Genomic DNA, 57,671 nt, shown 5'->3' with positions numbered 1-57,671 from the left:
TCCTTCCTCCACAATTTGCCCCTTATTTAACACAATAATACGATGACAATCTCGTATTGTTGACAGACGATGGGCAATGATAATTACGGTTTTATTTTTTGTGATAAGTGGAAGGTTATTTTGAATAATTGCTTGAGAATCATCATCTAAAGCGCTGGTAGCTTCATCAAAAATCAAAATCTTAGGTGATGTTAATAAAGCTCTAGCAATAGCAATACGTTGACGTTGCCCTCCTGATAAGGAGGTTCCTCCTTCAGTGATCAAGGTGTCATATCCTAACGGTAATTTTAAGATAAACTCATGTGCGCCTGCGATTTTTGCAACATCAATAACCTCTTCTAAAGAAGCTTGTGGATGCATTAATTTAATATTGTCAAAGATCGTTAAGTGAAATAAAAAATTTTCTTGTAGTACGAAACCAATTTGTTGGCGTACATACTTTAAATGAAGTTGTGATAGTGGAATATTATCAAATTTTATACAGCCTGATTGTGGTATATACAGGCCCGAGATTAGACGTGCCAAGGTACTTTTCCCCGAACCTGAAGTTCCTACAATGCCAATAACTTCATGTTTTTTTATCTGTAATGAAATATTACGTAAAATAAGCGGTGTATTATTTTGATAACAGAAACTTACGTTATCAAACGTAATGTCTCCTTGAAGTTTGGTGTTTGATCCTTTGATATTTTGCTCATTAGGTAGATTAAGAATATCTTGTAAATTATAAATGGCTGTTTTTGTTCTGATGTATTTTCCCCAAATATCAATAGCGATTGCTAAAGGTTGTAGGCAATATCCTAGTAGCATAATAAAGGCAATCAGTTGACCAATTGTCATTGAGTGTGAAATCACTTCATAAGCACCTAGCCATAGCAGTAATGCTGTTGTTGTTTTATTGATAAATAGCACAATGAAGCGGGAGAGTGAGTCTATACCCTGAAGTGTTAAATTTTTATAGGTAAGCTTATGAATTTGTGTATGCCATTGTTGTGTAAATCGAGGCTCCAGAGAAAGGCTTTTAATGGTTTCGATGCCACTTAAACTTTCGGTAAGAAATGCCGTATTGGTCGCTATTTTTTGATAAAGCTGCTGAACGGATAATTCTATCTTTGGAGCAAGTAATTTAGCTAAAATAAAATAAAGGGGAATGGTTGCCATAAAAAAGAATGTTAGCTTTATGGATAAAATTGACATAACAAAGATAAATATGAAGATAAAAGATAAATCTATAAATAACATTAATAACGTATTGGTAATAAAGTCTCTAATAATATCTAACTCTTTTACTCGAGTTACAATGATCCCTGTTTGTCGAGACTTAAAGTAACTTATGGGTAGTTTTAATAAATGGTTAGCCATTTTTAAACTTAAGTTTATATCAATTTTATTTGCGGTATGATGATACATATATTCTCTAATACCTTTCAAAACTCCTTCTGAAATAGCAATAAAGATTAATCCAATCACTAATACATCAAGTGTTGATAATGCTTGATATATAATTACTTTATCCATAATAATTTGAGTAACTAAAGGGCTAGCCAAAGATAATAGTTGTAAGATTAATGAATAGAATAAAATACGATAAAAAATAGCTTTATATCGTATAAATGCAGGAAAAAACCATCTGATATCAAAATGATGCTGTGTTTTAAAATCAAGGTAATAAACATGATTTTTACTTATCTTAATGATTTTATCTTTATTAACTTCCTCTATTTTATGAGTTTGATAATTATAAATAAGAAAATTATTATCGCTTTGTTTTAATAATATGAATAAATTTTCATTTTTGTCATAAAAAATAATTTTATGATTAAGTTGTTTTTTAAATATAATTGATGGTTTTATTTTTTTTAATTTAAATTCATATTCTTTTTCTAAAGATTTTATGGTGTGGTTTTTTTTTATTTCTATTTCTTTGTTTTTAGTTAGGTTGATAATAATATTGATGCATTTTATAAGATGAACATCTTTTTCATTTTTCATTTAAATAAAAATACCTTTAGATTGATTTTGGATATAAAAAGGTATTTAAAATTCTTTCTAAAATAAAAAATATAAAAAAACACAGATATTATTCGGTGTTTTAAAATGAGTTGTTCAGAATATTAAAAATTCCATATTTTTTCTGGGGTGATGATCTCAGGTAATGGAACATCCCAATTTGCAATAGGAAGATGTTCAACTTGTTGGCAAGTATGAGCAAGCCCTATTGGATAAAATGATTTTTGTTGCCAATTTTCTAACGTTCTATCGTAAAAACCGCCTCCCATACCTAATCGTTGGCCTTGAGCATCAAAAGCCACTAATGGTGTAAAAATAATATCGATGTCATTTGGAGGAATAACTGCATTTACATTTAAAGGTGGTTCTGAAATCGCAAAGCGATTTTTCACTAAAATAGTGGTTGGTGTATAACGTAAAAAAAGAAGATGATAGCGATGAAAAGGGTGTAAAACGGGCAAACAAATCTGTTTCTTCATTTTCCATAATTGTGAAATCAAAGGCGATGTATCAATTTCACCATCAAAAGAGAGAAATAAGGCAAGAGTGTGTGCATGTTGAACTTTGGGGTGACTAAGAACGCGTTCACATAATTGATGAGCGGCTTGCTGCTGCTGTTGTGATGTGAGTAAACGTCGTTTTTGGCGAATTGCTTTACGTATCTCATCTCTTTGTTGAAACAGTGACTTCTGAGTCATTCTTTAATCCATCAATCAGTGGTGATCATTAAGTTGGAATTATCATTTTAGTCAATTTATCACACTTTAGAGGTAAGAAAGCGAAGAAGTTGAAGAATTAAGGAATTAGAGGCATAAAAAAAGTTTTAAATGTTAGGTATTTATAAAATACTTAGCATTTAAAACTTTAGTAGAGGTCTCCAAGATGCCGCCGTAGGCTGTAACCCTTGAACCCATGGTCCAAGGTGAACATAGTGTTGTTACCATTAGGCTGCCTGAACGAATCAGGTATGCTCACAAGTGACAGATCACCACATTCTATGTGTTTCGAATATCGGCTCAGGGGACTGGCCCACTGGCAAACATCTCAGAGAAATTTGGTGGATGCTGTTAAGCACCTTATCTATGAACTATTGTATTATTTTAATTGTAGAAAGCAACCTATTATCTGTGAATTTCGTGGCGTACGCATGCTTTCTGAACAAATCTACTTTGCAGTTGAAAAAGTGCGATCATGGTGCTTGCCTTGATCGTGTAAAGCTTGTTCAATAGATTGTTGTAGCATTTTTATCTTCTCTTCCATGTTGTAGGCATAGTCTCTAGTTTTTAACTTTTCTTCTGCCAACTCATGACTCATATTTAATGCCACGATAAAAATTAAGTGCTCTGTATTGGAAACACCACTGCGTTCTTTGAGATCTTGTAATCGTTGTTCAAGTTCAGCAGCAGAAGCCAGTAAAGCATCTTTTTGTTCTGGTGGGCAATTGACACGTAATGAGCGCCCAAAAATTTGAAGTTCAACGGGTTGTGCGGACATGATTCCTTCCTGACATAAAATCTGTGCTACGTGTTGAGTAGTGTATACGGTTATAACGCTGTATTAAACGCTATTACTACAAAAATTCCAATGATTAACATGGCTTAACTGGTACAGCGACTTCTATTGATGGTAGCATATCTTGAACTATTCCCCTAAATGCGACGTTTATTCTTATGTCAAAACAAAACACATTACCAAATTATCAATCTATAGATGCTTTATTACAGCAACATACTGTGCCTTTAACGGCAGCTGAAATGCACGGATTGATTACAGGATTTATTTGTGGCGCTGTGCGCGACAGTAGTTGGAAAACCTTATTGCATGATTTAACCAATGAAGGTTTAGCTTTTCCTAAAACATTATCAGACCCACTCGAAGCGCTTTATCACATTACTTACGAACAACTTGATGACAGTGTATTTAACTTCTCGATGTTAGTTCCTGACGAATCCGAATCCGTTTTTCTAAGAGCCGATGCCCTTGCTGGGTGGGTTAATCATTTTCTTTTAGGTTTGGGTGTTGCACAACCTAAATTATCTGAGCATAAAGAGTTGACTGAAGTTATCACCGATTTGCGTAATATTGGTGCGCTAGGTTATGAAGAAGATGAAAACCAAGAAGAACTTGAAGATGCGCTAGAAGAAGTCAGCGAATATGTAAAAGTATCTGTTCAACTTTGTTATATCACTTTTGTCGCACCAAAAGACAAAGAAAATAGTGAACAGAATGAGCAACGTATACTACATTAGTTTCATCATTCATTAGATAAACATAAAGATAAACGAAAGACAGGAGTGGGTATGAATAAGCAAGAATTTTTATCCCGTCGTCAGGCATTATTAGCTCAAATGAAGCCTGCGAGTGCAGCTATCTTTTTTGCAGCACCACCAGCGCAACGTAATGCGGATAGTGAGTATCCTTATCGCCAGCATAGTGATTTCCTTTATCTAACTGGTTTCAGCGAGCCTGAGGCCATCCTTGTGCTGATTAAGAGTGATGAAACACATAACCATAGTGTGCTCTTTAATCGCGTAAGAGATTTAACGGCTGAAATCTGGTTTGGTCGTCGCCTTGGACAAGAAGCTGCGCCTGAAAAATTAGGTGTTGATAAGGCACTTCCTTATGAGGATGTTGGTGAGCAACTTTACCAATTATTAAACGGATTAGATGTTGTTTATCATGCTCAAGGCGAATATGCATTTGCTGATGAAATCGTTTTTAATGCATTAGAAACTTTAAGAAAAGGCTCTCGCCGGAATTTAAAAGCACCTCAAACTATTATTGATTGGCGTCCTCTCGTTCATGAGCAACGTTTATTTAAATCTGACTTTGAACTTGAATTACTGCGTAAGGCAGGAAAAATTACAGCGTTAGCACATACTCGAGCGATGCAAAAATGTCAGCCGGGTATGTATGAATATCAGCTTCAAGGTGAAATAGAACATGAGTTTGTTTCTCATGGTGCTCGCTTCCCTTCATATAATAGTATTGTAGGTAGTGGTGAAAATGGTTGTATTCTTCACTATACCGAAAATGAAACCAAAATGCGTGATGGGGATTTAGTACTCATTGATGCAGGCTGTGAATATGAAGGTTATGCAGGTGATATCACCCGTACTTTTCCTGTTAATGGTAAGTTTAGCCGTCAACAACGTGAAATTTATGACATTGTCTTAAAATCCATCAATGTGTCTTTGGAATTGTACAAACCTGGTACAAGCATCAAAGAAGTCACTGAGCATGTCGTGTATATCATGGTCGAAGGATTGGTTAAACTCGGCATTATGCACGGTGAAATTGAACATCTTATTGAAACAAAAGCCTATCAGCGTTTCTTTATGCATAGCCTAAGCCATTGGTTAGGTCTTGATGTTCATGATGTGGGACATTATGGCACAGATCGTGATCGTATTTTAGAACCAGGCATGGTACTGACTATCGAGCCTGGGTTATATATCGCGCCAGATGCCGATGTACCACAAGAGTATCGCGGTATTGGTATTCGTATTGAAGATGATATTGTTATCACTGAAACTGGCAATGAGAACTTAACGGCTTCTGTCGTTAAAGATCCGGATGAAATTGAAGCTCTGATGGCAGGAAAAATTTAAGGCTAAAATCAGTATGAATGTGATTATTGTGGGTGGTGGAATGGCGGGTGCAACATTAGCACTAGCACTTTCTGCATTAAACAAAGGCAATATTTCAATTTCGTTAATTGAAGCAAGAGAGCCTGATAATGGGCATCCTGGATTTGATGCAAGAGCGATTGCATTAGCCCATGGAACAGCAAAGCGGTTATCGCAAATTGGGCTTTGGTCAATATTAAAACCTTTTGTTACCCCCATTAATCACGTTCATGTCTCAGATAAAGGCCATTGTGGTTTTGTTAATATTCATGCACAAGACTATGATATATCGGCACTGGGTTATGTGATTGAGTTACATGACGCAGGGCGACAACTTTTTGCCAAGTTAAAAAAGCAATCTAATATCACGCTTTATTGCCCAGCTACAGTTGAACAAGTTCAGCGTAATATAGACTGCGTTGAAGTAACGCTTGATAATGGTACGCAATTAACAGGTGATTTACTGATTGCAGCAGATGGTACAAACTCGCCGATAGGCCACCAATGCCATATTCAATGGCAACGTGAGCCTTATCACCAAGTCGCCGTAATTGCTAATGTCAAAACAGAAATAAACCCAGAGGGAAAAGCCTTTGAGCGTTTTACTGAATTTGGCCCATTAGCCATGTTACCGATGAGCGAAGGGCGTAGTTCATTAGTGTGGTGTCACCCGATTGAAAAATGGGATGATATTTCACAGTGGGATGATGAAACAACCATCGCACATTTACAACGTGACTTTGGCTGGCGTTTAGGAAAAATAGAGCATATTGGTAAGCGAAATTGCTATCCTTTAGCGTTACAAAAAGCCAATCAAATTATTAGTCACCGTTTAGCCTTAGTAGGTAATGCATCACAAACACTCCATCCTATTGCAGGACAAGGCTTTAATCTTGGTTTACGTGATGTTATGGCGCTCGCCAATACGCTCACTCAAGCGATTAATACTAATACTGATATTGGTAGTTACCGAGTGCTCTCTCAATATCAACAACTTCGCCAACAAGATAGAGAAAAAACAATCTCTATTACTGATGGGTTGGTGAAAGTGTTTGCAAATCGTTGTGTGCCACTGGTTGTTTCTCGCAACTTAGGGTTAATGACGATGGAGTTGCTCCCAATGATGAGAGATAAATTGGCGCATCAAACACTGGGCTGGACAGACTAGAGCGTGTTGATTTTTAATGGTCAATTTTCATCCGAATCTATAGGGCTGTTTTTAACGTCTATTTTTATTTTAAGAGGTCATTGTTAATATCAATCAATCAATCCCTAAAATAGTAAATAGTTTGCTTTATAAATTTTTTTTGTTGTAAAAACGAGCAGAAAAGAACAGCGCGCTCTAAAAAAAACGCTTTTTAGGATATTTTATTATGAAATCATTTGATGTTGTTATTGCTGGTGGTGGAATGGTTGGGCTTGCATTAGCCAGCGGATTACACGGGTGTGGATTACGTATAGCGATAATAGAAAATCACCCAGTAACAAAACATTTTCACCCGCAAGATGATTTTTCATTACGGGTATCCGCTATTAATACTGCCAGTGAAATGTTGCTGAAAAAATTAGGTGTTTGGGAAAACTTAAATGCTTTACGAGCAACGCCTTACCAAGGTATGGAAGTTTGGGATCAAGATAGTTTTGGTCGTATTGAATTTTCGGCACAAAAAGAAGGGTTCAGCCATTTAGGCTCTATTATCGAAAATAACCTCATTCGAGAAGTGCTTTGGCAAAAATGTGAAAGCCACAGTGATATAACCTTCTATTCATCGACACAAATTGAACGTGTTGTTTGGGGTGAAAATGATGCATTTATTACCCTTAATGATGGTGAAATGTTGACGGCAAGATTAGTTGTCGGAGCTGATGGTGCTAATTCATGGTTACGCAAACATGCCGATATTCCTCTGACTTTTTGGGATTATGAACATTATGCATTAGTTGCTACTATTCGTACTGAACAACCCCACGACAATGTTGCTCGCCAAGTCTTTCATGGTGAAGGTATTTTAGCATTTCTACCTCTTTCTGATCCTCATACTTGCTCTATTGTTTGGTCTTTACCAAGCCATCTAGCTGAACGCTACAAAAATGCAGATAAAACCTTATTTGAGCGCACATTAGGTGTGACATTTGATATGCGTTTGGGTCAATGTGAATTAATAAGTGATCGCATGACAATACCATTAACTGGTCGCTATGCACGCCAATTTGCAGCGCCTCGTTTAGCGTTATTAGGTGATGCGGCACATACTATTCACCCTTTAGCTGGACAAGGCGTTAACCTTGGTTTTATGGATGTTGCAGAGTTAATTGGTGAGATCCGCCGCTTAAAAGCAGAAGGGAAAGATTTTGGTGAATATCTTTATTTGAGACGATTTGAGCGTCGTCGCAAACATGCGGCCGCTGTAATGTTAGCCAGTATGCAGGGATTTCGTGAACTTTTTGCCGGAAATAATCCTGTCAAAAAATGGGTTCGAGATATCGGCCTTTCGTTAGCGGATAGTTTACCGGGCGTAAAACCAAAGTTACTTGAACAAGCAATGGGTCTTTCTGATTTACCTGAATGGTTAAGTGATAAAAATTTCACTTCAGTTGAAAAAATCTAATTCCTCCCTTATTTCACATTACTTTTATTTATATCTGACTGAAGAAATAGAACTAAAAAAATCTATTTTTTCAGTCTATTCTTTGCACTAATTCCTTTTTTACAGGAATTCCTCGCTAAAAATGAGCGCTGATACGCATAATTGCAATCATTAGTTCTGCATACTCATATCTCTCTATTATGATTGAGAGACACAATACCCTATTTTAACTTATGGTTTATTTTTTCTGGCAATGCTAAGTTCAAGAGGATGGTATCGTTTGCGTTGTACGTTAATTGCTCGTATTTGTTAAATCCATGTTTAAAAATAAACTTAAACTCGTGATTAATACACTGATTTCTAATCAAGTTTAATTTTATATTTAACAAATTGCGTTCTCTGAATAATCTAAAGTAAAAGTAGAAAGAGGGAAGAATGGCAAAACAGACTCCGTTGTATGATGAGCACGTAGCCTGCGGTGCTCGTATGGTCGATTTTCATGGTTGGATGATGCCGTTGCATTATGGCTCTCAAATAGATGAACATCACAATGTACGCAGTGATGCAGGTATGTTTGATGTTTCTCATATGACCATTGTTGATTTACATGGCTCGCAAGTTAAAGATTTCCTACGTTATTTATTAGCGAATGATGTTGCTAAACTCACCGAAAAAGGTAAGGCGCTTTATACCGGAATGCTTAATGCATCAGGTGGTGTAATTGATGATCTTATCGTCTATTACTTTGATGATTCTTTCTATCGCCTTGTGGTGAACTCCGCGACTCGTGAAAAAGATCTGGCATGGGTTGAACAACATGCTTCAGATTACGTGGTTGATATTACTGTTCGTGATGACTTGGCTTTAATCGCGGTTCAAGGCCCTCACGCACAAGAAAAGGTTCAACGATTATTGACTGAACAGCAACGCCAAGTTGTTTCAACTATGAAGCCTTTTTATGGTGTAGAACTTGATGACTTATTTATCGCAACAACAGGCTATACCGGTGAAGCGGGTTATGAAATTGCGATGCCAAAAGAGCAAGCAGTCGATTTCTGGAAAAAATTATTAGCGGTGGGTGTTAAACCTGCCGGATTAGGTGCAAGAGATACATTACGCTTAGAAGCTGGAATGAATCTTTATAGCCAAGAGATGGATGAAACTATTAATCCGCTTGAAGCTAATATGGGGTGGACGATTGCGTGGGCACCTGAAGATCGTCAATTTATTGGTCGAGAAGCATTAGAAAAATTACGCGCAACAGGCACAGATAAACTTGTCGGCCTTGTTATGCGAGAGAAAGGTGTGTTACGTGCAGGTACTGCCGTACACTTTACTGATGATTTGGGTGAATTAAGAGAAGGTGTGATTACAAGCGGTACTTTTTCGCCCACATTAGGCTTTAGTATTGCATTAGCAAGAGTTCCCGCAGGTATTAAAGATAGCGCAATTGTATTAATGCGTAATCGTGAAATGCCAGTAGAAGTTGTTAAACCTGGTTTTGTTCGTTCAGGTAAAGCATTGGTATAACACGCACAATTATTTTAAATGGAGAGTAAGGTCAATGAGTCAAATACCTAGTGAATTAAAATACGCGCAGTCTCATGAGTGGGTCCGTTCAGAAGGCAATGGTGAATACACTATCGGTATTACTGAACATGCACAGGAATTATTAGGTGACATGGTGTTTGTTGATCTACCTGAAGTGGGTAGAGAAGTAGCAGCCGGTGATGATTGTGCAGTAGCGGAATCAGTAAAAGCTGCATCAGATATTTATTCACCATTATCGGGTGAAATTATCGCAGTAAATGAAGAGTTAGATGGTTCTCCAGAGCTGGTAAACAGCGCACCTTACGGAGAAGGTTGGCTATTTCGCATTAAAGCAAATAATGAAAGCGAATTAGATGACCTACTTGATGCTACTGGTTATCAAGAGTTGGTAGATAGCGAAGAATAAAACTAAGCGCCCCGTCAAATCATACCGGGGCGTTTTTATTTATTAGCTTGTTATTTGTTGCTATCACTACGTTCTTAAGCCATGGCTATTACCTATCCATTCATCGTGAATTCAGGAAATTACTTGCAATGACACAGAGTTTAAATCAGTTAGAGTATCGTGATGAATTTATTCGTCGCCATATTGGTTCATCACCAGAACAGATTAAAGAGATGCTCAGTGCTGTTGGCGTCTCCTCATTAAATGAATTAACCCAAAAAATTGTTCCAGATAATATCCAACTAGATACTCCACCAAATGTGGGTGCTGGAGCAACAGAGCAAGAAGCCTTGGCTGAACTTAAAGCCATTGCCAGCCAAAATAAGCGTTTTACTTCTTATATTGGTATGGGTTATGCGCCTTCTGTATTGCCTCCCGTGATTTTACGTAATTTATTAGAAAATCCAGGCTGGTATACCGCTTATACACCGTATCAGCCAGAAGTGTCTCAAGGCCGCCTTGAATCACTGCTGAATTTCCAACAAGTCACTATTGATTATACGGGAATGGATCTCGCTTCTGCGTCGTTACTCGATGAAGCAACGGCTGCCGCTGAAGCAATGGCGATGGCAAAACGTGTAAGCAAACTAAAAAATGCAGATCGTTTCTTTGTCGCTGATGATATTCATCCCCAAACCCTAGATGTGGTAAAAACACGCGCAGATACCTTTGGTTTTGAGGTTGTTGTTGATAAAGCGGAAAAGGTATTAGAGCTTGAAGGTGTTTTTGGTGTGCTATTACAACAAGTTGGCACAACAGGTGAAGTTCATGATTACAGTAAGTTATTGGCTGAACTGAAAGAACGCAAAATTATTACGAGTGTTGCTGCCGATTTAATGGCGCTGGTGGTATTAACAGCGCCAGGTCATCAAGGTGCTGATATCGTATTAGGTTCAGCACAACGTTTTGGTGTACCAATGGGATACGGTGGCCCTCATGCGGCATTCTTTGCTTGTCGTGATGAATATAAGCGAGCAATGCCTGGTCGTATCATTGGTGTGTCTCGTGATGCAGCAGGTAATCGTGCATTACGTATGGCAATGCAAACACGAGAACAGCATATTCGTCGTGAAAAAGCCAACTCCAATATTTGTACATCTCAAGTTTTACTTGCCAACATTGCTGCTATGTATGCGGTTTATCATGGGCCTGAAGGGTTAAAAACCATCGCTCAACGTATTCATCGTTTAACTGATATTTTGGCTGCGGGTTTACAACAAAATGGCATGACCTTACGCCATCAAACTTGGTTTGATACCTTAACGGTTGAAACAGCAGATAAAGCCGCTGTATTACAACGTGCAAAAGACGCTGAAATTAACTTGCGCACGGATATTGTGGGTGCCGTTGGTGTCACATTAAGTGAAATAACAACTCGTGAAGATGTATTAAAGCTTATTGAGATCCTTAGTGGTAAAGCATTAGTAGGTGATATTGATACACTTGATAAACAAGTCGTTTCATCTTCAGCATCTATTCCCGCGTCTATGCTACGTAAAGACACTGTGTTAACACATGAAAATTTTCATCATTATCACAGTGAAACTGAAATGATGCGTTATATGCATCGTTTAGAAAATAAAGACTTAGCTTTAAATCAAGCAATGATCCCATTAGGTTCATGCACGATGAAACTAAATGCGGCTGCTGAAATGATCCCAATTACATGGCCTGAGTTTACAGAGCTACATCCATTCTGCCCAGCCTATCAAGCGAAAGGCTATCAGGTGATGATTGGACAATTGGCTAATTGGCTTGCTGCATTAACCGGTTATGATGCAATGTGTATGCAACCAAACTCTGGGGCTCAAGGGGAATATGCGGGTCTATTAGCAATCCGCCGTTATCACCAAAGTCGTGGTGATAATGCACGTCATATCTGTTTAATTCCAAGCTCTGCACATGGTACTAACCCTGCGTCTGCACATATGGCAGGCATGACTGTGGTGGTTGTTGGTTGTGATGACAATGGCAACATTGATATTGCAGACTTAAAAGCCAAAGCAGAAAAACATCAAGCTGAACTCTCTTGCGTAATGGTGACATATCCATCAACACATGGTGTTTACGAAGAAGGTATTCGTGAAGTTTGCGAGATTATTCATCAATATGGCGGACAAGTTTATCTTGATGGTGCCAATATGAATGCGCAAGTAGGGATAACTACACCAGGCTTTATTGGCTCTGATGTTTCTCACTTAAACTTGCATAAAACCTTCTGTATCCCCCATGGTGGTGGTGGTCCTGGTATGGGGCCTATTGGTGTGAAATCACACTTAGCACCATTTGTACCGGGGCATTCTGTTGTTGAAATGGAAAATGTCACCACACAAGGTGCAGTTTCTGCTGCCCAGTTCGGTAGTGCTTCAATATTACCAATTAGTTGGATGTATATTCGTATGATGGGGTCGCAAGGGCTTAAACAAGCAAGCCAAGTGGCAATCTTAAATGCGAACTATATTGCACAACGTTTGAAAAATGACTATGACATTCTTTATGCTGGCGCTGATGGTTATGTCGCACATGAATGTATTATCGATATTCGCCCATTAAAAGCGAATTATGGTATCAGTGAAATGGATGTGGCTAAGCGTTTAATTGATTATGGATTCCACGCTCCAACCATGTCCTTTCCTGTTGCGGGTACATTGATGATTGAGCCGACAGAATCAGAAAGTAAAGTAGAAATTGACCGCTTTATTGAAGCGCTGCTTTCTATCCGAGCTGAAATTGCACAGGTAGATAAAGGCGTATGGCCAATTGGTGACAATCCATTAGTTAATGCACCTCATACACAATATGAATTAGTACAAGAGTGGTCACACAGTTATAGCCGAGAATGTGCTGTGTTTCCAAGTGAAGCAACGAAACAAAGCAAATATTGGCCAGCGGTTAAACGTCTTGATGATGTATATGGCGATCGTCATTTACATTGTTCATGTGCGCCAATTAGTGATTACGAATAAGCTTTAATCTAACAATATTTCTAAATTAAATACCGATGGTTAAGTTAGCCATCGGTATTTTTTTGTTGTTACTTCAACCAGCCTTTTTTCTGCGCCTCTAATAATTGAGGGTAGAGATATTGCCAAAACTCTGGCCACTGTTTTTCAATAAACAGGTTGCGCGCTAATACTTGTTCTAAGCGGATATTATTTTCCACCCAACTTTGACCTTCATTATGTAAGTTCATCAGCATTGGCATGGCGCGATCAAGAATATTAGCAAACTGAGATTCAGGTGTTTCAGCAGCATCATATTCCAGCCATAAATTGAGGAAATATTCACTTTGTGGGGATGGTAATAAAGCAAAAATGCGTCTTGCGGCTTTTTGCTCGTGTTCTTTGATTGCTTCACGAGCAGCAACGTCATACACCATAACGTCACCAGCGTCGATCTCAACGATATCGTGGACTAAAGCTAATTGAATAGCACGTCCCATATCAATATTGCCTGCATAAGGTTGGAAACTCATTGCGGCAACCGCAAAATGCCAGCTATGTTCTGCCGTATTTTCAGAACGGCTATTGTCTAACACATTATTTTTACGATAAACACGTTTAAGTTTATCTAATTCCATAATGAAATTAATAGTCTCTGAAAAGGGGCCAAAAGCCCCATTAGGTTGTTGTGTCATAAAAATCCATTCTGATTTAAATAAGAGTTACTCTTCTTCTAAAGAATAAGGAAGAGGTTTAATGGATAAGCGACTGATGTTGTCGCCTTGGACACGAAATACGCTGTCAGCTTCCATGTCGTTATTCATAATAACTTCTGTAAGGATAGTATTGTCAGCCATACGTACAGCACTTAATACAGTGCCCGTTTTACGCCATTTATCTTCACCCAATTGCCACTCAATACTACCGCCAATTTCTGGTAACTCAGTACTACCACCAGATAATAGATACATAGCACGTTTATTGGCACCTCTGAACTTCGCACGAGAGACCATTTCTTGACCAGTATAACAGCCTTTTTTAAAGCAGATGCTCAGAGGTAATGCTTGTAGGTTTGTTGCTTGAGGTAAGAACTGTTCGATATTTGGGGTATCAATAATAGGGTATCCAGCTTCAATATCTAAAGCTAACCATTGTTCACTATCACTTGTTTCAGCTTTTAATGTCGTGGCTAGATTTTTTGCTGTTTCTTCGTCAGTGACAATTAAGAAGCGCTCAGTAGGTAAAGGTAATTGAAGAATATAAGTATTATCGTGATTAACGACTTCATTCGCTTTGCGAGGAATATTAGGAAAATAGTCAGCTAAAGCTTGAGCTGCGCCTTGCCCTGCTAATCCTAATAATACGGCTTGTGTATTTTCGGCTAGGGTTATTTTTGAAAATACTGCGTATTTCTTTAATTCAGTCAGTTGTTTTTGTGCGACATTCTTACGCAAAATATAAGCAAAACCGTCTTGCATATGGAAAAAGCGTAATGTGCTCCACATTTTTCCTTTTGCTTCACAGTGTGCTGATAGTGTATGCGTGGTTGCAGGAAGTGCTGTAATATCGGTTGTTAATTGGCCTTGTAGATATTTTTCACTGTCAGCACCGGTTGCTGTTATCAGTGACCATTCATCTAAAGAAATCAGTGTTAACGGTAAATTGATTGCCGCATGAGGGCGTTTAGCCTGAGTCGAATTTTGAGTCATGATGTCACCAGCGATTAAATTAATCAGATACATCAGTTATGGTAAAAGAGTCACGAGACAATGCAAGTCATTATTATTTATAACGCACAGAAAATGAACCTGACAGATGACCATTAAGAGTGTATTCAATATGGTGTCTATGAGACGAAACCTGCAAACTGTGATCATTTTGATGTTAAAAATTTCGTGATAAGACTATCATCGAGGTAGGAAGAAATCGTAGTATTTCTTGATTTGAACAATGTAAAGAGCAGAGTATGACTATCGATATAGAGAATAAAGCACGAATTAACTGGGCATGTCGCCGTGGAATGCGCGAGCTGGATATTTCTATCATGCCTTTTTTCGAAAATGAGTACGATACGTTATCTGATAACGATAAAGCGCTTTTTGTTCGTTTACTCGAATGTGCAGATCCTGATTTATTTAACTGGTTAATGAATCATGGTCGTCCTGACGATGAATCGCTCTATTATATGGTGAAGTTAATCCAAGAGCGTAATCGGGCGAGAATGGCAGAGATCGTTGATAAATATTAATAAAAAAAACGTATAAAATCAGCGATAGGCTAAATAATAATTTTTATTGGTTATAAAGACGCCTTTATTATCTAATAAAGGCGTTTTTTATTTTTATATAAAAATAATATTAGTTATGTTCTAAAATGTGATGAAATAAAAAACAGGTTTGCGATAAAAATGCGTGTTATCTCTATAAATCATCGTTTAAATGATCTTTTTTCATGATTATCTTCTGAGTATTTAGTAAATCAGGTATGCTCATTTTATTAAAACAGCAATTTAAAAAGAATAAAGATTACGTACTTATTATTAAATTGTTTTTTTGATTAAGTATAAAATAGTCATAAATAATAAAAAATTAAATCTAAAATGTAAGGTAAACTATTTACAAGGTTAAAAAAGAAGTTACATTATAAATAGGTTATTCTTTAACGTTATTTATATCGGTATAGAACTAAAGCAGGAGTTAATATAACTCGTGATCTTATGGAAATCGCATCTTACAGTGTCATGGTTTACACAACTCTTTTCAACGGCAATCTATGTTGCTTTTGAAATAGGCTTATTGCTATATCCATGGCCTCCCGATTTTATTTATATTTGGGTGCCTTTGTTACTATTTTTGATTGGAAGCTGGTATTTTACGCAAAAAAATATTAGTCGAATCAAAGGTGATTTTGCTTTACTGAATGGTAATCGAGTGCAATGGAAACTTCATGAGTGGCAAATTACAAAGCGTCCCTGGATTAGTCGATTTGGTACTCAAATAACGTTGACCTCTATTTTGAATAAAAAACAAATCACGTTATGGGTCGCTTTTGATAGCATGACTGAAAATGAATGGCGTAATTTTTCGCAACTGTTAATGCAATACCCAGATATTTAATCTCTGGGCATTCTATTTATAAATTTTCTTCTATTTCACGTAAAATTTGCATACACCATTGTGATAAACGTTCATCAGTTTCTTCAAATTGATTAACGTCATCTAATGCAAGGCCAACAAAATGCTTACCATCATCTGATAATGGTTTTGGACTGACAAACTCATATCCATCAACAGGCCAGAACCCAATAAATTTAACGCCACTTGGCAATAAATGATGGTAAAGCATACCTAGTGCATCAAGAAACCATTCGCTGTAATCGACTTGGTCACCCATTCCATACATCGCAATAAGTTTGTTTTTTAAATTTAATGTTGGCAATGTTTCCCAAATGTTGAGCCAATCTTCTTGGATTTCGCCAAAATCCCAAGTGGGAATACCTAAAATAAGAATGTCATATTGCTCCATAAGCGTGATATCACACTCTTGAACATTATGAAGATCAACGAACTCTTCACCGAGAATATCACGAATTTTTTCTGCCGCCATTTCGGTGTAACAGGTGCTAGAACCGTAAAATAGACCAATTTTCATAAAGATTTTTAGGATATTTTTGCCAATAAAGGTCACTATTGTATCAGAAAAAAAGTTTTATAAGGCATAATGTAAAGGCAATAAACTAAAGAGCAGGAGAGTAAGACTGTGCCACAAACCAAATTATCGATAAAAAAAACAACGCAGACTCATGAAGATACAGATATTATCATTGAGCAATTTCTCGACAATATTTGGTTAGAACAAGGATTATCAGCCAATACACTCAGTTCTTATCGCTTAGATTTACAAGCATTAGGTCAATGGCTTATACATCATCAATCGGATTGGTTATCTGTGACCACCTTGGATTTACAATCTTTTCTCGCGACGCGTCTTGATGAAGGCTATAAAGCCAGTAGTGCTGCTCGTTTGCTCAGTACAATGCGTCGATTATTTCAATATCTTTATCGTGAAAAATTACGCTTAGATGATCCTAGTGCATTACTCTCAACCCCAAAATTGCCAAAACGTTTACCTAAAGATTTAAGTGAACGGCAAGTGGATGATTTACTTAATGCGCCTTGTATTGATGAGCCATTAGAATTACGTGATAAAGCAATGCTTGAAGTGCTTTATGCCTGTGGACTTCGGGTTTCTGAATTAGTGGGATTATCTCTTTCTGATATCAGCTTACGGCAAGGTGTATTAAGAGTGATCGGTAAGGGTGATAAAGAACGATTAGTCCCTTTAGGGGAAGAGGCTATTTACTGGTTAGAACAATATCTGCAATATGGAAGACCCACTTTAATGCAAGGAAAAACAGATGATATCGTTTTTCCTAGCCTAAGAGGGCAAAAAATGACACGACAAACTTTCTGGCATCGGATAAAACATTATGCTGTGATTGCTGGAATTGATACTGAAAAGTTATCACCCCATGTGTTGCGCCATGCATTTGCAACACATCTTTTAAATCATGGAGCAGACTTGCGTGTTGTACAGATGTTATTGGGGCACAGTGACCTCTCTACAACACAGATTTATACCCATGTTGCAACAGAGCGCTTGAAAGTGCTTCATCAGCAACATCATCCAAGGGGATAGCCACCAACACGCTGGCATTAAATAGGAATTTAAATGAAAAAGAAATTACTCTGGTTGCCAATACTATTAAGTATGGTGTCAATGCCTGTGCTTGCTGACAATGCTTCTATTGAAGCACAACTGGCTAAAATGCAAATTAAAGCAGAAAGCATTCAACCAACCCCGATTGTTGGATTAAATGCAGTGTTATCAGATAAAGGTATTTTTTATATAACTGACGATGGTAAATACCTAACAGCAGGCCCTATTTATAATATCAGCAGTGGTGAACCTGTTAGTATTGCCAATCAAGTTATTATGAAAAAAGTAGATTCACTTAAAAATGAAATGATCGTTTATAAAGCGCGTAATGAACGCCATGTGATCACCATTTTTACTGATATTAGTTGTCCTTACTGTCAAAAACTTCACCAAGAAGTACCTGAGTTAAATAAACAGGGGATAACAGTACGTTATTTAGCATTTCCTCGTAATGGTGTTGGCAATAATATAGTGAGTAAAGAAATGAATGCTGTGTGGTGTAGCGGCTTCCCTAATAAATCATTAGACAGTGCATTTAAAGGTGACAAAATTATTCCCATTGATGAATGTAAAAAAATTAATATTAATGAACATTTTAAATTAGGTACCATGATGGGAATTCAAGGTACACCTGCTATTGTGTTACCTAATGCGAGTATTTATGGCGGGTATATTTCTGCTCAAAACCTTATTGAATTATTAGATAAAAAAGAGAAGTAATCACGTTTTATGGTCACTATTGAACCGACACTACGTCGTCGAATTGCACAGGCAACCCAATTGCCGGATCACTTAGATCCTTTATTACGACAGATTTATGCTAATCGTGGAATAACATCCGAAGTTCAACTAGAACGCTCGTTAAAAGGCTTACTTCATTATCAAGCATTAACTGGAATTGAAACAGCACTTACATTGCTCATTGAGGCCTTAAAACAGCAATCTCGTATCGTGATTGTCGGTGACTTTGATGCCGATGGTGCAACCAGTACAGCACTGGCCATCAAAGCATTACGCCAAATGGGATTTAAACAAGTAAGCTATCATATTCCCAATCGCTTTGATGATGGTTATGGCTTAAGCTCTCAAGTTGTTCATGATGTTGCAAAAAAAGGGGTTGATCTCATTATCACTGTTGATAATGGCATTTCATCTTTTGAAGGTGTGGAGACTGCCCATGAATACGGTATTCGAGTCCTAGTAACAGACCACCATTTGCCGGGGCAAACATTACCAGCTGCTGATGCGATTATTAATCCTAATTTGGCTGATTGTGATTTCTTATCTAAATCATTAGCTGGTGTTGGTGTTACTTTCTATTTAATGACGGCATTACGAGCTGAATTAGAAAAATTAGGTTGGTTTGAGCAACACAATTTAGCACGTCCAAATATGGCTGATTTTCTCGATTTAGTTGCATTAGGAACCGTGGCAGACGTCGTTCCTCTTGATGAGAATAACCGCATTTTTGTTTATGAGGGATTACGTCGTATTCGAGCTGGTCGCTGTTGTGTAGGGATAAAAGCACTTACTGAAGTTTCTCGTAAGGAGCTATCTCAGCTGGTAAGCAGTGACTTAGGTTTTTCTTTAGGGCCACGTTTAAATGCTGCGGGGCGTCTTGATGACATGTCAGTAGGCGTTGCTCTGCTTCTAACGGATAATATTGGCTCTGCGCGTGAAATTGCTAATGAACTTGATGGTTTAAATCAAACGCGTCGTGAAATTGAAGCGGGTATGCAAGAAGAAGCCTCCTCTATTTTCCGCCAATTTATGGGCACTCAACATGACTTGCCGAATGGCTTAGCGATTTATCATCCTGAATGGCATCAAGGTGTTGTGGGTATTTTAGCGTCTCGTATTAAAGAAAAATTACATCGTCCTGTTATTGCTTTTGCACCTAGCGGTGATGGTCTATTAAAAGGTTCCGGTCGTTCAATCAGTGGTGTACATCTTAGGGATGCACTAGAACGATTAAATACTTTAAACCCTGGATTAATGCTTAAGTTTGGTGGGCATGCAATGGCGGCAGGACTTTCACTTGAAGAAGATAAATTCCCGCTATTTCAGCGTCATTTTTCGTCTTTAATGTCTGAATTGGTTTCTGACGAGCAGTTGCAAGGTGTTATTTTATCTGATGGTGAACTAACAGAAAATCAATTATCGCTACCTATTGCTGAAATGCTAAGAGAAGCAGGCCCATGGGGGCAAGCTTTCCCTGAGCCATTATTTGACGGCAAATTTATGTTGTTGCAACAGCGTATTGTAGGGAGTAAGCATTTAAAAATGATGCTTCAGCCTGTAAATAGTCATCTGATGATTGATGCCATTGCATTTAATGTTGATATCAATATTTGGCCTGATAACAGTATTAAAACAGTTGAATTAGCTTATCGATTAGATGTGAATGAATTTAGAGGGCAAAGAAATGCACAATTACTTGTTGAGCACATTTGGCCTTGTTAATTCGAATAATTTAAGCAATTTATTGTGATATAAAGTAAAAGCGTTGTTATGGCAACAACTATTGAGTAGACAATTGTATATAAATGCTATAAACCCGTGGATATATCCGTTACAATATGCGGTTCAAAATTTATTCCAATTGTTTTTGAAAACAACATAAAGACGAAAAAGCATGTTTGAAATCAACCCAGTAAAACACCAAATTGAAGAAGTCTCTGAAAGAACAAATGTTCTCAGGGGGTATCTTTGACTATGATGCCAAGAAAGAGCGTTTAGAAGAAGTTAACGCTGAATTAGAACAACCTGATGTGTGGAATGAGCCAGAAAGGGCGCAAGCATTGGGAAAAGAGCGTTCATCTCTTGAGGCTATCGTAGAAACTATCGACCAATTAGACCAAGGACTAGAAGACGTTTCTGGTTTACTTGAACTAGCGGTTGAAGCTGATGATGAAGAGACATTTAACGAAGCCATTGCTGAATTAGATGTGTTAAATAAAAAGCTTGAGCAATTAGAATTCCGTCGCATGTTCTCTGGTGAATATGACAGTGCGGATTGCTACCTTGATTTGCAAGCAGGCTCTGGTGGTACAGAAGCGCAAGATTGGGCAAGTATGCTGATGCGCATGTACTTACGCTGGGCTGAATCAAGAGGCTTTAAAACGGAAATTATTGAAGAATCTGACGGTGATGTTGCAGGATTAAAATCAGCGACTATCAAAATTATTGGTGAGTACGCTTATGGTTGGTTGCGTACAGAAACAGGTGTTCACCGCCTAGTTCGCAAAAGCCCATTTGACTCAGGTGGCCGTCGCCATACCTCATTTAGCTCTGCCTTTATTTACCCAGAAGTTGATGACAATATTGATATTGAAATCAATCCAGCTGATTTACGTATTGATGTTTATCGTGCTTCAGGTGCGGGTGGGCAGCACGTTAACAAAACAGAATCTGCGGTACGTATAACCCACGTTCCTACAGGTCTTGTCACTCAATGCCAAAATGATCGCTCTCAGCATAAGAACAAAGATCAGGCAATGAAGCAGATGAAAGCGAAGTTATACGAGCTAGAAATGCAGAAGAAAAATGCAGACAAGCAAGTAATGGAAGATAATAAATCCGATATTGGCTGGGGTAGTCAAATTCGTTCTTATGTTCTTGATGATTCACGTATTAAAGATTTACGTACTGGTGTGGAAACACGCAATACACAAGCAGTGTTAGACGGTGATCTTGATAAATTTATTGAAGCTAGCTTAAAAGCGGGCCTGTGAGGAAAAACATGTCGCAACAGCAACAAGGTGCGGAGCAGGCACCTGATTTAAATAACGAACTGCAAACACGCCGCGAAAAATTATCCGCTTTACGTGATAATGGTAACGCATTCCCAAATGATTTCCGCAGAGATGCATTATCTGACGAATTACATCAAAAGTATGATGCAATGAGTGCAGAAGAGTTAGAAGCAGCGAATGTGGAAGTTGCTATTGCAGGTCGTATGATGACTCGCCGTATTATGGGCAAGGCATCTTTCGCTACATTGCAAGACATGGGTGGTCGTATTCAGCTTTATGTTTCTCGTGATGATTTACCAGAAGGTATCTACAACGAGCAATTTAAAAAATGGGATCTTGGCGATATCTTAGGTGCTCGTGGTCGTGTTTTCAAAACGAAAACAGGTGAATTAAGTGTTCACTGTACAGAAGTGCGTTTATTAACTAAAGCACTGCGCCCGTTACCGGATAAATTCCACGGTTTAGCTGACCAAGAAATGCGTTATCGTCAGCGTTATTTAGACCTGATTTCTAACGAAGAATCACGTAAAACTTTCCAAATTCGTTCACAAGTTATGGCGGGTATCCGTCAATTTATGGTGAACAAAGGTTTTATGGAAGTTGAAACGCCAATGATGCAAACCATTCCTGGTGGAGCAAGTGCACGTCCGTTTATTACTCATCATAATGCGTTAGATATTGATATGTATCTGCGTATTGCACCTGAGTTATATTTAAAACGTTTAGTTGTGGGTGGGTTTGATCGCGTATTCGAAATCAACCGTAACTTCCGTAATGAAGGGGTATCACCGCGTCATAACCCAGAGTTCACTATGATGGAACTCTATATGGCGTATGCAGATTACCGTGACTTGATTGAATTAACGGAAGAATTATTCCGTACATTAACTGAAAATGTACTGGGCTCTTCGTTAGTGAAATACGGTGACCAAGAATTTGATTTTGGCAAACCATTTGCCAAATTAACCATGAAAGAAGCTATCTGCAAATATCGTCCAGAAACTGTTATGGCTGATCTTGATGATATGGATAAAGCAGTTGCTATTGCTCAATCTATTGGTATTAAGATTGAGAAAAGCTGGGGTTTAGGCCGTGTTCAGTGTGAAATTTTTGAAGAAGTTGCAGAAAGTCACTTAATTCAACCTACATTTATCATTGAATACCCGGCAGAAGTTTCACCATTAGCTCGTCGTAACGACGATAATCCATTTATCACTGACCGTTTCGAATTCTTTATTGGTGGTCGTGAGATTGGTAATGGTTTCTCTGAGCTTAATGATGCACAAGACCAAGCAGAGCGTTTTGAAGATCAAGTTCGCCAAAAAGAAGCAGGTGATGCTGAAGCGATGTTCTTTGACCACGACTATATTACGGCATTAGAACATGGTTTACCGCCAACAGCTGGCTTAGGGATTGGTATTGACCGTATGGTAATGTTATTTACTGACAGCCACACTATCCGTGATGTCATTTTATTCCCGGCAATGCGTCCTAATAAATAATTATTATTTTAAATAAATCATTTATTTAACAAAAAATAAGTTATTGATAAAGCCACCGAAAGGTGGCTTTTTTACTTTTAATAACAAAACATTATATTTTTTATGATGACAAAATAATCATTTGAATAAGAAGGGGATTGCTGTTCAATAAAGGGGGCGTATAATCAGCAAAATCAAGTGCGGGCGTAGTTCAATGGTAGAACGAGAGCTTCCCAAGCTCTATACGAGGGTTCGATTCCCTTCGCCCGCTCCAATTTTTCATCGTGAATTTTCTTGATCCCATAAATTCGATTGCTTAATCTGTATACAACATTAAGTTGATATTTTACATACCTAATATACCAATCTTAACGCAGGAGGTTAAAATGGCTATTACAAGTAGTACGTTCGGTCGTACCATCCTGACGGGAAAAGATGCAGAACAAATGCTTAAGCAAATAAAGAACTCTAAACCTAATACTAAACATTCTTCAGAAAATGCACGCCAGGATCGCCAAGAAACATCAAAAAATGCATAGTTTAAATTTAGGCTAGGTTATTGAACTAAAATGGAATTATTACAACCTAACCTAATCATTCTTCCTTTAAATCAATATCATAGACATAAAAAATTTTAGTAGTGGTTCAAAAGAATATCAACCGCTAAAGTCTTTCATTCAAAAAGATGCCTTATTATTCCAAGATGGTTGTATCGCTCAAACATATATTGTAGTTGATGACAATATGCGAGAAGGCAAAAATAAGCCTATTGACATTTTTCCTTTCAAAGTACTAGGGTATATTACATTAACTTGTAGTTAGGTTATCCTTGCTCTACTTTTAGCTAATTAAGAATATTCTAAACCTTATCTTTCCCTTCAATTATCCTTTTATCTCTTTAATACTTCTTATTTGTTTTTCAAGTCGCTAATTTTATAGTTTGTTGATTTTAAATGATTTTTTTGTTTTTTATTTAAGGTTATAAAAAATGATACATAAGTAACGTTTTTGCTTATCTTAACTAACCCTTTTTATGTATAGAAAACAAAAAATCAATTTATAAAAAAAATTAGTAAAAAATTAAAATAAATTGAAAAGATGTCGATAAAAGTACATTACACCCTATTGGGATTACTTTATCTTGTTAGTTGAGAAATTCGATGCAGAAACTTCGTAACATTACTATTCGTATAATGATGATAGTAATACTGGGTACTTTATGTGTGTTATTTGGCGGTGTGAGTCTTTATAGCGCATGGTCACTATCACAAATATCTGAAGGCAATCAGGCTGATAATCAAATAATAAAGCAAATGGCCGCACTTAGTCAGGGAAATGACCAATACTTTCGTTTTACTTCACGGCTTAATCGTTTGGTAGAACAAAAAGCAGAGGGTAAAGAAGTTGACTTTGCACAAGCTCAAATCGCAATGGAGAACATGGAAAAACAGATCGAATATATGAAATCGGTTTCTCCAGGGCCTATGGATGCAAATACCTCTCAAGAATTGATGGAGATTTGGTTAGCTCTTTTTGAACAAGGAGTTAAAAAACAAATGGCACTCGCATTAAATGGCACTATTGAAGAATATGAGCAACATGCTAGAAATGTCACTCCTGCATTAAGTCGCGAATTTGGTGACATTACTGAAAAATTTAATCAAATTGCAAATATAAAAATTGATAGAACGATAGAAGAGGTTGATGAACTTATTGAAATAACTCAAGTTGTTATTTTTATTAGCGCAATTTTAGGTGGGATTATTCTTATTCTCACCGACCGTTACTTGGTGTCCATGTTACAAAAACCATTAGAAAGTATTCGCCAGCATTTTGTAAAAATTACAGAGGGTGATCTTAGTCAACCACTAGAGCATTTTGGTAATAACTGTGCAGGGCGATTAATACCATTATTAAATGGAATGCAAAATAGCTTACATGAGGCAGTGAGCACTATCCGTCAGGGAAGTGACAGCATTTATCGAGGTGCATCTGAAATTGCGAAAGGGAATAATGATTTGGCATCTCGTACTGAAGAACAAGCGACGGCATTAGAGCAAACAGCCGCAAGTATGGAAGAAATTACCGCTGCGGTTAATCAAAATATGGAGCATGCTTACCAAGCAAGAGAATTAGCTGAAGTGGCGTCAGTCACTGTTGAAAAAGGTAATGAGTTAGCTGAATCTGTCGTCACAACGATGGATGGGATCTCTGATAGTTCAAGCAAAATTGCTGATATTATTAATGTTATCAATAATATAGCGTTTCAAACAAATATACTTGCACTAAATGCATCGGTAGAAGCGGCTAGGGCTGGCGCTCATGGTCGAGGTTTTATGGTAGTGGCAAATGAAGTGCGCAATTTAGCGGGAGATAGCGCAAAAGCCGCTAAAGAGATTGAAGTACTTATTGCTGACTCAACGACACGAGTGAAAAAAGGTGCCTGTTTAGTGAGTGATATGGAAAAAACAATGGAAGATATTTTGACAGGAGTAAAACAGGTTACTTCAATAATGAAAGAAATCACTATTGCATCAGAGGAACAAAGTAAAGGTATTGGTCAAGTAAGTGTTGCTATTACTCAAATGGACAGTGTGACGCAACAAAATGCCTCTTTGGTTGAACAGGTCTCAGCAGCGGCCATTTCATTAGAAAGACAGACCGAAGAATTACAATTATCAGTACAAAAATTCAATCTTGTGCATCATTAATATCGAGATACTTCCATAAGTCATGTGTCTAAGGTGGTAAGTTTTTACTCGTTAGACGCATAGATAAAATAAAAAAGATATATATAATTCTATATTTATTCAATATTGATAAACATTTACTCAATCAGCTAACCAATCATTGACTGAGTATTAACATGATAATAATTTTTCTAAATCCATTAAAAAAATAAAAAAATTTTATAAAAAACAGACTATTTATAAAGAGTAAACTCATTTATTTTATTTTATTTTTAATAGATTGTAGAATATTTTCTATTTTGTTTCTTATAGTCAATCAATCATTGATTATGTTTTCTTTAAGATGATTTTAATTTTCTAAAGGCGCTAATATAATTTACCTCAAGATAAATAATAATAATAAAAAGAGGTGTGTGGATGATATAGCGCCAGATTTTTAGATCATTTTTTTTATATATTGTTCTGTTTTGCTTATAACATCTTTGTATTGAGGATGATTAATGTAGGCATCATTGACGGTTTTGTTTATATCTTGAATTGCGACTTCTTTTTGTTTGTCTGTTAAAGTCAATAACAATGCTTTTAATACTACTTTTAATGCTGCGATTTCATACTCTATATTGACAACTTTTTTTTCCATATGCCCCTCAAAAACAATGCTACATTACTGTGTGATTAACTATTTTTTATATTAATTAATTGCTTAAGTAAAACCAAGGAAAAAATAAATCAGCCAAAAGGAGCAATAGTTTTATGATGATTTTATTGAAAAATAAAATTGGGAATATTTGAGCTAGGAAATAATAACTTAATGAATTTCACTTAAGATTGCATTAATGGGAAGAAATTAATGCATATCCTATATAACAAAAGAAGTAGGATGCAATATGCACCCTATAATATTTTGGTAAACATAAAATTGAATAACTTTCTTCACTAAGCTTGAGTGAGTTTTTTTACATATTGCTCTGTTAAGTTAATAACTTCATTAAGCTGAGGATATCGATTTGATGTGTCTTCAATTACAATAGATATATTGCCTAGCATATCTCTTCTTTGTTTATCACTTAGCGTGGAAAGTAAAGATTTGATAACAATTTTTAGTGCCGCAATTTCGCACTCAATTTCTTTTAAATTTTTATCCATGATTTACCTGCCAGTATTTAATGGATGAGTAATATAGGTAATTTTTTTGTTTATCACAATTATTGAAGTATATTATTTAGAGATGTATCGCACATTATGCCTAATATTCTAATCTAATATAAAATATTAGAAATAATTACTAATTTCTAAATTCTACCAATAAATATTGATATAGCTTTATTGATACTTTCCAACTTTTAGATGACTGAGCGATGTGGTGCATTTTGATCTTGTATCTGTTTTTATTTAAAACACTTAACTTTTGCTTATATAATAAGCATTTTAATTATAATTGTAATAAGCATCTTTTAAAGATGGTCTAAATTAGTCTTAATGTGTTGTTTAATATTTAAATGAGGAGTTATATTATTCAGTGTTATTCAGCAAATATTAAAACTTTTATCAGTAGCGATTTATTATTAGATGAAAAACAGAATACTTTATTTTTTTTGATAGTCAAAAAATGAAAATAAAAAAGAGCTATGTATTAAAAACACAAAGCTCTTTTTAGAGGTATAGATTATTGATTATTTTGTTTTACAAAAGCGACATAAGCATCAACCCAATTTTGCATAAAACGTGCTGTTTTTTCAGAAAATTCTCCATCTTCGACCATTTCATCATACCACTTCAGGTAACACTCAGGCTGATTTAAGGTCGGCATATTTAAGAAAGATAACGAGTTACGTAGATGCTGTTGTGCTATAGCTGTACTAATATTACCGATTGAAACCCCGATAATACCAGCAGGAATTTTATCCCAAGCATTCATTCCATAGGGGCGGGATGCTTGGTCTAGCGCATTTTTGAGGACACCAGGAATAGAACGATTATATTCTGGAGTGACAAAAATAATACCTTGGCACTCTTTTACACGTTGCTTGAAACTGATAACAGTAGGAGGTGTATCATTATCATCATCTTGGTTATAGAGAGGAAGGTTACCGATATCGATAAATTCGTAAGTAAACTCTTTAGGGAATAACTTAACTAATGCATTTGCGGTTTGTTTGTTATACGACTCTTTTCTTAAACTACCGACAACAATACCTATTTTAAAATGATTCATCTTACTTCTCCTATATTGAAGGATAGAAAAAATATCAGTGACAATATCTAATACTCATTTCTTGATTTTATCTTAGTCGTTAAAGAACGAAAACAAAATATAAGCTTAATTATCACACGTAAATGGTGTAAACAAATGATAAAATTAGTATTATTATTTTTATTATTATCTGGTATTATTTTACTGAAATAAAAAACAACCATTTTATATGACAACATTTTTACTAAATAAATCCGACATTCAAAAAATGACATCTTTAGTGTGATGTAGGTAGTGTTTCAAGAAAAAATAAATGAAATGATAGGAGCACTCATTGCAACCTTGAGTGTTAGCCTATTTATTTAGTATGCAGTAGGTAATAGAAAATTATAATAAAATGGCTTAAAATGCGACAACTCATATGCTCTTATTTTTAAGTCTGATCGGGATTAAGGAAAAATGATGTCCTTATTACAAAATAAAAAGAATGTCCTTGCTGTATTTATAACAACCAGCATTCTCGCTTTATCTGGGTGTGTTTGGTCAGATCAAACACGTCCAGTTGAGACGCCAGCACCGGTGCAAGCTCAAGCAACACAGCCCGTTGCTATGACTCAGCCAGTAGCAACAGCACAACCGATTTCTATGACACCTACAGCAGGATCTGTTGACAGTGGTGTAGATGCAAGAAAATTAGGATTAGCACCGCAAAGCGCTTGTATTAAACAACTTGATTCTCTAAAAACTTTTTCTCCATCGGATTATCAATCTATGATGAGTTCATTTAAAGAAATTAGTGAAATTAATGCGATGTACCGTAGTGTTCAAGACACGGCAAGTAAAGATAGCTTAGATTTACTAAAAATGAGTATTGAATCAAAAACAGAAGTTTTGTGTGCAAAAGTTCGCTATCTGTCGATTATGTCTGTTAATTCGACATTGAAAAAACTAGGTGAATAATTACTATGAAATTAAAGCAGAGTGTTTGTCTCGCTTTTATGCTGTTTCCAACACTGTCGTTTGCCAATAATGAGTTTAATTCTGTTATTGAAGATTTTGACCGTTATTTTGAAACGCAAGAGCCAATTAAAATTGAGCCTAAAACATCTGCTACAATTTCATCGTCAACGAGAACCGGTCAGGCTAATCGTGGAGTAAACCGCACAACAACGGTATCTCAACAAAACAAGCCAGAGCAACGAGTTAAGCCTTCTGTACAAATAAAAAAAGATAATCAGGTGGTCGAGTCAGTAGAGACACCTGATATCACGCTGGCTGAAAATTGCCCAATATTACCTGCGGATTATTCTAAATTTAAGAGTGATAATACTCGCTATTTGACTCCCTTACTTTCATTTGTTCCGATTAAACCTCAGTTTACACCTGAAGATCTTAATCGATATCAGTATAGAAATAATGCTACGGTCTATAACCCGTTAGCGCTTTATTCGAAAGAAAACTATTCAAAACCTCAACAAAATGAAAATTTCTTATTAGATATTATTCCAGGCACATTTTATTCTGTGACTGCAATTCCTTTCCATTTTGCATATCAATTTAATCGCTCTGTGCTTGATCATAAACAACCTCTTTTTAATAAAATGTTGTTGAATCGTTTAGCCGACACAAGAAATAAATATCAAACTCTGTATCAGAAATATACAGAGCAAACAGTAGCGTTAAAGGAACATTTAGAAAAACTTCAAAATGCGAATAACCAAATTAAGCAATTGGAACTATCGCTGGCTGAAACAGAAGAAAAATTAGCGACTGCAAATAACTTACTCAATGATGATACATTGAAACAAGCTGTTGCCAAGCTACAAACAGACCTGGAAGAAACAAAAGAAGAACGTGATTTATTAATTAAGCAATTAGCAGATAAAGAAAATGTGTTAAGTGCAACAACTGCAAAAAACACAGAACTAGCAAAACAACAGCAAGATTTTGAAAAACAATCAGAAACACTTAAAAATTTAGAAGTAAAGTTTACTCAACTTGAGCAAGAAAAAGAGCAATTACAATCCCAGTATTTGCAGGCTCAAGCACTACTGAAAGATGATAGTGCTAAAAAAGAACTTGATAAGTTACAAAACTCACTTGAGAGTACGAAAGCCGAACAAGAAAAACTGTTAAGTCAATTAAATGAAAAACAAACATTATTGACTAAAGTCGAGCAAGAAAAAGAAAATGTTCAGGCTCAATATGCACAGGCTGAACAATTACTCCAAGGTAGTCGTGAGCAAAAAGAACAAGAGTTAGCCAAGCTAGAAGCTGTAAAAAATAAAGAAATAGCAGTATTGGAAAAATCGTTATCGACAATAACCAATGAACAAACTAATTTGGCCAAGCAACTGGCTGATGTACATAGCCAATTAGCAACTATCAAAAAAGAAAAAGAAGATATTCAATCCCAGTTTGTGCAGGCACAACTATTATTACAAGATAACACTGCGAAAAAAGAGATAGAGAAACTACAAAGTACATTATTGAAAATCACATCAGAACGTGAAGATTTATCTAAAGAGCTTGCATTAAAAGTAGTAGAAGCAGAAAAACAACAAGATGCTAATAACAAACTTGTTGATGAACAACGTCAAGAAATAGCACAATTAAAAATACAAGTTGAAAAAAATAACCAAGAACAAACTCAACTAAACAAGTCACTTTTAGCTGTTCAACAACAAAAAGAGCAGGCTGATGAAAAGCTGAAAGCTATACCAGAATTAAAATTACAGTTAGAGAATAAAATAACAGAATTAGCTGACTTGAAAAAAAGCTTATCTGCAGGTGAGAAAGCAGTTGATAATTTAATTACAGATAAAAATAATTTAATTGCTAAATTAGAAAAAGCGCAGAATGAGTTGTCGGCTAAATATCAGGCATTAGATACTCAATTTAAAGAAAGTAATATTGCATTAGCACAACTAACGGTGAGTCAAACAGAAAGTGCCAAGGCTTCTGCATTATTGGAAAAGCAACTTACTGAAAAGCAAAATGTTGTTGATAAATTAAGTAATCAATTAGCTGATGTAAAAGCACAATTAGAAAAACAAAATATAGAAAGTACACAGCAAATTAGTGCGTTAAAGCAACAGCAAACAGAAGCGATTGGACAATCAAAACAGCAAGAAAAGACATTGGCTGACACCCAAAAAGAGATGCGTGATATCACCAAACAGCTTGAAACTCAACGTGCATTAACTCTGTCTTTGGAAGAAAAGAGTACGCAATTAAACGAGCAAATTAAGGCAAAAGAAGCTGAATTAGTGAAAGCTAATACTGAAACAAGCAATGCATTAAAAGAAAATAAAACATTAAAAGAGCAGCTTGAGAAAATAGCAGGTGAAGGGCAAATGATCGCGGGACAACTTGCTTATGCATATTCAATTATTGGTAAAGATAATGCTCAACGCAATAAATCTATTCTATCTGAAATTCAAAAACAAAATTATATACAGTATGACGATAATACCTATTTTAAAATTTTAAAACAGGGTAAACCTGTTGATTCAATTACAGGTAAAACGGTTATATTTACGATGCATGAAGAGTTAACCGACGGGACTGTAACGCTTAATTATGATAAAGCTAAGCCACTTACTTTACCTTATCGTCAATTACCATTACCACTGAATACCTTTATTGCTAAAGCTGGTATCAATGGTAAAGCTAAAATTTATATAAAACCAGGTGGCGGTTATGGGAAAAATGGTGTTCCTGGACAAGTACCACCGGAATCAATGTCTATCGTGACAATTGAAATTTTAGATGTTAAATAAAAATGATTAAATGATAGTATCAGCTCTTTTTTTCCGTTAAAAGAAGAGCTGGTTTTTATTTATTTCCATAAGAATAGATCATTCTTTAAGCAAAGATCCCTTTCTAATAACCAATCTTTTAGTTTCTGACAATTTTCAGGATACTCTGGGATACTATTCAAAATTTTCCATAAAGGTTTTAATAATTCAGAACTCGGTGTCACTTCCCGTATATAATCTAGTGTATTTGTGATCTCAATATTAAAAGCAGGTTCGGTTTCCCAATGTTCTAAGAGTGACTGAATGCTTTTTTGTAATAAATCATCAATAACAATCAATCTAACATTATCTGTACTAAGTTTAATATTGATATCATCTAAAGATAAAAAAGAGTCTTTTGTATTTGATAGTTGTTTTTCTGCAAATGACTTAATGTTTTCACACTGCATAATTTGAAACTCAAGTTCTTTTTTTGTTTCATAAAGGGTGAATAATTGAGGTGTAATATGTTGAACCCACCAAACAAAAAGTGGTTTTATAATGGCTTGAATTAAGCGCATATGCTCATTGATATTAACGGTTGCTTTTAATGACTGATCCCAATCCATTACTGTAAAAATAGAATATGACTGCGGTGTATGAAAAGAATGGGAAATCTCAATGATGTTACGAATATCCTCTTTAGTAATAGCGATAAGGCAATGTTTTTTCCGTAAAAACCAAGTAGATTGTAATAAGCTATCTAAATTTTCACGGCATAGTATGCGAGATAATATTTTTATCTGTTGCTCATTGACATTGCTTCTATTGGTATGCAAAGAAAACTGTAGGTTAAATAGTCTATCTACAGTTTTTTTATCATTGCTAACCATCATTTTTTTTAGTAACGCTAAGTAGCCATAATAATGAGGTTGGGTAGGGCATCTATTTTCTTTTATCACGATATACAACTCACTCATAAGAATAAATTCTAAGTATTCTAACGATGAATGGCTTTTTTATATTATGATAATCGACCAGATTTTTTATAATTTTAATCTAAGGTTTCTCGCTTTGCTCGGTGTCATATTGAAACGACGATGGTAGCTTTGTGTAAAGTAAGATTGACTTGAAAAACCTGATTCCATTGAGATATCAACGATACTCATCTCTGTGGTAAGTAGTAATTGATGTGCATAAATGATCCTTCTTTCGCAGATCCATGTTCTTGGTGAAGTTCCATAAACATGGTTAAAAAGCTCTTTAAATGTTGTTAACCCCATACCAAATTCACGAGCAAATTGTTTGAGCTTCCAATTTTTTAAGTGATTTTTTTCCATAAACAGTTTTAAACGATCTATTTGGCGATGACTGAGTTGGCGCAATAATGCCATTAAGTCTGAGCCTTGTTCTGTTGAAAGCAGAAGGATTAAAAGTTCTTCAATTCGTAACTGTGTAAATGTCTCAGGGCAAGAGTGAATAGTTATATACTCAAAACCATTGCTACAAAATTGTATAAGAGGCGAATTTTGAAAACAGATAAATGCGCTCGAAAAATCCTGATCTCTTTCTATTCGACTTAGAATATCATTGTATTTTGATATGAAATCTCTTAAAAAATCATCAGAGAGAGGTATGTAAATAATCTCTGTTGGCTCTGTAGCGGGTGTTTTTATTGTGTAATTACCTTGCTGTAAAAAAATAACCTGATCTTGATTAACCGTTACTGTATCTGTGCAGTTTTGTAAAATAAGTGCATTTTTTCGTATGATAAAGAGTGCTTTTTGCTCATTTTCTAGTATTTGGTATTGTGGATAAAAATAAGATTTCTTTTGAATTAAGCAATCATATTGGTTTTTATTATCACATGGTATGGTATTCATTTTTCGCCCAAAAAATCATTATATAAGTATCATTGTATTTTTATAAAAATAAAATAATAGTATTTATAAAAACACTTCTTTATTATTAAAACGCTATTAAAAGTAAAAAGAAGAATATTTTCTTTAATTTGATGCGGTTTTTTTTTAGATATTAGACATTGAGTTTCTATTGCTGATTTAAGATAAGTAAGTTTGTCAATTTTAAGATGTTATTAATGAATTGCAAAAGAAAATTTAAAAAAGGAAAGATTTTATCAGTAGTAATAAAGGATGCTAAGTATATTTATGTAATAAATATTTTACACTTTGTTTTTTTATTATTAAATTATATTGTATAACAAATAGTTGGGTTTATTGTTTTCCCTTTACAGTGTAAAAAAAAGTGAATACATTTAAAATGTAAATATACTCTTTATTTTTTAATTGTGATTTATTTGATATCAGTTTGTTGATGTTATTTTAGTTTATTGAGAATTTTATGTGTAAGAAAATTTAATACTAAAATTTAACTAATTTAATTTCACTTAATTTAAATAACTTAACGTGATTATAACCTGCGTTTTTATGGGTTTCTATAAAATGAAAAATTTGTTTGTTCTTTATGAAGAAGAAGCAGTTTTTTCTCTCATTATTTTTTATTTATGCGACTGTAGTCTCAGAATTTTATGGGAAATAAATAGAGTAGAGCCGTTAAGTTTAAAATTTTTTAAATAAAATTCCCAAATAAAAAGATAAGTATGTACATATAATGTTAATTTGCATTAAAAAATATTTATCCAAAAAACTAAGATTTTTACAAATTGGTTACATTGTGGTTGGGTTATTTAAATAAATAGCTTTATAGTTTTATTCTATTTAATGCAATTTATTTTAAGGAGCAAATCAATAAAGTAAAAGGTAATAATAGTCTTATTACTGGCATTATGCTTGGCATAAATTTATTAAAATAATGAATGCATAAGTGTATTTATTGTCAGGGAGGTAGGGTATAGCTAATTATGGAGAATAAGCGGACACTGCGAAATATTATATTTAGTGGGATATGGATAATTTGGACTCTTGCATTAATTGCCTTTTGGCGTTCCCAAATGGCTGGAGAGTTTTTGATTATCTTAATCCTAATTTTTAGCATTATTATTTATTCCATGACTTTGAGGTTAAAAAAAACCGCTATGTTTAGTCGTAAAACTGAAACACCAAAAGTAGCAGATCCTGTTACGCCAGTTATAACAGAAGAGAAAAAACCGATGCCAGAGCAGAAACTGTATACTATTATTGCGAAAGGAACGGTATTTCAAGGTGATATTAATGTCGATGGCGATATCCAAATTTGGGGTAAAGTATCGGGAAATATTAATGTCAAAGATGGTGTCATTCGTGTTATGCATGCAGGACAAGTTGAAGGTGAATTAACGGCTCCTGATATTATTATTGATGGTTTTGTTAAAGGCATTTGCGCTGCAAACAATCTAGATATTTTAGAGCATGGGGAGTTACGTGGTACTAGTCGTTGTGGAAGTATGTCTATTAAGCGTGGTGGTATTTTTACAGGGCAATCAGAGCAAGTTGAACATCAAGCTAAATCAGTTGCTCAACAACGAGTGGTTTCAATCAAAGAAAGTGCTAATGTAAATAAAGATAAAGTAACGGCACCTGTAGAAAACCAACTAAAAGAAAATAAAAAATAAGTCTTCTTTTCTTTTCATTATTTTTTGCTTGTCCTATTTTATCGATATTACCTTAGTTTTGTATAAATAGAGAATAACGATGAATTTAGAGACTCCTAGACTACACTTACGAGAATGGCGTGAAAGTGATAAAGCGCCATTTTTTTATGAAGTTAACTCCTCATCTGAAGTAATGCGCTACTTTCCGCGTACTTTATCTCAATTAGAAAGCGATAAAATGGTTGAGACTATCCGTGAAAAATTTATTCAACAAAATGGATGGGGAATGTGGGCGGTTGAATTAAAAGAAAACCAAGAGTTTATTGGCTTTGTTGGGTTAAATATTCCAGTAGCCTCTTTACCTTTTAGTCCCTGTGTAGAGATTGGCTGGCGTATAGGACAAAAGCATTGGCGTAAGGGATATACTTATGAGGCCGCATTAGCCGTATTTAGATTTGCTTTTAAAACGTTGGAACTTGATGAAGTTGTCGCTTTTACCGCGGTTTCAAACCTTCCATCTCAAGGTGTGATGCAAAAATTAGGTATGCATCAATCTGATAACTTCTTTCATCCCGCATTAGATAAAACCCACCCTTTAGCGGAACATGTTTTATATCGATTGAAGAAATCTGACTTCATTTTTCAGTTGAACGAATAGTACGCTTTTTTTCAGGAAGCGGAGGTACCGGTTTTTTATCATCAATAAGATGACGTATTGCCAAAATTGGATGATAAATCAGCATCCGTGGACCAGCCCAACGCATGATTTGTTTCATGGTTTCTCTTTTTATAGGTTGGTAACAATGGATGGGACACTGTTTACAGGCGGGTTTATCTTCACCATAGCGACATTTATCTAATCGGTTGTAGGCGTAATCGATTAATTTTTGATAATAATCTGAATCGGTCTCAGGGTGTGATTTTGCATAAAGAGAAACCATTTTTTGAATAGTTTCTTTTTCACGAGAAATTCTTTTTCCTGACATATCCTTCTCTCTTAGTAATATGTTGCATTTATTATGCATCTTATCATTAAGCCTATAGAGACGCTAAAAAATTATTTAATGAACTATGATGAAAAAAATTTAGTAAAAAGGCTTTTCTTTTTTCCTAGAATATAATACTGTGTTTATATACAGTTTATTTGCCTTTAAATGGTGAAACCAATGCGTGTGGAAATTTTATTTAATAAACAATCTAAGATAACCGACTCATTATTTCCGCTTTTAGAACACGAATTAAGAAAAAAGATCATTCCAGAATACCCCGATATGCAGTTTCGTATCGCCTTCAGTAGCATGAACTCAATTCAAGTTACAGGCATAAAAGATGAAACTAAACACGAACACATTATGGAACTTATTCAAAGTGTTTGGGAAGATGATTCTTGGTTACAAACAGATGAAGATTAAAGTTCAATAAATAAAGTCCTTACGATTGCCAGAAATAATGGTCTTTTATTTTTTAAAGTTAAAAGCACATTAACTAGAAACGGAAATCACTGGCAATCGAATTTTAAACAGTATATTTATCAATGACGACAAATTTTATTTTCACTTGTCGTAAAGCCACCTTCAGCAGGAATAAATTTTCCTTTCTTTTCTAAGAAATCAACTAATTCAGTTGCTGTCATATTTTCAGCTGAACAAGTATGAAATCGAGAGTCATTGCCAAATTTCTGATGAATAGCATCAATAAGTGACGCTTTGGTAAAAGCAATGTCTGAAGAAAGGATCATTTGTAAAACTTCATGACCGTGAATTGATGACATGTTGAACCCCTAAAAAACAAAAGATACATTAATTATGCATCTTTATGGGGTGATATCTTTGTTTTTAATCATAAAAAGCGATGACATTAATCATCGCTTTAAAAAGATCATTATTTTTCACTTCGTTGAAGTATTTTTTGCATTTCATCTTTGAGATGAAGTTTTTCTTTTTTTAGTTTGACCACTTCATCATTATAGCCTGCTCCATTAGGGCCTTCTAATTTTGCAATTTCTTGATTGAGTCGATGATGTTTATCGTAGAGAGCCTGAAAGCGAGGATCACTGTTTCTTAGTTGAGAAACAAGCGCTTGTTGATTTGAGAACATATAACCTCCTATGAAAAGAAATTGGGTCTCTATTTCAGTATAATCATAGATTGGATATCTGCATGGTGATGTATCACAAATTTACATTTCATAAAAAAACATGATTTTTCTTTTTAAAACATTCGGAATTATCCTCTCATAGTGATATTTACTAAGATGTTAGCATTCAAGCACTAAAAATATTAGTATTCAGATAATGAGTAATAAAAATATCTGACTAATTTTATTAACAGCGAAGTGTTCGCTGTAAAAATGGAGAAAGTGATGAACAAAGTAATATTATCTTTAGTTGCAGCAATGTCTTTATCTGCATGTGCTCAAGCTACCGACAGTTTAGATAAAGTTGCGCCTTATCCTAAAGCTCAAGAAAATCAAGTTCGTCATGTTATCGAGTTAGAACAAAAAGATAATGAAGGTAATTACCAAGTTGAGTTAATCGTTGGTAAAGAGCTAAAAGTAGATTGTAATCATCAGTGGTTTGGTGCTGAACTAGATGAAAAGAATTTAGAAGGTTGGGGTTATAGCTATTATGTTGTTGGTGATTTAAATGGCCCAATGTCTACTATGATGGGTTGTGCGGATAATACGAAAAAAGATGCTTTTGTTCAGGCCAATATGGGCTCTGATGCCTTCATCCGTTATAACAGCAAATTACCTATTGTTATTTATGCACCAAAAGACGTTGATGTGAAATACCGTGTTTGGTCTGCTGCTGATACTATCCAAGATTCAGTTAAAAAATAACAGATAACCTTATTTAGGACGACCTTAGTTTACTAAAAAGCCCTTTGTTGTTGAAACAAAGGGCTTTGTTATTATTGAAGTTAAAGATTAACGGATAACTAAAACTGACATTTTTGCATGACGTACAATAGATGATGCTGTTGAACCTAATAAATAGGATGAAACATTAGGTCGATGTGAAGCAATTGCAATTAAATCAGCATCAATGTGGCGGGCATATTCTAAAATTTCATCTTTTGCATTACCAACACCCACATTACATATAATTTGTTCATCAGGAATTTTAGCGTCTTTGATCATTTCTTGTAATGCGACAAAAGCAAGACGAGTACGCTCTGATGAATCTTTGAATTTTTCAGGAATAGCCGCAAATTCAATACCAAAAAAAAGTTCGGCGTTAGGAATAACGGTGAGGAAGTGGATCTCAGGTTTACCCACCTTTGCAATTTGTTCAATGTGAGCGATCAGTTCCTGAGAAAGTTCATCTTCTAAAATATCAATAGGAACTAGGATTTTCTTATACATTACAAACCTCACTTAGCGTTAGTTTAAAATATTTACTATTATTACATAATAGTGAAAAATAGCTGTGATCTGTGTTTTAAATAAGAGTGAGAATGATTATTTACTGCTTTACATTATAAATCATAAAAAAGTAAATAATGGCTGAAATAATCTCAAAAATATAATTAAAATAAGTTATACACCTTAACTTACTGACAGAAAAGCAATTAATAATATCGTATTAAAAATAAAAATTCTTTACCTTGCACTCAAAGAGAAAATGCATAAAAGAATGATTATCAATTATATTATTGTTCTGTATCTATAAGATTTTATTGGTAAAAATAAGAGACATAAAGAATTAAATATGGCATATTAATAGGTAATGACATCTCAATATGATGTCTGGACAGCAATCTTAGTCCCTAAACTGGATTGTTATTCAGAGTCGTCCTTTATCCTCACCAATGAGTTATGGAACCTGAAATAACCTATGGAACTCTATTTGGCTATTATAAATAGAGTAGGCTATTTAAAACCAAATAAGATTATTATTATGACACATAATCACATTGATGATATTGAGTTGGATCGGACTAGTAATACGCAGTCTGAAAAGTTTAAAGCAGCTAAAAAAAGCACGCTAGTGAGCGTTTTTGTTAATATTTTCTTATCCATTTGGCAAATTACCGTAGGCTTTTTCTCACACTCTCAAGGCTTAATTGCGGATGGTATTCACTCACTTTCTGATCTTATTGCTGATTTTGTTGTTTTAATTGCTAATAAAGGCAGTCAGAAACAACCCGATGCAGATCACCCTTATGGTCATCTGCGTTATGAAAACGCAGCTTCACTTATCCTTGGAACTATTTTATTAATTGTCGGTTTAGGTATGGTGGTTTCTGCAATTCATAAAGTTTTAGATCCTTCAACTATTCCTGAAGTTCATCGCGTTGCATTGTATGTTGCTTTATTGGCATTAGCAGCTAAAGAAGGGCTCTTTCGTTACATGCTTGGTGTCGCTAAAAGAGTGGATTCTAATATGCTAGTTGCAAATGCATGGCATGCGCGCTCAGATGCCGCCTCTTCACTAGTTGTTGCTATTGGTATTCTTGGTAGTCTTGCTGGATTTAAGTTCTTCGATCCTCTTGCAGCATTAATTGTAGGTTTATTTGTTGGTCGTATGGGGTGGCGTTTTACTTATCAAGCTTTGCAAGATTTAATGGACAGAGGGGCAGACGAAGAAACCTTGGAAGAAATTAAACAGAAGCTGATTACAACTCCAGGTGTGCAAGGTGTGCATGATTTAAAAACCCGCCGTTCAGGTGATTATTTATTGGTAGATGTACATCTTGAAATAAAAGGGGATCTCACTGTTAGTGAAAGCCATGAGATTGTCGTCAGTGCTCGCAATAATGTTTTACAAAATAAGCAGATATTAAGTGTGATGGCACACGTAGATCCTGCCTAAATTAAAAATAGAATAAAAAGGTAATGGTTGATTTCCATTACCTTTTTTTGTTCCTCAAAAAGATCTATTTACTACTTTAGAAATTAACGCAATTTTCTTTTACGTTATCACTCAATGCCGCAATCAGATTATCTACCGCGCATTCAGCCATTGCGTAGCGAGTTTCTTTTGTCGCAGATCCAATATGTGGGACGGCAACTACATTTTTCATGCTCAATAAAGGTGATGACGGCGACAGTGGCTCTGTTTCAAAAACATCAAGTCCAGCACCTGCAATATCTTTTTGTTCTAGCGCATTAATTAATGCTTTTTCATCAACGACAGCCCCTCTACCTGCATTAATTAAATAAGCGTCGGGTTTCATCATTGAAAACTGATTTTTGCTTATTAAATGATGTGTTTCTGGTGTTAATGGTAAGGTGATACACACAAAATCAGATTGCTGTAGTAGCGTATCTAAATCACAATACTTAGCATCAAAACGGTCATTTACATCAGTATATTCTGTCCGTGAGTGATAAAGAATATTCATATTAAAACCAAAATAGGCGCGTTGTGCTAATGCTTTGCCAATTCGGCCCATACCAAGAATACCCATGGTTTTATGATGAACATCAGTACCGTACCAATCAGGTGTGATACCTTTAACCCATAAGCCTTGTTTAATATTATCTGCAAGTTCTGGGATACGTCTTGATACAGCAAGCACTAATGCCATCATAGTGTCAGCAACGGTGTCTGTTAATACAGTCGGCGTGTGCATTAGCTTTATATTACGCTTAGTGAGTACATTAACATCGACATTATCATAGCCAACCGAAACTGTTGAAACAGCTTTTAAATGAGGAGCGTGGTCTATAAAGTTTTTATCAATATTGCCTCCAGCGCCGAGTAATCCAGAAGCATTGGCAAGTGCTGAACAAAAATCATTCGAGTCTAAAGAGAGCGTGTCAAATTGTTTGATATCAGCAAAACTAGACAATTTTTTGTACAGTGTTTCGGGAAGGCTTTGGTAGAGCAAGACAGTCGGTTTCATTATGTTCTCCATTTAATACTCATCATACTTCAAACCACAGCTACGTTTATTCGCACTAGTCACATACTAATGTATGCTCCTAGCGACTCATTCACTTTTCGCCTAGCAGTGATTTGAATTATTTAGAGTATTTATACAATAAAGTACTTATAAAATTGTATCTATTCAATTAAAGCATCTTATGAACTGTAAGTAATTTATTAAGGGGATCCTTACTCCGCTTAAACATATTAGCAGGGAACTTAATAAGGTATGATAAAACGTATTGAATGTCAGTTGTATCATGTAATTAACTGATTAATTAGGATGTAATCGTTTACTTTGAGTAGGTGTTTTTTTAGTGGCAAAGATATGGGGTGTATTACATGTTTTATTAACTTACTGTAATACAATTCTAAATTAAGGTTTTTATAAAATATTAGTGAGCACGAAAAGAGTGTAAACGTTTACACTAAATGTCGATTTGATCACGAAATTATTTTGTTGATCTTGTTAAACTCTGTGTCAGTGAACAGAAACCGACTTGCTCTTTTCCGTTGAATTGAATCAAAAGAGGTGAATGTGGAAATATTAGTGACAGGTGGTATGGGATATATTGGTAGTCATACTTGCGTTCAAATGATTGAAGCTGGTATGACCCCAATTATTTTAGATAACCTTAGCAATGCGAATGAAGAAGTGCTTAACCGTGTTGAAGCATTAACTGGTAAACGCCCATTGTTCTACAACGGCGATATTCGTAATGATCAATTATTAGCATCAATTTTTGCTAAACATACAATTCAATCTGTTATTCATTTTGCGGGATTGAAAGCAGTCGGTGAATCTGTTCAAAAGCCAATTGAATATTATGACAACAATGTTAATGGTACATTGGTGTTAGTGCGTTGCATGCGAGATGCTGGTATTAAAAGTATTATTTTTAGCTCGTCAGCGACGGTTTATGGGGACCCTCAATCTGTACCTATTAGTGAAGACTCACCGGTTGGTGGTACAACCAATCCTTATGGCACCAGTAAATATATGGTTGAGCGTATATTATCTGATTTATATGTTGCTGATGAAAGCTGGTCTATCAGTTTACTACGCTACTTTAATCCTGTTGGTGCCCATCCATCAGGCACGATGGGAGAAGATCCTAAAGGTATTCCAAACAATTTAACGCCATATATTTCTCAAGTCGCTATTGGTCGTCGTGAGCACGTTGCTGTGTTTGGTAATGATTACCCAACAAAAGACGGTACAGGCGTTCGTGATTACATTCATGTTATGGATCTGGCGGATGGCCATATCGCTGCGTTAAATGCATTAGGTAAAAAAGCAGGTCTACATATTTATAATTTAGGAACGGGTAACGGCACGAGCGTGATTGAAATGATTGAAGCATTTCGTAAAGCCAGTGGTAAACCGATCCCTTATCAACTACAGGCTCGCCGCCCTGGTGATATCGCTGAATGTTGGTCAAGCCCCGCAAAAGCAGAGAAAGATTTGCATTGGAAAGCCATTCGTTCAATTGATGATATGGCCGCTGATGCTTGGCGTTGGCAGTCACAAAACCCAAATGGTTATCTGAAATAAGATTTACAGTATTTAGATAATCTTGAATAAATAAGAGAGAAGGTTATGTCAAAACTGATTTTTGATCCTGTTGAACATCCTCATCGTCGCTATAATCCACTCACTGATCAGTGGATTTTGGTTTCACCTCATAGAGCGAAACGACCTTGGAATGGTAAAGATGAAAAACCTCAGATTGCGACTCTTCCCTCTTATGATCCACATTGTTATTTGTGTCCAAATAATACGCGTGTTTCTGGTGATAAAAATCCAGATTACACCGGAACATATGTCTTTAATAACGATCACTCTGCGTTATTACAAGATGAATATGATGTTGATCCTTCATTAAATCCTTTATTTCAAACTCAAGCTGTAAGAGGAATTAGTCGCGTTATCTGTTTTTCGCCCGATCATGGAAAAACAATACCTGAATTGCCTTTAAATAGCTTACGTAAAATTGTCGATACTTGGGATAACCAGATAGAAGAGCTCAGTAAAGAGTACCTTTGGGTTCAAGTGTTCGAGAATAAAGGTGAAACTATGGGATGTTCCCAACCGCATCCTCATGGGCAAATTTGGGCGAGTGACTTCTTACCTAATGAATTAGCGAGAAAAGATACACATTTAAAAGCGTATTTTGAAAAATACGGGCGTAATTTATTAATTGATTATGTTGATGCTGAATGTAAAGACGCAAGTCGAACCGTTGTTGAAACTGAACATTGGCTGGCAATAGTACCTTATTGGGCTGCTTGGCCTTATGAAACAATGTTATTACCTAAGACGCATATTCGTCGAATGAGTGAGTTAAATAGCGTTCAACGCGATGACCTAGCTATTGCAATGAAAAAGTTAACCAGCCGTTATGATAATTTATTTCATTGCTCTTTCCCTTATTCAATGGGGTGGCATTTTGCGCCATCTTTTAAAGACGGTAGAAATACCGATCATTGGCAATTACATGCACTTTATTATCCGCCATTATTACGTTCAGCCACTGTACGTAAATATATGGTGGGGTATGAAATGTTAGCAGAATCGCAAAGAGACTTAACACCAGAACAAGCGGCAAATAATTTACGCCAAGTAAGCGACATTCATTATAAAGAGCAACGTTAATGACCTTCAATATGGAAAGGTATTTTAGTTAATCAGCCTTTTGTACCAAATAAATTAAACCAGACATCTCATTATTTACATAATGATGTGGTGGGATTTTATTACTTAATTTTAAGCTAAGGATTTATTATGCAGGCACTTATTAATAATGTGACTCGTTCGTTTACATCTATTTTTGGTTATTCGCCTACACATTTTATTCAAGCGCCAGGAAGAGTAAATCTTATTGGTGAACACACTGATTATAATGATGGTTTTGTTTTACCTTGTGCTATTAATTATCAAATGGTCGTCGCAGCAGCAAAACGAGAAGATAATACTATTCGAGTGATTGCAGTGGATTACCAAAATGAGGTTGATGAATTTAGCTTTGATAACACCATTGAGTTTTTACCTAATAAAATGTGGGCTAATTACGTTCGTGGTGTTATTCATTTTCTACAAAAAGATAACTATTCTTTTCATGGTATGGATATCGCAATATCAGGAAATGTCCCTCAAGGTGCAGGGTTAAGTTCTTCTGCCGCATTAGAAGTGGCTATTGGTCAAACGCTTAAAACACTTTATCAATTACCTATTAGCCAAAAAGAGATTGCGTTAAACGGTCAAAAAGCTGAAAACCAATTTGTTGGTTGTAACTGTGGCATTATGGATCAATTGATTTCTGCTTGTGGTGAAGAAAATCATGCCTTATTAATTGATTGTCGCTCTTTAGATACATTTTCGGTGACAATGCCTGAAAACATGGTTGTGATGATAATTAACTCCAATAAAAAACGCGGATTAGTTGATAGCGAATACAATACCCGTCGCCAGCAATGTGAAGAGGCCGCAAGAATTTTAAATGTCACGGCATTAAGAGATGCGACATTAGCGGATCTGCAAGCTAAAAAAACATTAATGAGTGAGGTGGTTTATCGTCGTGCTCGTCATGTGATAACCGAAAATAATCGCACACTGAAGGCGGCAGAGGCTCTGCGTCATGGTGATTTAATCACATTAAGCCAACTTATGATGCAATCACATCATTCAATGCGTGATGATTTTGAAATTACCGTCAAAGAAGTTGACACCTTAGTTGAAATAGTGAAGTCAGTCTTAGGTGATCGTGGTGGAGTAAGAATGACGGGTGGTGGATTTGGTGGTTGTGTCGTAGCATTAGTGACACCTGATTTAGTTGATCAAGTCGTTGACTCTGTTAAAGCGCAATATGAGGCCTTAACAGGGTTGAAAGAAACTATTTATGTCTGCTCTGCAAGCCAAGGGGCGGGCTATTCGGAGGCAAAATAATGGCGACGAATGAAATCCGATTTCTAGAGCCAGAACAAATGACTGCACAACCCGCATCGGACGGAAATCCCGCACAAGTGGTCGTGCTTAAAAATCGTTTTGGTATGTCGATTTCTTTAATGGATATTGGAGCGACCTGGTTAACTTGTATTGTACCTGTTAATGGATACCGTCGAGATGTACTGTTAGGCTCTGCAAATATGAATACCCACAAACAGCAAACAGCTTATTTGGGGGCAACAGTAGGGCGTTTTGCCAATCGTATTGCTGGTGCAAAATTTGTATTAGAAGGTCAAGAATATCAAATCAGTGCTAATGAAGGTAAAAACACTTTACATGGCGGTAAACAAAACTTTAGTCATCGTCGTTGGGGGATCACGGCACAATCATCTCAATCGGTGACCTTTTCATTGATCTCAAATGAGGGTGACCAAGGCTTTCCCGGTACACTCAAGGCTAGTGTGACTTATACACTTACCGATAATAATGAAGTCTGTATCGATTATCAGGCAATAAGTGATAAAACTACGCCTCTCAGTTTAACTAACCATGCCTATTTTAATCTTGCAGGTGAGCACACTGAACGCACAGCACTTGAGCACGATTTAAAAATTTGCGCTTCTCATTATTTGAAAAATGGTGAAGGCAATATTCCTACCGGAGAGTTTGTGAACGTCGTAGGAACAGGGTTTGATTTTCGTAAGTTAAAGCGCATCGGTCTTGATTTTATGGTTGATGAGTGCCAAAAAGCAGCGAGTGGTTATGATCATGCATTTATTTTAGATAAACAGGCTATCGACGACAAAGCACCTATTGCAACGGTCATTGCACCCGAAGGTGAACTCAAAATGGATGTTTTTACTACTTTGCCTTCTGTTCAATTCTATACAGGTAACTTTTTAGCTGGTACAAAAGGAAAAAGCCGCCATTATGGTAATTATTCAGGGTTAGCTTTAGAGACACAATACTTTCCTGATGGGCCTAATCATCCTGAATGGCATGAAAATCAAGGTATTTTACCTGCCAATACGCCATGGAATAGCCAAACTATCTATAAGTTTTACTCTTAACAATAAAAGGAAAGTGTAAACGCTTTCCTTTTCACTATTTATTTGATCTTTTTACTTTTTAAATTTCACTTCTTCGCTGATAATCAAGCCACTTAAATTTTATTATTTCCTTTTTCTTTATTCTTAGATTAACTACCTGTTATTTTTTGATGATGGATAAAGGCGATCCATGAGGTGGATATGGCGACTATCAAAGATGTAGCAAAAGAAGCGGGAGTTTCTGTTGCTACGGTGTCAAGAGTCATTAATAACTCGCCGAAAGCAAGTAAGACATCAATAGAAACAGTTAATGCAGCAATGCAAAAACTAGGTTATCGACCTAATGCAGCGGCTAGAGCACTGGTCAGCCAAAGTACACAAACTTTAGGTGTCTTAGTCCATGATGTTTCTGATCCCTTTTTTGGCACATTAGTGAAAGCTGTTGATAATGTGGCAAGACAAGCAGGAAAGCATATTTTGGTGTGTAATGGCTATCATGATGCACAAGACGAACGTCAATCTATAGAGTTGTTAATTAATAGTCGTTGTGATGGTTTAGTGATCCACTCAAAAGCACTCTCTGATGAAGAATTACTCGCTTATGCTCATGAAGTCAAAAGCATGGTACTGATCAACCGCTTTATTCCTGAGATTGCGGAACGCTGTGTCGCTTTAGATAATTACAAAGGGGCATGGATGGCAACAGAACATCTTATTCGTCAAGGGCACACCAAGATTGCTTATATCTCTTCCACGCATAATATCGAGGACACCACTCAACGCCTTGCGGGTTATAAAGCTGCTCTTGACGCCAATAACATCATATTACCCGAAAGTTATATTGAATATGGTGAGCCTGAAGGTGAAGGTGGTGAAAAGGCAATGATGCATTTGTTAACGAAATCAATCGATTTTACAGCCGTAGTGACTTACAACGATTTTATGGCTGCTGGTGCTTTGTCTGTTCTCGATGAAAATGAGATCCCTGTACCTGAAAAAATCTCTGTTATTGGTTTTGATGATGTATTAATTGCCCGTTATATTCATCCTCGTTTAACAACCGTGCGTTATCCAGTACAAATGATGGCCGAACAGGCGGCTATGCTGGCGATTAGACTGTCTAAAGGTGAAATCCTTGAACAAAAACAACGTATTTTTTCGCCTACTTTAGTGCAGCGTAATTCTGTCTTTAATCTTAGTCATCTCTCTTAACCACACCACTTATTTTTATAATATTATCGATCCTCTTAATGGGGATCATCATCACCTTAAAGGCCATTCTTACCTAACTTGTGTAATCGTTATCATTTTGATATTTTTTTAATTTTATTTTAGGGCAGTTTCTTCTTTGGTGAATTTTAAAAAGAGGATTTTTGGCGTGAATTTGACTTTACTCTTCAGGGTAATCGTTTGTTTTTTATTTTTAGATGCATTTACGTAACATAAGCGACAAAATTGTGAAGGGAGTAACGGAAAAAGAGTGTGAAAACGTTTACATTAAAAGTCTATTCTCTCTATGGGTCTGAAAGGAAAATATTATGCATACAGAAGGTGTTGGATTAAGCACAATAGACTATGCAATTTTTGCCCTCTATGTCGTCATTATTATTAGTCTAGGATTATGGGTTTCTCGTTCAAAGGATGGCGAGAAAAAAGGAACAAAGGACTATTTCTTAGCAGGTAAAACCCTACCTTGGTGGGCAATTGGCTCTTCGCTTATTGCCGCTAATATTTCAGCAGAACAATTTATTGGTATGTCAGGTTCTGGTTTCTCCATTGGTCTTGCTATCGCCTCTTATGAATGGATGGCTGCACTGACACTGATTATTGTGGCGAAGTATTTTTTACCTGTATTTATCGAAAAAGGTATTTATACCATTCCTGAATTTGTTGAGAACCGATTTAAAAGCCGTAACCTAAAAACGATCCTTGCGGTATTTTGGCTCGCATTATTTATCTTTGTTAACTTAACCTCTGTACTTTATTTAGGTTCATTGGCATTAGAAACCATCCTTGGTGTACCAATGATGTATGCCATTATTGGTTTAGCATTATTTGCTGTTATCTATTCACTCTATGGTGGACTCTCGGCTGTTGCGTGGACAGATGTGGTACAAGTATTCTTCCTTATCCTTGGTGGTTTATTTACTACCGTATTAGCAGTTAGCTATATCGGTGGAGATGGTGGGATCATGGAAGGTTTGAGCAAAATGACACAAGCCGCACCAGATCACTTTAAAATGATCTTAGAAAAAGATAATCCGCAGTTTATGAACTTACCGGGTATCGCTGTGCTAATTGGTGGTTTATGGGTTGCTAACCTTTATTATTGGGGTTTTAACCAATACATTATTCAGCGCGCTTTAGCTGCTAAATCTATCAATGAAGCACAAAAAGGGCTAGTGTTTGCCGCATTTTTAAAATTAATTGTTCCTGTTCTTGTGGTTGTACCAGGTATTGCAGCATTTGTGATCACGACAAACCCAGAATTAATGGCGGGATTAGGCACAATGGCACCAGAGCATATCCCAACATTATCACAAGCAGATAAAGCCTATCCTTGGTTAACTCAATTCTTACCAGTTGGAGCCAAAGGGATTGTTTTTGCTGCACTTGCTGCTGCTATTGTTTCGTCTTTAGCATCCATGCTTAACTCTATCGCGACTATTTTCACGATGGATATTTATAAAGAATATGTTGGGCCTAAAGCTTCTGAAACGCGTTTAGTGAATGTGGGGCGTATAAGTGCGGTTGTTGCTTTGATTATCGCTTGTTTTATCGCACCATTATTAGGTGGAATCGATCAGGCATTCCAATATATTCAAGAATATACTGGCTTAGTAAGCCCAGGAATTTTAGCGGTATTCTTATTAGGCTTATTCTGGAAAAAAACAAACGCAAAAGGCGCAATTATTGGTGTGGTCTTATCTATACCATTTGCTTTATTCCTAAAATTAATGCCTCTAGGTATGCCATTCCTTGATCAAATGATGTACACCTTTATGTTTACAACGGTTGTGATTGGTTTAGTGAGTTTAACCTCGACTAAAACTGATGACAGCGCAGGGGCGATTGTATTAACAGATAAAACCTTTAAAACACAAAGTGGATTCAATATTGCTTCCTACGCCATTATGATCATCTTGTGTGTGCTTTATGCCGTGTTCTGGTAATAACATTGTAATTTGTTAATTTTCTAAATCTAAAAATACTCTACAAAACAATACAAAGCAGATGGTTATGCCATCTGCTTTTTTTACGTCTGAAATTGTTTACAAAATGGGTTAGAGAAAATGGTATTGATTTACTTTGATACAGATTAAAAAAAAACACTAAATATGAAAAGAAAATCATTCTCATGAATATTTGATTAAGATAATATTAATCATTCTCATTACTATAACTGTTATTAATTCAGGGAATTGCTATGAACTTTAAAATGGGTGTTTTAACAGCCTGTATTTTATCTGCCTCTTACCCGCTGTATGCACAAGAAAATAAAGAAGAAAAACTTGTTGTGTCAGCATCAGGGTTTGCTCAACAAATTACAGATGCACCAGCAAGCATCACCGTGATCAGCAAAGAACAACTTGCAAAGAAACCGGTTCATGATTTAGCCGATGCCGTAAAAGGTGTTGAAGGTGTTAGCATTAACGGTAATGCCAACAAACAAGAAATCACGATGCGTGGTTTACCGGGGGAATACACGCTTATTTTAGTTGATGGTCGTCGTCAAAATAGCCGTGAGTCGCGCCCGAATGGGAGTGGTGGTTATGAAGGGGGCTTTATTCCACCAGCAGATGCGATCGAGCGCATAGAAGTTATCCGCGGACCAATGTCATCACTATATGGCTCTGATGCAATGGGCGGCGTTATCAATATCATCACTAAACCAGTAACAAAAGAGTGGCATGGCTCTGTTGCACTTGGCGGCACGTTGCAACATAACCGTGATGCTGGTGATTCTATTAATGGTGATTTTTATCTTTCAGGGCCTTTAATTGAAGATAAATTAGGCTTACAACTTTACGGCAGTAGCTACTTACGTGCAGAAGACAAAATCACTTATGGCCAAGGTCGTAATGACAATAAAAACATTACGGCGAAATTGGCATTCACACCAACTGATAATCAAACTATTTTATTAGAAGCGGGGCGCAATACGTTACAACGTACAACGACTCCAGGTAAATCGATGAGTGAGTTTACTATCCGCGGTGGCAAAGCGGATGAAAATAAAATGTTAGAAACCAATAATGACCGTAATCACTGGGCATTAACTTATAAAAATCAGTTTGATATTCTGCATTCAGAATTAAGTGTGTATCAAGAACAAACTAAGCGTATTACCAAAACAGAAATGATTGATAAAACGACGAAGGAGCGTGAAAAATATTACGAAGATCGTCGTCCTGAAATCACTAATACCGTTTTTGATGCGAAATTTACTGCGTTTTTACCTGATAACGTGATGACCTTTGGTGGTCAATATCAATACTCACGCTTAAAAGATGAATCATCTACTGGCTCTGGCATTAAGCAATCCACTATTACTGCGGATCAAAAAGCGTTATTCCTTGAAGATGAATATAGCGTAACAGACAATCTCGCATTAACCGGCGGTGTGCGTCTTGATGATCACGAATATTACGGTAATCACTGGAGCCCAAGAGCGTATGCCGTTTATCACTTAACCGATGAATTCACTTTAAAAGGCGGTGTTGCTAAAGCCTTTAAAGCACCAAGCTTACGTGAGATTAGTCCTGAATACGGCACTTCAACTGAAAAAGGCCGTGCGATTATGTACGGTAATCGTGACCTAAAGCCTGAAACGTCGGTTAGCCAAGAAATTGGTGTAGGTTATGATAATGGGGATGGTTTTACCGCAAGTTTGACTTTCTTTAATACTGATTTTAAAGATAAGTTAACAAACTACGACACGGGTGAAATAGATCCAATTACAGGTTTAAAACTGTATCAATACGATAATGTCGGTAAAGCAAATATTAAAGGGATTGAAACCGCAGTAGGATTCCCTATTGCAGAAAGTTGGCATGTGAATGCAAACTACACCTATATTGATTCAGAACGTAAAAGTGATGATGAAAAACTAGGCTCTGGTGAATCACTAAAAGGCTACCCATTAGATTTAACACCTAAACACAGTGCTAATGCGCGTGTTGACTGGCAGTTTGATGAAGCTACCAGTTTTTATGCCAATACGGCTTATACAGGTAAACAAATTTGGGCCGCTCAACGTAATGGTTACACAGGCGCGCGTTATCGTAGTGGCTACACAACCTTTGATTTAGGGATGACCTACAACTTTAATAAAAATACCATGTTTAACTTAGCGGTATTAAATATTACAGATGAAACAGGTCCTGCTGTGAATGATAAAGGTGGTAACTGGGTGGTTGATGAAGGACGTCGCTATTGGGCAAACATTAAATATAGCTTCTAATTGAGCCTAAATTGAAATAGACCCCGTATTTATATGGGGTTTATTTTTTATCACTTTTTATTATTTTCAGTTTAACTGTTCACCTTTTTATATTACTGACAGAGTATCTGATTTATGCGAATACTAATGTTATGTGGAATGATTATGTTATCTGCGGTTGCTCAAGCAAGACCTAACCAAGAAGTGCCTAAAATTGAAGCTCAAGCACAATCTTATTATCAAATCACACAAAAAGAAGTCGCTTATGAAGGCAAACAATATCGCCTCTTTCTTGCTGTACCTAAAAATACAACAAAGACCACATTAATTTATGGTGTTGATGGTAATGCGCAATTCCCACTGATGGTCAATGAAGCCATAAAACAAAAAAATAGCCCATTACCTGCGATTATTAGTGTGGGCTATGTGGGAGATAAAGCCTATTTTATTACAGAAAGAACGCATGATTATACGCCAAGTGTAAAAGGTGAGGCATTTAGTCGTGGGGGAAATGCAGAAAATTTTTATCATTTTATCCTAACGCAAGTCAGGCCTTATGCGTTTGAACAACTCACAAAAGAGAATATTTCAGTTACCCAACAATCTCTTTTTGGCCACTCTTTTGGTGGTGTCTTTTCATTGTATGTTTTATTTAATCATCCAGAAACATTTCAACGCTATATAGTAGCAAGCCCTTCTTTATGGTGGGGAAACGGTGAGTGGGTAAAAAAAGAACAATGGCAGGCTATTCCTAATGATATTTCTATTGCAATAACACTAGGTGAAAAAGAAGAAAATCCAGATTTAAGTAAATTAAGTGAAGAGCAACAAAAAAATTATCAAGAGCGCAGTAGTTGGTTAACGCAACGCCAGTTATGCCAATATTTATTGGATGAAGGAAAACAGTGTGAATTTTATCTATTTGAAGGTAAAGGCCATGGTGGTTCAATTCCTGATGCCATAAATATTGCTTTAGAAAAAAGCATGAAATAAACACCATACCTTCTTTAATTTTAGCTATTCTATTCGTTAACAATAGGATTGCTAAAAGTATTCCTTATTCTTTATTTTATTGAATACGTACTTATCCGTAGCAAACTTAATAAAAAAGATTTATCTCTTTATAAAAAGAAATATCTTAATCAAGCTATTTCTTTTTTACAGGAAAAGACGATAATCGTGATTGATATAAATAAAATTGTTTTCTGGCATTAGATTTTATAATTTTATTTATGGCAATTTAAGCGCTATATTCGCGTCTCCTGAATTTAGGGACGCCATCCACTGTTTTCACCTTAGTTTCTTTTATCTTTCCTAGATAAAAGAATTGCCTCTATCAGGCATCGAGAAAACAGCACATTATTAACCGTTTTGATTGTGGAGACGAGGGTAGTGAAACAGAACACTACTTTGGTACGCCAAGGCGACAGTACATTAGTACCTGTAGCTGGGTTAACGGTATTTGCTATCGCGTCAGGCTATTTAATGAGTTTAATTCCACTGTCTATGGACAGTTTTGGAATGGATACACTCTATGCTAGCTGGTTAGCAAGTATTTATTTTATCGGATTATTAATAGGTTCAGTGATGATAGAACCTATTATTGCAAGAATAGGGCATCGTCTTTCTTTCGTTGTATTTTTATTATTACTGGCAGTGACTGTCGGTGTGTTGCCTTTAATGCCTTATTTATCAGCATGGATGGTTTTCCGTTTTATTGGTGGTATGGCAGTTGCAGGTATATTTGTTGTGGTCGAGTCATGGCTATTAATTGGCGATAATCCTAAAGAGCGAGCTAAACGTTTAGGCTTTTATATGACCTCGCTTTATGGCGGCACAACATTAGGACAATTGGCGATTGGTGCAATTGGCACACAAGGTGCCATTCCGTTTATGACGGTATTAGCTTTGTTATTAATTGCTGTATTACCGCCTCTGTTTTTTAAACAAGGGCAACCCCAAGGGCATGTACATAAAAGTTTATCACTTAAACAAATGCGTCGTTTAAATAAAGCCGCTTTAGTGGGCTGTATGGTCTCTGGTGTGGTGATGGGCAGCATTTATGGCATGATGCCATTAGCATTAAACCAAGGGCAATTTACAACAGACCAAATAGGTGTGTTGATGGCAGCAATTATTTTAGGTGGAATGGTAGTTCAGCCTATTATTAGTAAGTTGTCTGTGGTGATAAGCAAAACGTTATTATTAGCGATGATGTGTTTAGTCGGCGTATTTGCCATGGGACTGACTTATCTTTCTAACGATTATATGGTGCTTATAATAGCACTGGCGTTATTGGGAATGTCTTCTTTTGCGCTTTATCCTATCGCTATTACTTTGGCGTGTGATCATGTTAATGCAAGCTATATTGTCGCAATTACACAAGTAATGTTATTAAGTTATAGCATTGGTTCTGCCATTGGACCTTTAGGTGCAGGAATGTTTATGGCACAAGCTGCTAATAATGGCATTATGAACTTCTTCTTTGTAGTGTTATTAGTAACGGCGATTTATATGCTTTTTGCCAGCTTACGACGCAAAAGCCATATTGTGTTGAACTAACAATTTCTCTTACTTTGATCTCTTTCTCTTTCATTTTATTATCAGCCGAGTTTACTGTAAGAAGTAGCTCGGTTTTTTTATGTCATATTTAAAAATGAATTAAGATCCCTCTTATATTTTTATACTGTGCTTTATCAGTATAAACAGAACACTCAATCCCTTCTTTAAAGATAATGGATTTAACTTTTCATGGAGATTATATAATGAAAATAACGGTACCCAGCTTTTTTCTTTTATTGATTATTCCTTTTTCAAGTGCCAAAGCAATAACGGCAGAGCAAAATAAAAAGCTGGTGGAATATGCCACTGATTTACCAAGAGCCGTAATTTATGACTCTGATTATCGTAAAATAGATTATCCAAATGGTGATGTTCCTGCTTATAAAGGGGTTTGTAGCGACGTTATTATTCGTAGTTATCGTGGAATTGATATCGATCTACAAAAATTACTGCATGAAGACATTAAGGCAAATTTTTCAGCTTACCCGAGCAAACGGATGTGGGGCTTGAATAAGCCAGATACAAATATAGATCATCGTAGAGTGCCTAATTTGGAAGTTTTTTTCTCACGAAAAGGCAAAGTAAAACCCATTACTAAAAATGCAGAGGATTATGTACCTGGTGATATTGTGAGTTGGCGTTTAGACAATGGTCGGCCTCATATTGGTATTGTGGTAAATAAAAAAAGTTGGGACAATCAACGTTATCTTGTCATGCATAATATTGGTTTTGGACAAGTTGCCGAAGATGTTTTATTTTCATGGAAAATAACGGGGCATTTTGCTTATTAGGTAAAGACAGGTATTAGGGAAAATAGAAAGCTGTAGTTTTTTAGAAAAAATAAAATAGAAGTAATAACTGCAAAATAAATCTAAAAACCAAACGATAAGTAAAATAATGCCCATACTGATTTTATGTAAAGTATGGGCATTATTTCTGGGAAAGAATATTTTCATCAGAAATATTCATAATTATTCCTCTAAGCCACCGAGTAACATACTAACGACAGCAGTAGAACAGATAAAAGAAAGGAAAAGGATAAAAAAAGAGCTACTGATCATAATGCCCTCCAAATTTATTACTATTTTTAAATAAAAAACCTCACAAAATACACGTTATTAATTCATTACTTTATATACTAGGGTATTTAAAAATAAAGTCAAACTAACTTATTATTTAATAATGATTTTTTGTGCTCTAATTTTATTTTTTATAAAAAACGTATCGGATAGTGTTAAATGATCAGGAGGGGCTTAACCCCTCTGATGTCTTACGCAGAGTGAGGCAACGTGGTGTGTGTTAATGGTGGTAGACCATAAGCGGCTCTAGCACGATCACATGCTTCATTAGGAATACCATTTACCCAAGATTGCTGGAACTCACGACAAGGAGAAGGGCGTTGTTCGTAAATAGAACAACTTACACACTCACCCACGTCACCAATAAGTTTGTCACAGCGCGGTTTTTTAGAATTTGTTCCTTTCATGCAGGAGAGAAAAGGCGTTAATGGTTCTGTTAACTCATCAGGAACAACTCCTCCTCCACTCACCATTTCAGCCCAATAGAACGAAACTCTAAAATAGGCACAACAAGCGCCACAATGCATACAGGGATTATCCTGCATATAAATAAAATCGTTAGAATGTTTGCTCATACCAGATACCATTTTATCTGACGTTAAAATGACAAAAAGCACGTTTTAAAGGTGCCGTCGTTTAAGAGAAGCAAAAATAAAGGTAGAGAAACGATGCTTCTCTTAGAGCAATCATTATGCGCCGAATGAAAAATATTTTTCAAGAGAAATATTTCTATATCTAGAATATTTTTATTACAAAACAGACTATTATTTTGGAAAAACCACATGAGTAGACTATATAACTTAATGATAAGTGATTATGTTATTTAACCCTCCGTAAATACCACACTATAAATAGTATTAAAAGCAATCAAAAATTGAGATTTTGAATAAAAAAAACCTTATCAATCTTGATAAGGCGATAATAAAACAAGTGTCGATAACATGTTGAAAAAATGAGCTAATAATATCTATTAATCGATTTTTCTAAAAAGGGCCTTTAAAAATAAATAAAGCGCCAGCCCCAATTAAAAGAAAACCAATAAAGTGATTTAATGTGAAATTTTCACCCAAATAAGTGACAGAAAAAATGGCGAAAATAGTTAAAGTGATCACTTCTTGTATGGTTTTTAATTCTGCTGCACTGTAGTAATTATGACCAATGCGATTTGCGGGAACAGCAAAACAATACTCAACAAATGCAATCAACCAGCTTAAAAGAATGACGATGATAAGAGGTTTATTACCATATTTTAGATGACCATACCAAGCAAATGTCATAAAAACATTGGAAATAATGAGAAGAATAATGGGAGTAAATTTGTAGAACATATTGGTGACACCACCGGTCAATTTTAGGCAAAAAATTGCCAATAAGAATTGGTATGAGATTACTGCAAAAAAAGTGAGTTTTCTATTGCTATGCTAAGAAAAAAACAGTGAAAATTGAAATAAAAAGACTTTTCTCGTCATAAGAAAATTTGTAATTTTATCAATTAAAGACAGAATTAAAGTAATAAATGACTATTTTTAAAATTATTGGTTGAGTTTCAATCTATTTATATTGTGTTAAATAATGTTTATTTGATAAATAATAAATAAAACACGTTTAAGTCAAAAGAAATTAATAATGTTTTCTTATTATTAATCAATTGAAATTTAAATTTATCGAGTAGATACGATATATCCTAAAATGATGCTGTTCGCACTAATAGATGTGATATTAATTATTTTATACATTATGTTGAACATAAATCTTATTATAAATTTCTATAAGGAATCCGCGTGAAGATAAGTTTATTTCTGATCTCTTGTAGTTTACTTACAGTTAGCTTTTTTTCTTCGGCACAAGACAAATACGATCCTTTAGCAAAATGTTATGGCGTGACTGCAAACGAGCCGAGAACAGCAGTACAAGCTTGTTTATTGGATGAATTAAAACTGACTGAGCAACAAATGAAAGTCATTTATGACAAAAGTAAGAGTGATCTTGAAGATACTGATTCTGTTGCAGCGAAAAGTGCCATTGATGCATTAGTCAGTTCTCAACAGCATTTTATTCAATTTAGAAGCGCTGAATGTCAACGACAATCCGCATTATTAATGGGTGGATCAGGGACTGGTGATGTTTTACTTGCATGTGAAATTAAATTAAATCAATGGAGAGTAAAAGTTTTATTGAATAATTAATTGGCAAATAAGAGAGAAAAACCCAAAAGCCATTAACTTATCTTTTGGGTTTAATTTAGGTGTCGATGATCGACTCTGACTGTTAGCTATTTTGTTATCGTTTTAACGTTATTTTATCTTGAATTAGCAATCTTCAATAATCAAATAAGCTGCATGAACAGGGCCATGAACTCCCCATACTTTAATCAATTCGATGTCTGCTGTAGAACTTGCACCACCAATTAAATTGATACAAGA

General features: G+C 35.7%; 53 protein-coding genes, 1 tRNA gene and 1 other RNA gene (2 of these 55 cut by a window edge). 35 read left to right on the top strand and 20 right to left on the bottom strand.

Annotation, left to right across the window (positions count from 1 at the left end; all coding sequences use genetic code 11):
- The 4 genes from ABN256_RS07360 to zapA form a co-directional block, all read right to left on the bottom strand.
- Positions 1-1,992: the 5' portion of a peptidase domain-containing ABC transporter gene (locus tag ABN256_RS07360; protein ID WP_197268971.1), read on the bottom strand. It extends 69 nt beyond the left edge of the window; the window shows 1,992 of its 2,061 coding nt (coding positions 1-1,992); its start codon is at positions 1,990-1,992; its stop codon lies beyond the left edge, outside the window.
- Between the two features lie 122 nt (positions 1,993-2,114).
- The gene (locus tag ABN256_RS07355; RefSeq protein ID WP_196554931.1) at positions 2,115-2,708 is read right to left on the bottom strand and encodes a 5-formyltetrahydrofolate cyclo-ligase; all 594 of its coding nucleotides are present in this window, start codon (positions 2,706-2,708) and stop codon (positions 2,115-2,117) included.
- A 172-nt stretch (positions 2,709-2,880) separates the two neighbouring features.
- Positions 2,881-3,064, bottom strand: a non-coding RNA gene (ssrS, locus tag ABN256_RS07350) — 6S RNA.
- Between the two features lie 110 nt (positions 3,065-3,174).
- The gene (zapA, locus tag ABN256_RS07345) at positions 3,175-3,504 is read right to left on the bottom strand and encodes a cell division protein ZapA (protein ID WP_036934918.1); all 330 of its coding nucleotides are present in this window, start codon (positions 3,502-3,504) and stop codon (positions 3,175-3,177) included.
- Positions 3,505-3,680: 176 nt separating this feature from the next.
- On the opposite strand from zapA, the gene ABN256_RS07340 reads away from it, so the two are divergent.
- The 7 genes from ABN256_RS07340 to gcvP all read left to right on the top strand — a co-directional run bounded on the left by ABN256_RS07340 (position 3,681) and on the right by gcvP (position 13,189).
- On the top strand, positions 3,681-4,259 hold the full coding sequence (locus ABN256_RS07340; RefSeq protein WP_115350656.1) for a YecA/YgfB family protein: 579 nt from the start codon (positions 3,681-3,683) through the stop codon (positions 4,257-4,259).
- A gap of 51 nt (positions 4,260-4,310) precedes the next feature.
- Positions 4,311-5,621, top strand: a complete 1,311-nt coding sequence (gene pepP / locus ABN256_RS07335) for a Xaa-Pro aminopeptidase (protein ID WP_109407432.1) — start codon at positions 4,311-4,313, stop codon at positions 5,619-5,621.
- A gap of 13 nt (positions 5,622-5,634) precedes the next feature.
- Positions 5,635-6,807, top strand: coding sequence for a 2-octaprenyl-6-methoxyphenyl hydroxylase (gene ubiH, locus ABN256_RS07330; RefSeq protein WP_196554930.1), 1,173 nt, complete (start codon positions 5,635-5,637; stop codon positions 6,805-6,807).
- Positions 6,808-7,012: 205 nt separating this feature from the next.
- On the top strand, positions 7,013-8,248 hold the full coding sequence (ubiI, locus tag ABN256_RS07325; protein ID WP_196554929.1) for an FAD-dependent 2-octaprenylphenol hydroxylase: 1,236 nt from the start codon (positions 7,013-7,015) through the stop codon (positions 8,246-8,248).
- 414 nt (positions 8,249-8,662) lie between these two features.
- Positions 8,663-9,757: a glycine cleavage system aminomethyltransferase GcvT gene (gene gcvT, locus ABN256_RS07320; protein WP_196554928.1), complete on the top strand. Its 1,095-nt coding sequence runs from the start codon at positions 8,663-8,665 to the stop codon at positions 9,755-9,757.
- Between the two features lie 34 nt (positions 9,758-9,791).
- Complete coding sequence (gene gcvH / locus ABN256_RS07315) at positions 9,792-10,184, top strand: glycine cleavage system protein GcvH (RefSeq protein WP_196554927.1); 393 nt, start codon at positions 9,792-9,794, stop codon at positions 10,182-10,184.
- A 128-nt stretch (positions 10,185-10,312) separates the two neighbouring features.
- Positions 10,313-13,189, top strand: coding sequence for an aminomethyl-transferring glycine dehydrogenase (gcvP, locus tag ABN256_RS07310; protein WP_196554926.1), 2,877 nt, complete (start codon positions 10,313-10,315; stop codon positions 13,187-13,189).
- 68 nt (positions 13,190-13,257) lie between these two features.
- On the opposite strand, the gene ABN256_RS07305 is transcribed toward gcvP, so the two are convergent.
- Complete coding sequence (locus ABN256_RS07305) at positions 13,258-13,860, bottom strand: HD domain-containing protein (protein WP_196554925.1); 603 nt, start codon at positions 13,858-13,860, stop codon at positions 13,258-13,260.
- Positions 13,861-13,887: 27 nt separating this feature from the next.
- Positions 13,888-14,874: a tRNA-modifying protein YgfZ gene (ygfZ, locus tag ABN256_RS07300; RefSeq protein ID WP_196554924.1), complete on the bottom strand. Its 987-nt coding sequence runs from the start codon at positions 14,872-14,874 to the stop codon at positions 13,888-13,890.
- Positions 14,875-15,137: 263 nt separating this feature from the next.
- On the opposite strand from ygfZ, the gene sdhE reads away from it, so the two are divergent.
- The gene (gene sdhE, locus ABN256_RS07295; RefSeq protein ID WP_036938885.1) at positions 15,138-15,413 is read left to right on the top strand and encodes an FAD assembly factor SdhE; all 276 of its coding nucleotides are present in this window, start codon (positions 15,138-15,140) and stop codon (positions 15,411-15,413) included.
- A gap of 460 nt (positions 15,414-15,873) precedes the next feature.
- A complete protein-coding gene (locus tag ABN256_RS07290; protein WP_196554923.1) occupies positions 15,874-16,281 on the top strand; it encodes a protein YgfX in 408 nt (135 codons plus the stop codon).
- Between the two features lie 16 nt (positions 16,282-16,297).
- On the opposite strand, the gene fldB is transcribed toward ABN256_RS07290, so the two are convergent.
- Positions 16,298-16,816: a flavodoxin FldB gene (gene fldB / locus ABN256_RS07285; RefSeq protein ID WP_196554922.1), complete on the bottom strand. Its 519-nt coding sequence runs from the start codon at positions 16,814-16,816 to the stop codon at positions 16,298-16,300.
- A gap of 108 nt (positions 16,817-16,924) precedes the next feature.
- Here fldB and xerD point away from each other — a divergent pair, with 108 nt between their 5' ends.
- The 8 genes from xerD to ABN256_RS07245 all read left to right on the top strand — a co-directional run bounded on the left by xerD (position 16,925) and on the right by ABN256_RS07245 (position 25,831).
- Complete coding sequence (gene xerD / locus ABN256_RS07280; RefSeq protein ID WP_115350651.1) at positions 16,925-17,863, top strand: site-specific tyrosine recombinase XerD; 939 nt, start codon at positions 16,925-16,927, stop codon at positions 17,861-17,863.
- A gap of 33 nt (positions 17,864-17,896) precedes the next feature.
- Positions 17,897-18,604 (top strand): bifunctional protein-disulfide isomerase/oxidoreductase DsbC, encoded by a 708-nt coding sequence (dsbC, locus tag ABN256_RS07275; protein WP_072069225.1) that lies wholly within the window; start codon positions 17,897-17,899, stop codon positions 18,602-18,604.
- 9 nt (positions 18,605-18,613) lie between these two features.
- Complete coding sequence (gene recJ, locus ABN256_RS07270) at positions 18,614-20,347, top strand: single-stranded-DNA-specific exonuclease RecJ (protein WP_196554921.1); 1,734 nt, start codon at positions 18,614-18,616, stop codon at positions 20,345-20,347.
- A 172-nt stretch (positions 20,348-20,519) separates the two neighbouring features.
- Positions 20,520-21,618, top strand: a protein-coding gene (gene prfB / locus ABN256_RS07265) for a peptide chain release factor 2 (protein WP_099074846.1) whose coding sequence is annotated in 2 segments (ribosomal slippage) — positions 20,520-20,594 and positions 20,596-21,618 — 1,098 coding nt in all. Because the reading frame shifts where the segments join, the coding sequence is not laid out codon by codon here.
- 8 nt (positions 21,619-21,626) lie between these two features.
- The gene (gene lysS / locus ABN256_RS07260) at positions 21,627-23,141 is read left to right on the top strand and encodes a lysine--tRNA ligase (protein ID WP_072069223.1); all 1,515 of its coding nucleotides are present in this window, start codon (positions 21,627-21,629) and stop codon (positions 23,139-23,141) included.
- A gap of 179 nt (positions 23,142-23,320) precedes the next feature.
- Positions 23,321-23,394 (top strand) — tRNA-Gly (locus tag ABN256_RS07255).
- 112 nt (positions 23,395-23,506) lie between these two features.
- Complete coding sequence (locus ABN256_RS07250; protein ID WP_340893491.1) at positions 23,507-23,659, top strand: hypothetical protein; 153 nt, start codon at positions 23,507-23,509, stop codon at positions 23,657-23,659.
- Between the two features lie 621 nt (positions 23,660-24,280).
- Positions 24,281-25,831: a methyl-accepting chemotaxis protein gene (locus ABN256_RS07245; RefSeq protein ID WP_349439300.1), complete on the top strand. Its 1,551-nt coding sequence runs from the start codon at positions 24,281-24,283 to the stop codon at positions 25,829-25,831.
- 415 nt (positions 25,832-26,246) lie between these two features.
- Here the strand turns inward: ABN256_RS07245 and ABN256_RS07240 are convergent, their stop codons facing one another.
- The 3 genes from ABN256_RS07240 to ABN256_RS07230 all read right to left on the bottom strand — a co-directional run bounded on the left by ABN256_RS07240 (position 26,247) and on the right by ABN256_RS07230 (position 28,025).
- The gene (locus ABN256_RS07240; RefSeq protein ID WP_115350648.1) at positions 26,247-26,450 is read right to left on the bottom strand and encodes a hypothetical protein; all 204 of its coding nucleotides are present in this window, start codon (positions 26,448-26,450) and stop codon (positions 26,247-26,249) included.
- A 296-nt stretch (positions 26,451-26,746) separates the two neighbouring features.
- A complete protein-coding gene (locus ABN256_RS07235; RefSeq protein ID WP_072069219.1) occupies positions 26,747-26,956 on the bottom strand; it encodes a sigma-S stabilization anti-adapter protein IraP in 210 nt (69 codons plus the stop codon).
- Between the two features lie 520 nt (positions 26,957-27,476).
- Positions 27,477-28,025, bottom strand: coding sequence for an NADPH-dependent FMN reductase (locus ABN256_RS07230; RefSeq protein ID WP_349439299.1), 549 nt, complete (start codon positions 28,023-28,025; stop codon positions 27,477-27,479).
- Positions 28,026-28,466: 441 nt separating this feature from the next.
- Between ABN256_RS07230 and ABN256_RS07225 the strand changes: the two genes are divergently transcribed.
- Positions 28,467-28,964 carry a YuaE family lipoprotein gene (locus tag ABN256_RS07225; protein WP_231619267.1) on the top strand — a complete coding sequence of 166 codons (498 nt, stop codon included), beginning with the start codon at positions 28,467-28,469 and terminating at the stop codon, positions 28,962-28,964.
- A 5-nt stretch (positions 28,965-28,969) separates the two neighbouring features.
- Complete coding sequence (locus tag ABN256_RS07220; RefSeq protein ID WP_196554917.1) at positions 28,970-31,786, top strand: sugar transporter; 2,817 nt, start codon at positions 28,970-28,972, stop codon at positions 31,784-31,786.
- 59 nt (positions 31,787-31,845) lie between these two features.
- On the opposite strand, the gene ABN256_RS07215 is transcribed toward ABN256_RS07220, so the two are convergent.
- Together ABN256_RS07215 and ABN256_RS07210 are read right to left on the bottom strand one after the other, a co-directional pair.
- A complete protein-coding gene (locus ABN256_RS07215) occupies positions 31,846-32,724 on the bottom strand; it encodes a T3SS regulon anti-activator ExsD domain-containing protein (protein WP_196554916.1) in 879 nt (292 codons plus the stop codon).
- Between the two features lie 66 nt (positions 32,725-32,790).
- Positions 32,791-33,627, bottom strand: coding sequence for a helix-turn-helix transcriptional regulator (locus tag ABN256_RS07210; protein WP_164526531.1), 837 nt, complete (start codon positions 33,625-33,627; stop codon positions 32,791-32,793).
- 1,172 nt (positions 33,628-34,799) lie between these two features.
- Here ABN256_RS07210 and ABN256_RS07205 point away from each other — a divergent pair.
- Both ABN256_RS07205 and ABN256_RS07200 read left to right on the top strand, forming a co-directional pair.
- Positions 34,800-35,315, top strand: coding sequence for a bactofilin family protein (locus ABN256_RS07205; RefSeq protein WP_231619269.1), 516 nt, complete (start codon positions 34,800-34,802; stop codon positions 35,313-35,315).
- 79 nt (positions 35,316-35,394) lie between these two features.
- The gene (locus tag ABN256_RS07200) at positions 35,395-35,952 is read left to right on the top strand and encodes a GNAT family N-acetyltransferase (RefSeq protein WP_196554914.1); all 558 of its coding nucleotides are present in this window, start codon (positions 35,395-35,397) and stop codon (positions 35,950-35,952) included.
- Here ABN256_RS07200 and ABN256_RS07195 read toward each other — a convergent pair.
- Positions 35,930-36,280 carry a nitrous oxide-stimulated promoter family protein gene (locus ABN256_RS07195; RefSeq protein ID WP_115350641.1) on the bottom strand — a complete coding sequence of 117 codons (351 nt, stop codon included), beginning with the start codon at positions 36,278-36,280 and terminating at the stop codon, positions 35,930-35,932. The genes ABN256_RS07200 and ABN256_RS07195 overlap by 23 nt on opposite strands.
- Positions 36,281-36,460: 180 nt before the next feature.
- Here ABN256_RS07195 and ABN256_RS07190 point away from each other — a divergent pair, with 180 nt between their 5' ends.
- A complete protein-coding gene (locus ABN256_RS07190; RefSeq protein WP_072069210.1) occupies positions 36,461-36,706 on the top strand; it encodes a DinI-like family protein in 246 nt (81 codons plus the stop codon).
- Positions 36,707-36,825: 119 nt separating this feature from the next.
- Here the strand turns inward: ABN256_RS07190 and ABN256_RS07185 are convergent, their stop codons facing one another.
- A complete protein-coding gene (locus ABN256_RS07185; protein ID WP_072069209.1) occupies positions 36,826-37,065 on the bottom strand; it encodes a YecH family metal-binding protein in 240 nt (79 codons plus the stop codon).
- Positions 37,066-37,175: 110 nt separating this feature from the next.
- Positions 37,176-37,391 carry a DUF465 domain-containing protein gene (locus ABN256_RS07180; protein WP_115350639.1) on the bottom strand — a complete coding sequence of 72 codons (216 nt, stop codon included), beginning with the start codon at positions 37,389-37,391 and terminating at the stop codon, positions 37,176-37,178.
- A 252-nt stretch (positions 37,392-37,643) separates the two neighbouring features.
- Between ABN256_RS07180 and eco the strand changes: the two genes are divergently transcribed.
- Positions 37,644-38,135, top strand: a complete 492-nt coding sequence (gene eco, locus ABN256_RS07175) for a serine protease inhibitor ecotin (RefSeq protein ID WP_196554912.1) — start codon at positions 37,644-37,646, stop codon at positions 38,133-38,135.
- An 87-nt stretch (positions 38,136-38,222) separates the two neighbouring features.
- Here eco and ABN256_RS07170 read toward each other — a convergent pair whose 3' ends face one another.
- Positions 38,223-38,660 carry a universal stress protein gene (locus ABN256_RS07170; RefSeq protein WP_023581562.1) on the bottom strand — a complete coding sequence of 146 codons (438 nt, stop codon included), beginning with the start codon at positions 38,658-38,660 and terminating at the stop codon, positions 38,223-38,225.
- A gap of 535 nt (positions 38,661-39,195) precedes the next feature.
- Here ABN256_RS07170 and ABN256_RS07165 point away from each other — a divergent pair.
- A complete protein-coding gene (locus ABN256_RS07165) occupies positions 39,196-40,110 on the top strand; it encodes a cation diffusion facilitator family transporter (protein ID WP_349439298.1) in 915 nt (304 codons plus the stop codon).
- 76 nt (positions 40,111-40,186) lie between these two features.
- Here ABN256_RS07165 and ghrB read toward each other — a convergent pair whose 3' ends face one another.
- Entirely contained in the window at positions 40,187-41,146 is a 960-nt protein-coding gene (gene ghrB / locus ABN256_RS07160; RefSeq protein WP_349439297.1) for a glyoxylate/hydroxypyruvate reductase GhrB, read from the bottom strand.
- 561 nt (positions 41,147-41,707) lie between these two features.
- Here ghrB and galE point away from each other — a divergent pair.
- The 10 genes from galE (at position 41,708) to ABN256_RS07110 (ending at position 54,960) form a co-directional block, all read left to right on the top strand.
- Positions 41,708-42,724 (top strand): UDP-glucose 4-epimerase GalE, encoded by a 1,017-nt coding sequence (gene galE, locus ABN256_RS07155; protein WP_196554909.1) that lies wholly within the window; start codon positions 41,708-41,710, stop codon positions 42,722-42,724.
- 45 nt (positions 42,725-42,769) lie between these two features.
- Positions 42,770-43,825: a UDP-glucose--hexose-1-phosphate uridylyltransferase gene (locus ABN256_RS07150; RefSeq protein WP_196554908.1), complete on the top strand. Its 1,056-nt coding sequence runs from the start codon at positions 42,770-42,772 to the stop codon at positions 43,823-43,825.
- Positions 43,826-43,954: 129 nt separating this feature from the next.
- On the top strand, positions 43,955-45,115 hold the full coding sequence (galK, locus tag ABN256_RS07145) for a galactokinase (protein WP_196554907.1): 1,161 nt from the start codon (positions 43,955-43,957) through the stop codon (positions 45,113-45,115).
- A complete protein-coding gene (gene galM, locus ABN256_RS07140; protein ID WP_196554906.1) occupies positions 45,115-46,185 on the top strand; it encodes a galactose-1-epimerase in 1,071 nt (356 codons plus the stop codon). Before galK ends, galM begins: the two co-directional genes overlap by 1 nt.
- Before the next feature lie 180 nt (positions 46,186-46,365).
- Positions 46,366-47,376, top strand: coding sequence for a substrate-binding domain-containing protein (locus tag ABN256_RS07135; protein WP_072069342.1), 1,011 nt, complete (start codon positions 46,366-46,368; stop codon positions 47,374-47,376).
- A 326-nt stretch (positions 47,377-47,702) separates the two neighbouring features.
- The gene (locus ABN256_RS07130; RefSeq protein WP_115350634.1) at positions 47,703-49,337 is read left to right on the top strand and encodes a sodium/sugar symporter; all 1,635 of its coding nucleotides are present in this window, start codon (positions 47,703-47,705) and stop codon (positions 49,335-49,337) included.
- 254 nt (positions 49,338-49,591) lie between these two features.
- Entirely contained in the window at positions 49,592-51,628 is a 2,037-nt protein-coding gene (locus tag ABN256_RS07125; RefSeq protein ID WP_196554905.1) for an IreA family TonB-dependent siderophore receptor, read from the top strand.
- Between the two features lie 114 nt (positions 51,629-51,742).
- The gene (locus ABN256_RS07120) at positions 51,743-52,600 is read left to right on the top strand and encodes an alpha/beta hydrolase (protein ID WP_231619271.1); all 858 of its coding nucleotides are present in this window, start codon (positions 51,743-51,745) and stop codon (positions 52,598-52,600) included.
- 399 nt (positions 52,601-52,999) lie between these two features.
- Positions 53,000-54,169: an MFS transporter gene (locus ABN256_RS07115; RefSeq protein WP_197268976.1), complete on the top strand. Its 1,170-nt coding sequence runs from the start codon at positions 53,000-53,002 to the stop codon at positions 54,167-54,169.
- Positions 54,170-54,372: 203 nt separating this feature from the next.
- On the top strand, positions 54,373-54,960 hold the full coding sequence (locus ABN256_RS07110; protein ID WP_231619272.1) for a DUF1287 domain-containing protein: 588 nt from the start codon (positions 54,373-54,375) through the stop codon (positions 54,958-54,960).
- Between the two features lie 479 nt (positions 54,961-55,439).
- Here the strand turns inward: ABN256_RS07110 and ABN256_RS07105 are convergent, their stop codons facing one another.
- Positions 55,440-55,823, bottom strand: coding sequence for a YkgJ family cysteine cluster protein (locus ABN256_RS07105; protein WP_196554902.1), 384 nt, complete (start codon positions 55,821-55,823; stop codon positions 55,440-55,442).
- A gap of 408 nt (positions 55,824-56,231) precedes the next feature.
- Entirely contained in the window at positions 56,232-56,576 is a 345-nt protein-coding gene (locus ABN256_RS07100) for a DMT family protein (RefSeq protein ID WP_072069197.1), read from the bottom strand.
- Between the two features lie 453 nt (positions 56,577-57,029).
- Between ABN256_RS07100 and umoC the strand changes: the two genes are divergently transcribed.
- Positions 57,030-57,434, top strand: a complete 405-nt coding sequence (gene umoC, locus ABN256_RS07095) for a lysozyme inhibitor LprI family protein (RefSeq protein WP_196554901.1) — start codon at positions 57,030-57,032, stop codon at positions 57,432-57,434.
- Positions 57,435-57,557: 123 nt separating this feature from the next.
- Here umoC and ABN256_RS07090 read toward each other — a convergent pair whose 3' ends face one another.
- A protein-coding gene (locus tag ABN256_RS07090) for a LutC/YkgG family protein (RefSeq protein ID WP_196554900.1) crosses the window boundary here: on the bottom strand, positions 57,558-57,671 show its end. It continues 591 nt past the right edge of the window; 114 of the gene's 705 nt are visible here — the last part of the coding sequence; its start codon lies beyond the right edge, outside the window; its stop codon occupies positions 57,558-57,560.

This window comes from Proteus sp. fly-1008, from assembly GCF_040140305.1.
In the GTDB taxonomy this organism is placed as follows: Bacteria; Pseudomonadota; Gammaproteobacteria; order Enterobacterales; family Enterobacteriaceae; genus Proteus; species Proteus vulgaris_B.
This window is presented reverse-complemented; position numbering and strand designations above follow the sequence as displayed.

Excerpts from the sequence above, each read along its gene's own strand:
- ABN256_RS07245 (WP_349439300.1), top strand. The coding sequence starts at position 24,281 with ATGCAGAAACTTCGTAACATTACTATTCGTATAATGATGATAGTAATA.
- ABN256_RS07230 (WP_349439299.1), bottom strand. The coding sequence starts at position 28,025 with ATGAATCATTTTAAAATAGGTATTGTTGTCGGTAGTTTAAGAAAAGAG.
- ygfZ (WP_196554924.1), bottom strand. The coding sequence starts at position 14,874 with ATGACTCAAAATTCGACTCAGGCTAAACGCCCTCATGCGGCAATCAAT.
- ABN256_RS07240 (WP_115350648.1), bottom strand. The coding sequence starts at position 26,450 with ATGGAAAAAAAAGTTGTCAATATAGAGTATGAAATCGCAGCATTAAAA.
- eco (WP_196554912.1), top strand. The coding sequence starts at position 37,644 with ATGGAGAAAGTGATGAACAAAGTAATATTATCTTTAGTTGCAGCAATG.
- ABN256_RS07180 (WP_115350639.1), bottom strand. The coding sequence starts at position 37,391 with ATGTTCTCAAATCAACAAGCGCTTGTTTCTCAACTAAGAAACAGTGAT.
- ABN256_RS07305 (WP_196554925.1), bottom strand. The coding sequence starts at position 13,860 with ATGACACAACAACCTAATGGGGCTTTTGGCCCCTTTTCAGAGACTATT.
- gcvP (WP_196554926.1), top strand. The coding sequence starts at position 10,313 with ATGACACAGAGTTTAAATCAGTTAGAGTATCGTGATGAATTTATTCGT.
- ABN256_RS07135 (WP_072069342.1), top strand. The coding sequence starts at position 46,366 with ATGGCGACTATCAAAGATGTAGCAAAAGAAGCGGGAGTTTCTGTTGCT.
- ABN256_RS07185 (WP_072069209.1), bottom strand. The coding sequence starts at position 37,065 with ATGTCATCAATTCACGGTCATGAAGTTTTACAAATGATCCTTTCTTCA.
- ABN256_RS07355 (WP_196554931.1), bottom strand. The coding sequence starts at position 2,708 with ATGACTCAGAAGTCACTGTTTCAACAAAGAGATGAGATACGTAAAGCA.
- ABN256_RS07120 (WP_231619271.1), top strand. The coding sequence starts at position 51,743 with ATGCGAATACTAATGTTATGTGGAATGATTATGTTATCTGCGGTTGCT.
- ABN256_RS07250 (WP_340893491.1), top strand. The coding sequence starts at position 23,507 with ATGGCTATTACAAGTAGTACGTTCGGTCGTACCATCCTGACGGGAAAA.
- ghrB (WP_349439297.1), bottom strand. The coding sequence starts at position 41,146 with ATGAAACCGACTGTCTTGCTCTACCAAAGCCTTCCCGAAACACTGTAC.
- dsbC (WP_072069225.1), top strand. The coding sequence starts at position 17,897 with ATGAAAAAGAAATTACTCTGGTTGCCAATACTATTAAGTATGGTGTCA.
- ABN256_RS07105 (WP_196554902.1), bottom strand. The coding sequence starts at position 55,823 with ATGAGCAAACATTCTAACGATTTTATTTATATGCAGGATAATCCCTGT.
- ABN256_RS07195 (WP_115350641.1), bottom strand. The coding sequence starts at position 36,280 with ATGTCAGGAAAAAGAATTTCTCGTGAAAAAGAAACTATTCAAAAAATG.
- ABN256_RS07100 (WP_072069197.1), bottom strand. The coding sequence starts at position 56,576 with ATGTTCTACAAATTTACTCCCATTATTCTTCTCATTATTTCCAATGTT.
- pepP (WP_109407432.1), top strand. The coding sequence starts at position 4,311 with ATGAATAAGCAAGAATTTTTATCCCGTCGTCAGGCATTATTAGCTCAA.
- ABN256_RS07340 (WP_115350656.1), top strand. The coding sequence starts at position 3,681 with ATGTCAAAACAAAACACATTACCAAATTATCAATCTATAGATGCTTTA.
- lysS (WP_072069223.1), top strand. The coding sequence starts at position 21,627 with ATGTCGCAACAGCAACAAGGTGCGGAGCAGGCACCTGATTTAAATAAC.
- ABN256_RS07130 (WP_115350634.1), top strand. The coding sequence starts at position 47,703 with ATGCATACAGAAGGTGTTGGATTAAGCACAATAGACTATGCAATTTTT.
- ubiH (WP_196554930.1), top strand. The coding sequence starts at position 5,635 with ATGAATGTGATTATTGTGGGTGGTGGAATGGCGGGTGCAACATTAGCA.
- gcvT (WP_196554928.1), top strand. The coding sequence starts at position 8,663 with ATGGCAAAACAGACTCCGTTGTATGATGAGCACGTAGCCTGCGGTGCT.
- ABN256_RS07220 (WP_196554917.1), top strand. The coding sequence starts at position 28,970 with ATGAAATTAAAGCAGAGTGTTTGTCTCGCTTTTATGCTGTTTCCAACA.
- galK (WP_196554907.1), top strand. The coding sequence starts at position 43,955 with ATGCAGGCACTTATTAATAATGTGACTCGTTCGTTTACATCTATTTTT.
- ABN256_RS07205 (WP_231619269.1), top strand. The coding sequence starts at position 34,800 with ATGTTTAGTCGTAAAACTGAAACACCAAAAGTAGCAGATCCTGTTACG.
- ubiI (WP_196554929.1), top strand. The coding sequence starts at position 7,013 with ATGAAATCATTTGATGTTGTTATTGCTGGTGGTGGAATGGTTGGGCTT.
- ABN256_RS07190 (WP_072069210.1), top strand. The coding sequence starts at position 36,461 with ATGCGTGTGGAAATTTTATTTAATAAACAATCTAAGATAACCGACTCA.
- gcvH (WP_196554927.1), top strand. The coding sequence starts at position 9,792 with ATGAGTCAAATACCTAGTGAATTAAAATACGCGCAGTCTCATGAGTGG.
- fldB (WP_196554922.1), bottom strand. The coding sequence starts at position 16,816 with ATGAAAATTGGTCTATTTTACGGTTCTAGCACCTGTTACACCGAAATG.
- ABN256_RS07150 (WP_196554908.1), top strand. The coding sequence starts at position 42,770 with ATGTCAAAACTGATTTTTGATCCTGTTGAACATCCTCATCGTCGCTAT.
- ABN256_RS07170 (WP_023581562.1), bottom strand. The coding sequence starts at position 38,660 with ATGTATAAGAAAATCCTAGTTCCTATTGATATTTTAGAAGATGAACTT.
- ABN256_RS07215 (WP_196554916.1), bottom strand. The coding sequence starts at position 32,724 with ATGAGTGAGTTGTATATCGTGATAAAAGAAAATAGATGCCCTACCCAA.
- ABN256_RS07225 (WP_231619267.1), top strand. The coding sequence starts at position 28,467 with ATGTCCTTATTACAAAATAAAAAGAATGTCCTTGCTGTATTTATAACA.
- ABN256_RS07210 (WP_164526531.1), bottom strand. The coding sequence starts at position 33,627 with ATGAATACCATACCATGTGATAATAAAAACCAATATGATTGCTTAATT.
- recJ (WP_196554921.1), top strand. The coding sequence starts at position 18,614 with ATGGTCACTATTGAACCGACACTACGTCGTCGAATTGCACAGGCAACC.
- zapA (WP_036934918.1), bottom strand. The coding sequence starts at position 3,504 with ATGTCCGCACAACCCGTTGAACTTCAAATTTTTGGGCGCTCATTACGT.
- galM (WP_196554906.1), top strand. The coding sequence starts at position 45,115 with ATGGCGACGAATGAAATCCGATTTCTAGAGCCAGAACAAATGACTGCA.
- ABN256_RS07165 (WP_349439298.1), top strand. The coding sequence starts at position 39,196 with ATGACACATAATCACATTGATGATATTGAGTTGGATCGGACTAGTAAT.
- ABN256_RS07125 (WP_196554905.1), top strand. The coding sequence starts at position 49,592 with ATGAACTTTAAAATGGGTGTTTTAACAGCCTGTATTTTATCTGCCTCT.
- ABN256_RS07110 (WP_231619272.1), top strand. The coding sequence starts at position 54,373 with ATGAAAATAACGGTACCCAGCTTTTTTCTTTTATTGATTATTCCTTTT.
- ABN256_RS07200 (WP_196554914.1), top strand. The coding sequence starts at position 35,395 with ATGAATTTAGAGACTCCTAGACTACACTTACGAGAATGGCGTGAAAGT.
- ABN256_RS07235 (WP_072069219.1), bottom strand. The coding sequence starts at position 26,956 with ATGGATAAAAATTTAAAAGAAATTGAGTGCGAAATTGCGGCACTAAAA.